Source organism: Amphibacillus cookii (genome assembly GCF_016908375.1).
Lineage (GTDB): Bacteria > Bacillota > Bacilli > Bacillales > Amphibacillaceae > Amphibacillus_C > Amphibacillus_C cookii.
Genome location: NZ_JAFBDS010000009.1, coordinates 1 through 57,671 on the forward strand (window position 1 = coordinate 1; position 57,671 = coordinate 57,671).

The following is a 57,671-nucleotide window of genomic DNA, read 5'->3' on the forward strand; positions in this document are numbered from 1 at the left end:
TCTTTCCCCATTTACTGTTTTTTCTCTAATTATACACAAAAGTACCCTATAGGTAGACTTTTTTTAAAGTGTCTACTCTATAGGGTACATTTTAAGTTGCCTTTAGCTTTCTTCTGTATGAGCTGCTAAATATTCAGCTGCAATCTTATCCACTTCTTTTTTCAATTCTTCTACCATCGTTTCTTCCGGGACTTTACGAATAATTTCACCATGTCTAAACAATAAACCTTCGCCTCTAGCACCTGCAATCCCAATATCGGCTTCGCGTGCTTCTCCTGGTCCATTAACTGCACATCCTAATACAGCAACTTTGATTGGCGCTTTAATCGTTGAGATATAGTCTTCAACTTCATTTGCAATTGAAATCAAGTCAATTTCAATTCGCCCACAAGTCGGGCATGATATTAAAGTGGCAGCATTTGAAGCTAACCCGAAAGTTTTTAATAGCTCTCGAGCCACTTTAACTTCCTCAACAGGATCGGCACTTAAGGAAATACGCATCGTGTTACCAATCCCTTTACTTAAAATAGCACCCATACCTGCAGCACTTTTAATGCTTCCAGCAAACAAAGTACCTGATTCAGTTATGCCGAGATGTAATGGGTAATCGATCGCTTCAGCAGCTTTCTCATAAGCCTCAATAGCTAATCCAACATCTGAGGCTTTTAAAGATACGATAATATCGTGAAAGTCAAGGTCTTCCAATATTTTAATATGATGTAATGCACTCTCAACCATACCATCTGCAGTTGGATAACCATACTTCTCAAGAATATGTCTTTCTAATGAACCGGCATTTACGCCGATTCGAATCGGGATCCCTTTCGCCTTCGCTGCATTGACTACAGCTTCAACTTTATCGCGCTTACCAATGTTGCCTGGATTTATTCGAATTTTGTCAGCACCACCCTCAATCGCTTTGAGAGCAAGTTTATAATTAAAATGAATATCTACAACTAATGGAATATTAATTTGTGCTTTAATCTTAGGAATAGCATCAGCTGCCCGTTCATCTGGACAAGCAACTCGGACAACCTGACACCCGGCATCTTCTAAACGTTTAATCTCAGATACTGTTGCGTCTACGTCGTGTGTTTTTGAGGTTGTCATCGATTGGATAATGACTTGGTCTTTGCCCCCAATAATCACATTTCCTACTTTGACCGGACGTGTATTTTTTCTGTGTGTTAAAACCATGAAAGTTAACGCTCCTTTTTATCGTTACGTTTATAAAATCTATTAAACTCTTACGCTATTCATTATAAAGGTTTAAAGATTAAATGAGAAGCCATAAGTCCAATTATTTTCATCGTTTGAATAACGTGGAAATAAATAGACATGACCAACTTCTAATTGATAAATATCAGCTGTAGGATTTAAAGACTTAAAGTCAATTATCGCCTGATCAATATTCTGAATTTGAGCATCATTTATCGCTTCAAGGATGGATAAAAGCTGCTCTCCACGTTGAACTTGATAAGAAATAACTTGAAAGCTTTCAATGCTTTCATCATAATATAATGGAGAAGTAGTAGGGGAAGTTAGATTTTGCTGATGAGATGGTTTAGTCAAATCTTGATAACAAGCAAAAAAAACTAATGCTAAAATAATTAATGTACCGATTTTATATTGGTTTGACATGATCTTTTCCCCCTTATGACACTTAAAATTTGTATACTTGATATATATATAACGAAGGAGTTGTTTATGATGAATATCTTTGCTTTTGATTGGATTAGTTTTTTTATTGTAGGCTTTGCTACCTTGTTTTTGGTAGGCGAATTACTAGTTAATACAAAAGGGATCTTCGCATTATTAGGTGTGGCACTTATTTCAATTTATTTTATAGCCTATCTTGATCCATCAATGATGATGATTATGGGCATTATTTACTTTACTGGGATTTCTCTTATATTTGTTGATGGACAATTTGTTAATGATGGGACCCTTGCTGGTATTGGAGCGGTACTCATGCTTATTTCAGTCGGTTTAAGTTCACCTAATTGGATTGTTGGACTGTATGCCATAATTGGAGTAGTTGTAGGTGCTATTTTTTCAATCATATGGTTGAAATTTCTACCAAAGCGGAATATGTGGAGTAAAATAACGTTACTGGATCAACTTACTGACGACAAAGGATATAGCTCAATGAATCAAAGCTATCGTCACTTGATTGGGGAAAAGGGGATTACATTAACCGATATGCGTCCGGTTGGGACGATAAAGATCAATGATCATGACTATAGTGCGGTAACTAATGGCCATTGGATCGAACGACAATCTGAAATTATCGTCAAACAAGTTGATGGTACTCGAATACTTGTTGATTTAGTTGATCCGCCACAACAACGTGTGCAATAAGCGTTCAAATAATGATATGGAAAAGCGCGCTTACTAATATTTTGAATCTTTTCTGCTCCTGCAAATTCAACACAGCTAACCGTCTGCAAAACTCCACCTCAAAATTGAGCTTAGAACAAATTTATTGAGGTGGGAGATAACGGACGCTAATGTCCTGGTTCACTCAACACTCAACGAACCTGCAATCAGTGGGTGAGTAAGATCGCAGACTAAAACCGCCATGTCTTTAAGAAGGATGACAGACTAAGGCCGCCACGTCCAACGTCTGCATAACCTACATCCTGTAGCCCTCCGCCCGCTGATTGAAGGCTCGTTTTATATTGACTTTCCACGCTAATAATTTTTAGATAAATTACCATAATAAAGGTATCATCCCTTTTTTATTTTGATGAGACACACCAAAGTGTAAATTTAGTGTAAATTTTAGTCGAATTCTCTTTACATTTTGTTTATATATCATTAATAATAGTGAAGGATTGTTTACTAAATAAACATGCAAATATTGAAGTGAAGGGATGAGAATCCGTGGAAATTGATATTCAAAATCTATTATTTGAGTTTTTTGGTGGTTTAGGTATTTTTTTATTAGGGATTAAATACATGGGTGAGGGCTTGCAAAAAACTGCAGGTGATCGCTTAAAGGATATTCTTGATAAATTTACTAGTAATCCATTTATGGGTGTGCTAGCTGGTATTGTTGTTACCATCTTATTACAAACAAGTACAGGCACTACTGTTCTTGCTGTAGGTTTAGTTAACGCTGGTTTTATGACACTACGACAATCGATTGGTGTTATAATGGGTGCCAATGTTGGGACAACCGTTACTGCCTTTATTATAGGTATTAAAATTGAAGAATACGCACTACCTATTGTAGCGGTAGGTGCTTTACTGCTTTTCTTTTTTAAAAATCAAAAATTACAAAACTATGGCCAAACCATTTTTGGTTTTGGTGCTTTGTTCTTAGGTTTAGATTTAATGGGTAGTGGCTTGTATCCATTACGTTATTTAGAGGCGTTTCATGAATTAACGATTGAAATGTCCGGAAATCCAATTTTAGGTATGGTAATTGGTACGGTCTTCACCTTTGTCGTGCAAAGTTCTAGTGGAACAATTGGTATTCTTCAAAATCTTTTGGGACAAGGATTGGTCGATCTAGATGCAGCCATGCCGGTATTATTCGGAAATAATATTGGGACAACGATTACAGCAGTTATTGCTTCAATTGGAGCAAGTATTGCAGCAAGACGTGCGGCATTAACACATGTTATTTTTAATTTAATAGGTGCTACCGTTATTTTGTTATTAATTCATCCGTATACAGCTTTAATTGCTTCAATAAGAGAGGCGCTAGGTTTAAATGCTGAAATGACAATTGCTTTTGCACACGGTATTTTTAATGTGGCTAATCTCATTATCTTCTTCCCTTTTATTGGTTTGTTGGCTCATTTAGTGACTAAATTAATTCCAGGCGAAGATTCTGTGATTGATTTTAAACCAACACATCTTGATCCTATTTTTATTCAGCAGTCACCGGCAGTGGCTTTAGACCAAGCGAGAGAAGAGATTATTCGCATGGGTGAATATGCATACAAAGGACTGGAAGAAACGGCTTTATTCTTAAATAATCACCAAACGAAACATGCAGAAAATGCTTTTCAAATCGAAAATGCACTGAATAAATTAGATCGTGAAATAACAGATTACTTAGTTCAGTTGTCAGTTGCACAATTATCGGACGCAGATAGTGAGCGACATTCAGCTTTAATTGATTCAGTAAGAGATATTGAACGTATTGGTGATCATTTTGAGAATGTTGTTGAATTAATTCAATTTAAGATTTCAAATAAAATTATTATTACAGAAGACGCTAAAAAAGATTTGAATAAGATGATAGACTTGACTAATTTAACGGTTAAAGAGGCGATTATGTCCCTTTCAGAAATGGATCGTGTTAAAGCACTTGAAGTGGTCAAGCATGAAACACAAATCGACCGAATGGAGAAGAGTTTTCGTAAAAAGCACATTATACGCTTGAATGAAGGTAAATGTTCTGGATCTTCAGGTATTGTCTTCGTCGATATTCTTAGTAATTTGGAACGAATTGGTGATCATGCCTTAAATATAGCAGAAGAAGTTTTAGGAGAGAAAATTCCAGAAACCGTTCATTAAAATAGCTACCACACATCCTAATGCACATTGTATTAGGATGTTTTTTATTAAAACTATTGAATCGGTTAGATCACCATGCTATATTTAATTTGTTGCAAGATTACTTTCTAAAAAAACTATTGACGGGGTATTTTATTCGTGATATATTATATACCGTCGCTGACATTACTACATATCAGCATTTTATACTATTACATTATTCCACAGTAGCTCAGTGGTAGAGCAATCGGCTGTTAACCGATCGGTCGTAGGTTCGAATCCTACCTGTGGAGCCATTTTTGGCGGCGTAGCTCAGCTGGCGAGAGCGTACGGTTCATACCCGTGAGGTCGTGGGTTCGACTCCCTCCGCCGCTACCATATTTTATTTTTGCAATCGTATTGATGGCGGTTGTGGTGAAGTGGTTAACACATCGGATTGTGGTTCCGACATTCGTGGGTTCGATCCCCATCAGCCGCCCCATCAAGGACCCTTAGCTCAGTTGGTTAGAGCTATCGGCTCATAACCGATCGGTCGCAGGTTCGAATCCTGCAGGGTCCACCATCATTTTTATACGGAGGAATACCCAAGTCCGGCTGAAGGGATCGGTCTTGAAAACCGACAGGGGCTTCACGGCCCGCGGGGGTTCGAATCCCTCTTCCTCCGCCATTATACATAAATAAGGCTCGGTAGCTCAGTCGGTAGAGCAACGGACTGAAAATCCGTGTGTCGGCGGTTCGATTCCGTCCCGAGCCACTTTTAAAAACAAGTCATTTTTAATGGCTTGTTTTTAATTTTGGGTAAAAAGTGTTTAAGCTGTTGATTATAAGGAAAGATATAAGTAATAAAGCAGAAGAGGGGACTTAAACAATGCTAGATCAAACGGTTTTAGTCGATATAAAGCGAGAATTAATAAATCGAAAACATGAATTATTGGATAAGAATGTTCAAAATCATCAGAGGATAGGGGAGGAGGAGTACTCCACTGAATTATCTAATTATGATAATCATCCCGGAGATTCAGGCTCTGAGTTGTATGAGAAAGAAAAGGATATCGCATTAAATCAGTACGAACAGAAAGAATTAAAAGCGATTAACGAAGCGCTTGTAAAAATGAAGTTAGGAACATATGGGAAATGTGAGAAATGCGGAGAGACGATTGATCAAGAACGATTACAAGCTATTCCGACCACACAGTTTTGTGTAGAGCATGCCAATCACGAAACGGCATCATATCCAGAAGGAGAGCACTCCATGGGTAGACTAGAAATGGATGATGCAGATGCATGGCATACAGTGGAGCGTTATGGTACATCAGAAAGCCCATCTGACTTTTCTAGTGACCAAAATAGCTATGATCAGTTAACGGATGATCATGATTCAAATGATATTGACCAAATCGAAAGCTATTCAAATGAAGATAAAATTTGATAAAGCGAAACTCCAATCAGTAGGAACGTTCTTCTTCCGCTGATTGGTTGTAACGTTTATTACCGGTCATATGTGATAAAATTAACTGTTTAACAAGTTGCTTTTTGGTGAATATAATAACTAGGCCCTACTGAGCAAAAAATTTGCTAGTTAAGGTTTATTTTGCTAAAGTAAAAATTGCAAAGAAAGTGAACATTTTGTGAACTTTCGAATGGAAAAATTCTAAAGGAGGCATTATTCATGGGGAAATTTGAATTACCAGAGTTACCTTACGCTTATGATGCATTGGAGCCGCACATCGACAAGGAGACAATGAATATTCACCATACGAAACACCATAACACCTATGTAACAAAGTTAAATGCGGCATTAGAAGGATATAGTGAACTTCAAACATTAACTGTGGAAGAGCTACTAAACGACTTAAGTAAACTTCCAGCAGATATTAGAACAGCTGTCAGAAATAATGGTGGTGGTCATGCCAACCATAGTCTATTCTGGACACTGTTATCACCAAATGGCGGCGGTAACCCATCAGGTGAACTTGCTGATGCCATTACAGCTAAATTTGGCGACTTCGAGTCATTTAAAGAAGAATTCGCAGCAGCAGCAACTGGCCGCTTTGGTTCTGGTTGGGCTTGGTTAGTCATTAACAATGGTGAACTCGAAATTACCAGTACACCAAATCAAGACACGCCAATTAGTGAAGGTAAAACACCAATTCTAGGATTAGATGTGTGGGAGCATGCCTATTATCTAAAATATCAAAACAAGCGTCCAGATTATATTTCAGCATTTTGGAACGTGGTAGATTGGAACAAAGTTGCTGAACTGTATACTAAAGCTAAATAAATAAAAACATAAGAAGTACCCTGTAGAGTAGACAAATTTCTATTCTATAGGGTATTTTTATGGTTTACTTTTCTTTTATGAATCAACTTTTAAAATGAAAAAAGCATTAAAACATGCTATAATTACTTATTGTGATACTTTTTATGAAAAGAGGGGGGGGAGCCGATGGCTAAACAAAGTAAAAAACGTGCGCAATTACCATTACGTTTAAACGTGTTGTTTCTATTTGTCTTTTTATTGTTTTCTCTACTTATTTTACAATTAGGAATTGTTCAAATCATAAATGGTGAGGAAGCGAGAGAGCGCGTTAATCAAACTGAAAATACACGAGCCTCTATTTCTGTGCCTCGTGGTTTAATGTACGATCGTTATGGTCAATTAATTTTAGATAATGAGCCAGAACGTTCAATCACATATACACCACCTAAAAATGGCGATTCGGCAAAAGCACGCTTAAAAATAGCTGAAGATTTAGCTGAATTGATGGTGATGTCAGATGACTTTAAAGAACTTGAAGCGATGGTTCGCGATCGTGATAAACAAGAGTATTGGTATTTATTAAATACAGAAGATGCTAATGATCTTTTAACAGAGGAAGATTTGGAATTAGATACAAGTGAACAGTATCAACAACTATTAGATTATATTGAAGAAGATAAAACATATGATGAATATGATTGGTCAGATCCTGATTTGTTGAATGTTGTAGCAATAAAAAAAGAGCTGGATCAAGCATATGAATTATCACCACATACGATAAAAAACGAAGATGTGACTGAAGAAGAGTATGCCTTAATATCAGAAAATTTAACACGATTGCCTGGTATAGATGCTAAAATTGACTGGAATCGTATCAGTATGTATGATGGCACATTCTCCAGCTTTATTGGTGGAATCACTTCATCAAATGAAGGCATTCCTAGAGAAAATCAGGATTATTATTTAACATTAGGTTATAGTCGTAATGATCGTGTTGGAACAAGTGGATTAGAACAACAATACGAGAGTATTTTGCGAGGTCAGAAAGAGATTATTGAATATACCACAAATAATAGTGGTAATATTGTTGGCACAGAAACTGTTGTAGAAGGGCAGAGCGGTAATGACTTAATGCTTACGGTTGATATTGAGTTACAACAAGCCTTAGATCAAATTGTCCAACAAGAACTTAAAGATTATATTAATCAAAATCCTAGTGAGAACAAATATATGGAAGACGCATTAGTCGCTGTGCTCGACCCACAAACGGGTGATGTACTTGCGATGTCTGGCGCTCACTATGATCGTGAAGAAAACGAGTATGTCGATCAAGCTTATCGTGTTATTTATGATGCTCATATACCAGGCTCTTCAATAAAAGGGGCAACCGTATTAACAGGCTATCAAACTGGAGCTATATCTCCAGGAACAGTCATTTATGATCGACCGATTCGGATTGCTGGAACCCCAGTGAAACAATCTTGGAAACAACTTTATGATGTTAATGACATCACAGCTATTGAACAATCGTCAAACGTTTATATGTTTGAAATAGCGATGCGTATTTCAGGTGCGACATATCGTGAAAATGAGCCTTTACGTGGTTTTAACCCAGAAGGATTTCAAACGATGCGAAATTACTTTAATCAGTTTGGCTTAGGGGTCGAAACAGGAATTGACTTGCCATTTGAATCGACAGGTGTAACCGGTCCAACGACTGGAAATGGTGGTTTATTACTTGACTTTGCGATTGGTCAATATGACACTTATACCACTTTGCAGTTAGCGCAATACGTGTCAACAATTGCTAACGATGGTTATCGGATAAGTCCACGCCTTGTCAAAGAAATAAGACAGTCAAATGGTAGCAAAGAAACGCTAGGCTCTATCGTTGAAAGCAATAGCCCGACGGTATTAAATCGAATTGATATGGATGAAGATTATATCGAACGTGTTCAGCAAGGATTTCGACGTGTAGCAACTAGTGGTACTGGAAGTCGTCATTGGGCAAATAGTGAATACGATGTCGCGGTAAAAACAGGAACAGCTCAAAATCACTTTTATGATAATGGGATACAGCAAAAAACAAACAACTTGACATTAGTTGGTTATGCGCCATACGATGAGCCAGAAGTTGCTTTTGCGATCATCGTTCCACGTGCTGGAACTGGTAATGACCACAATGGTATTCACCATAATATCGGTAATCAATTAATTAACACTTATTTTGAATTGAAAGAAGAACGTGATAAAGAAGGTATTGATGAAAGTATTATTGATGATATGGCCAGTCAAGATCAGGAATAATAAAGAAGCAGCCATGCACGATTCTAGTGCATGGCTGTTTTTTAAAATTATTTTTTTTACAGATGAGCCAAAGTATTTAAAGTGGTTTAATTCCTTTGTGACGCAATTGTCTCAACGACTTCTTCAAGTGTCATATCTCTACTAAGTTCAAATTGCCCAACTTGAATATTGTTCCCATAACCATGCTCGGATAGATAATCGGTAAATTCACTACGACTATCAATAAGATTAGCTACAATAAGGTAATCAGCAACCTGTGATATGGTCATACCTGATTCGATCGTTAATATAAAGTGATTGCTCTCATCGTTTGCATTTGTATCTTCATCTGTTTCATTATCTTCTTCGACCTGATCATCTTCTGGTGCAATGTCTTCTTGAACAATAGGCTCTGAGTCAGCAATATAATATCCTGCTGTTTCTAAAGCATCAATCATCTCTTGCTCTGACATATCCACTTCAATAACCTCGGGCTCATCATCTTCTAGATAATATTGATAACCAATAACAAGTGTAGCCGTTAGTAAGCCAAGCGCAAATGTTCGTAACGTATGTTTCATAATAACCCCTCTTATTCCATGTTTGAATATTGACTGATGACAGATTCAATATCATATTCACTAAGGTTTGTTTTTTCGCTGATTTCTGCAGCACTATAACCTTGTCTATACAATGTTTCAACTTGTTTTACGAGGCTGGATTTATTAGAAGCCTGTTTATTAAAATCAGTGATATTAATTTCACTTGGTAATAATTCTTCTTCTAAAATTTTAATTTTTTTCTTTATTTGATAATTGTCTTGCAAATTAGACAATGAAAGTTGTTCAATTTGATGTTCAAGCTTTTTAAATTTATCTTGTGTAAAGAAAGAAATAATAAATAAGCTAACAGCTACAATAAGTAGTCCTATAATCGTATAAATCATCATATGCCCCCATTCTTTTCTATTATATAGTTATAACACATTTTTCGCTTTTGGAAAATGATAAGTTAAATTGCGTAAACTGACACTTGAAAATTAAATTAATCTTTGATAATATAAACAAGTCTGAAAATGATTAATAATGATAACTGATAGTTGATAAGTTTGGAGGGATAATCATGCGTGTAAATATCACACTTGCGTGTACTGAAACAGGCGATCGTAATTACATTACGACAAAAAATAAACGTACTAATCCAGAGCGTATTGAAATGAAGAAATATAGTCCGCGTTTGAAAAAGCATACGCTTCACCGTGAAACAAAATAATTTTTAAAAAACTCTTATCTTTTATAGATAGGAGTTTTTTTCAAGCTTTTCCATAGGACAAACTTCAACTAGAGATGTGACGCGATGATGGAGTGCTAGGAGGTAAATGATGAAGCAATCAAAACAGTTTTTAAGAGCTAAATACTTAGATAAGCTAAAAAAAATGTCTGACCATGATAGACAAAAAATAAATAAGCAGCTACAAAAATCGTTGTTTCAATGTGAGGAATGGCTTCATGCTAATATAATTGGGATTACGATTTCTCAAACGCATGAATGGGAGACGTGGCCAATTATTGAACAAGCATGGTTAGAAAATAAGCAAGTCGCAGCTCCTAAATGTGATCCCGCGACAAAACAGTTGTCATTTTATCTGATTAACAGTAAACAAGATTTAGCTGTGCAGCACTATCGATTAATGGAACCTATTTCTGAACAAACCATTTATGTTCGCCCCAATGATTTAGATTTATTACTCGTGCCTGGTCTTGTATATGATCGAGACTATTATCGCATTGGCTACGGAGGCGGTTATTATGATCGTTTCTTGGCTAATTATCATCATTCCTCTATTAGTTTGGTTTGGCGTGAACAAATAGTGGACGAACTTCTTCACGAACCGTTTGATCAACCAGTGACGCATCTGATTATAGTAAATTAACGAATACGCTGAATTAATTGTTGTTTCTCTCCATTTACGTCTTGGAATAAAACAAGTAGGTGATCGCCTTTTTTCTCAAGTAAGATTAATGGCACAAAACTCTCCTCAATTTTTTGAGCCACTTTAAATGGCAGAATGTAATGCTTATATAAACCTTCCCACAATTGTGCAGTAACGCGTTTGGTCGTTTCTAAAGTTAATCCTGGTAGTGGATCGTGTTGATATGCTGTCCAATCCAGTAAAGGTATTTCATAATAGGCATTGCGATCGATATTAAAGTGATTTATCAAATGGGTCCAATGAAAATCAAGCTGTTGTGCAGTCGTGTGATTCAACGTACTTACCCAATGGTTGTCTTGCTCGGAATCTGGGACTTTAAATGCATAGGCTTTGTCAAATGGATCGTTAATTACATAGATATGATCATTTGATAGTTGATGTATACTATTGATTTGGTCTGAATTTGTGTGAATTTCACTGTAATGGTAACTTATCGATTGAAAATATTGATTATCATGTGTTTCAATACTGGCAGTTTGTTTAATATCGGTTGCGTCTTGAATCCATTTAGATTGAATGCCTTTAAGTTGTCCATTTTGAAATAGTAAGCTAGCATCATGTCTTAAAAAAACAGGCTCAGCGGTCTGAGAAGTTGTTTCCCAGATCAATAGTGGTTGGTCAGCGCCATTTTGAGATAGTGTTAGCGCTGTTTTTGTTTCTTCAAAAGTAGCTTGTTGATCAATCGGAAAATATTTCATTGTTTTATTTGTCGGTGATAAAAGCTGGTGAAAAAAAAACATGCTCACGACAATAATAATTAATAGGGTTAACATTTTTTTATTCATTGCGGTTCCACCTCGTTATCATTAAACATAATACTGCTGCTGTTTATATACCTATGTATGAAGTCTTAACTTTAGTATAGGCTAATGAATAAGAGGTAGGTGAGATGATTGAGAAGGGATAAATCGACTACATATACGAACCAAATAAAGTATTTAACAGATGAGTTAGCTGTTGACAAGAGTTTTGACTTGGTTAAGCTAGAATTAAATTATGCTAATCGTGACATGTGTTTGTTCTTAGTAGATGGTTTTGTTAAAGATGAAGTGTTAATGTTTTTAATGCATTTTCTGTCTGAATTAACAGAAGGTGAATTAGAAGTGAATGGGCTAACCAAACTCATGAAACGCTATATTCCATATGCAGAAATTGAAAAAGAAAGCGATCTTGATGTAGTCATTGATCAGATTTTATCTGGACCAGTAGCTTTAATAGTAGAGGGATTTCAATCTGCTATTTTAATTGATACCCGTACTTATCCGGCTAGAGGACCAGAAGAACCCGATCTTGAAAGAGTAGTCAGAGGTTCAAGAGATGGCTATGTTGAAACGATTGTTTTTAATACAGCGCTAACAAGAAGGCGTATTCGAGATCGCTCCCTTCGAATGGTCTATCTTCAAATAGGAAAACGATCAAAATCTGATGTGTGTATCTGTTATTTGAGTGATATTGCAGATATAGGAAAAGTAAATCTTATTGAACAACATCTTAAAGAAATTGACGTAGATGGATTACCAATGGCAGAAAAAACGATTGAAGAGTTCTTGGCAGGCCAATTTTGGAATCCATATCCGACGATTCGTTACACAGAAAGACCTGATACAGCGGCCGCGCATTTATATGAAGGACATATTATTCTTATTGTAGATGGCTCACCAAGTGTAATGATCTTACCAGCAACTTTTTGGCATCATTTAGAACACGCTGAGGAATATAGACAAAAACCTTCTATTGGCGCTTATTTAAGAGGGGTGCGATTTATAGCAGTATTAGCCGCATTGTTCTTATTACCTCTATATTATTTATTATCTATTAACCCCTCATTAGTTCCTCAGCAACTTGATTTTATTGGTCCAGATGACCATGGGGCGGTTCCGCTCATTGGTCAGTTTATCATTGCGGAGGTAGGCATTGATGTTTTAAGAATGGCTGCGATTCACACACCATCAGCTTTAGCTACCGCATTAGGTTTAGTTGCAGCGATTATGATCGGAGAAGTAGCGGTGGAAGTGGGCTTGTTTTCAAGTGAAGTGGTGCTCTATATTGCGATTGCTGCAATGGGTACATTTTGTACGCCAAGTTACGAGATGTCATTAGCCAACCGAATCACGAGATTATTTTTACTGATTACAACAGCAATATTTGGAGTCTCTGGTTATGTTATTGGTGTGACGTCATGGTTATTACTTCTTACACAGATGAAAACATTTAAAACCGGATACTTATGGCCGTTTATACCATTTTCGTTAAAAGCTTTATTAAATGTATGGGTTCGATTACCTATACCATTTAAAAAATATCGCCCCTCTTTTCTCGACCCACAAGATATAGATCGGTCTTAACATATAAACCCCCAGTATAAGTGGAGATAAGCAAGGAGTGAGACTTCTGCGGGAATAGGATGAGCTGAAGATCCACTTGAGGCGTGAGCTTTGCTTCACACAGTGGAATATTAGACTAAACCCGTCACCTCGTGTGACAACGTCTAATTGACCTACATCCTGTAGGCCCGAGGCCATCCCAACGAAAAGCGAATCCATTGTTTTTCGGAACGAAACAACGTTCTAAACATATTAAACGTATGAGAAGGTCGCAGGCGGACACATCCATGCAGAGATAAAATCAATAAGCCTATTGAATACCGCGTCTAGTGAACACGATCAAGGTTGAATGACTATTTTCAGTGTGCGGAAGTTGAGATGTTAAGAAAAAATAAACAAAAGCAATAAGATACGAAATCAAAATCTTTGCTAATTTCATTTATTTAGTTAAGCATTGTTTCGATGGTTAAAATTTAAGTTATGAAAACGTTGAAAATAATTTACAATTCGTTTATAGTTAAAGCAATTGCTTTATTTAGATTAGGGATTAGCATGGAATCGTATCAAGATGTGAAACGCTTTTTACTTAAATTCGGTATCATTATCTACATCGGAAATAAACACACAGAAATTGAACTTAGTTTAATAGAGATTGAAGCTTTATGAGATGAAAGTGTTATTAGTGAATCTTATTATGTAAAGATTAGTAAAATTTTAATGCATGAATTAGAAAATTAAGGGTTAATAGGAGTGATTCTAATGAGCAAATATTTAATTGGTGTAGATATTGGTGGGACAACAGTAAAAATTGGAATTATTAGTACCACAGGAGAGATCATAGATAAATGGGAAATTGCTACGAACAAAGGGGCAATGGCAGATAGAATTCCAAACGATATTTGGGATGCGATTACGGACAAGCTTGCGATACACCAAATAGAAAAACAGCAAATACTTGGGATTGGCGCGGGCGCTCCTGGTTTTGTTGTGGCAGATAGTGGTGATATTGCAGAGGCTGTTAATTTAGGTTGGCGCGACTTTCCTTTAGGACGAATTTTAACTGATTTATCAGGGTTACCCGTGTATGTCGATAATGATGCCAATATAGCTGCTCTTGGGGAGAACTGGCTAGGTTCAGGACAGTTAGCTGATCATCTAATTGCTATTACATTAGGGACGGGCGTTGGTGGAGGTATTATCGTAGATGGTAAAATTGTCAGTGGTGTTAATGGGACTGCTGGCGAAATCGGCCATATGACAATAGAAAGAGATGGCGCCCCATGTAATTGTGGTCGTCGAGGTTGTTTAGAAACAATTGCTTCTGCAACGGGGATTGCAAGAATTGCTACTGAAAAAGTTAAAAAAACAAAGCACTCAACTTTGACAAATATTTTAAAAGAGAATAAAATATTAACTGCTAAAAATGTTTTTGAAGCAGCGGCACAAGGTGACCCATGTGCAAACGAAGTAATTACTGAAGTGGTTGATGTGCTCGCATTTGCTATCTCTAATGTTGCTACTGTTATAAATCCCTCGAAGATTGTTATTGGCGGTGGTGTATCTAAAGCTGGTGATCAACTGTTAATTCCGTTGAAAAATGCATATCAACGCTATGCATTACCACGCATTAGTGAAGGCAGTACATTTGCAATAGCGACATTAGGTAATGATGCTGGTATAATTGGTGCGGCTTTTTTAGTGAAGCAACATCAATCTTGAGGCATACAATACAAATAAACTAGTTAAAGATGTAACTATTATATAAATTTTTACGTCTAATGGTTTAGTAGGTTTTAAAAAAAGCAAGTTGAGTTATTAATATATTTAGATCAAATCTTTAACTGAGTTTAATATAAAGTTTAGTTTAAGGTTTAAGGGAGGACGAAATGATGTTCTTAAAGAACAAACACATAAATTTATATGTGGTGGCAAGTTTATTATTCGGAGCCAAAACATATATGATTTACCGCTTTTTCTTCAATATTGATTTGGAAAATGTCATGCAAGAATTTATTCTCTTCATTAACCCATTTGTAACTGCATTCTTGTTTTTCTCATTAAGTGTGTGGATGAAGGAAAAGAATCAATTGCGTTATATACGTTATATGGCTTTAATAGGAACCTTAATTTTATATTTTAATATATTATTTTATCGAAGTTTTGGAGACTTTGTAACGATTCCTATCCTTTTTCAAGGAAGTAATGCCGCTGATTTAGGATCCAGTGTGCTAGCCTTAGCGGAAATGATTGATTTTCTAGTATTTATCGATCTTGCATTAATTTGGTATTTAACAACACGTAGAGACCTTAATTTAACTGTAGAATTTCCTAAAAAGAAGAAGCTGTTAGTACTTAGTATGTCAATCGCTTTTTTACTTGGAAACTACATTTTGGCTGAAATTGAAAGACCACAATTATTGCAACGTGGCTTTGATCGCGAGTATTTAGTGAAGAATATAGGTCTGTTCAATTTTCATATTTACGATGTTGTGCAACAATCTCGCTCACAGGCGCAACGTGTGTTTGCCGATGGCAATGAACTCTCTGATATTTTAACCCATGTTGATAATTACACAACTGATAATGAAATAACTGATATGTTCGGCATTGCTGAAGATAAAAATGTCATTTTTATTACGCTAGAGTCTCTGCAAACATTTGTAATTAACAACACACTTCATGGGGAAGAGGTTACCCCGTTCTTAAATAGTTTAATTGATGAGAGTTACTATTTTGAAAATTTCTATCATCAAACTGAACAAGGAAAAACAGCAGATTCAGAATTTATTATGGAGAATTCATTATATGCTTTGCCTAGTGGTGCAGCCTATTTCACACACAGTAGTAATGCCTATAATTCCACACCACAAATACTAGCTGAAAATGGTTATAAATCAGCTGTCTTTCATGCTAACAATGGGAGTTTCTGGAATAGAAATAGTATGTACGATAATTTAGGAATTGATCAATTTTATGATATCGATGCCTATGAAGTTAATGATGAAAATAGTGTAGGTTGGGGATTAAAAGATAAGTCATTTTTCGAACAATCAATGAAGTATTTAACTTCATTGCCGGAACCTTATTATGCTCGATTTATCACCTTAACTAATCATCATCCATTTGATTTGGATGAAGAAGATGCAACGATTGATCAATTTGATTCAAACTCTCGTACATTGAATCAGTATTTCCAAACGGTAAGGTACATGGATGAAGCAATTGAAGAATTTTTTGATCATCTGAAGGAATCTGGTGTATATGATGATTCTATTATTGTGATGATGGGGGATCATTATGGAATTAGTGATTTTCACAATCGTGCGATGGCAACCTATCTAGATAAAGATGAAATAAATGGATATGATCACGTTCAATTACAACGTGTTCCACTCTACATTCATATCCCTGATCAAGAAGGAGAAGTTATTTCTGACATTGCCGGCCAAGTCGATGTTAAACCTACATTAATGCATTTATTAGGTGTTGATGATTCAAGCGATATTAGTTTTGGTACAAATTTATTTGGACCAAATCGAAAAGAATTTGTTGCACTCCGAGATGGTAGCTTCATAACAGACGATTATGTTTATACAAGTGGTGTTTGTTATGATCGCGAAACAGGTGAGGAATTGGGTGTTGAAATGACCGGGCGTGTTAGTAATGAAGATACGGAAGAGACCGCTTGTACGCCATTGATTGAAGAAGTCGAACAAGAGATGTCTTATTCTGATAAAATTATTTATGGGGATCTATTCCGATTCCATGATTTTTCTAATGAATGATAAAGAGCTCCTTGTTGATCAAGGAGCTCTTTAACGTGAGTTGATCAGCCAATAGGGTCAGAAACAGTATAGTTTATCTATCACAGATAAACGTCCGTAAAACGCCCACCTCAAAATAGTAGCGCTCATCCATTAAGTTGGGAGATAACGGACGATAATCCTGATTCACTCAACGACCAATTAGTGGGAGAAGAACGAAAACCCTTACTGATTTAGGGCGTTTTATATTAATGGATTTTAGATAAGGAGTGACTTTCAATGCATGTAGAGACGATGTCATTAGGGCAATTAGGAACAAATGGCTATATCATCTATCAAGATGATCAAGCTATTATTATAGATCCGGGTGCCGAAGCAGAACGGATTCGAGCTTTTATTACTAAAGAAGCGTTGAATCCAATTGCCATTTTATTAACACACGCCCATTTTGATCACATTGGTGCGGTAGATGAAATACGAGATACATACAGTATTCCTGTTTACTTGCATGAATCAGAGGCAGAATGGTTAACGGATCCGTCTTTGAATAGCTCGAAATATTTCCCATTAGGAGAGATCACTGCTAGGCCAGCAGATGGTTATTTTAAAATAGGGAAGATGGTTATAGGTTCATTTAAATTTGAAGTAGTACACACACCGGGGCATTCACCGGGTGGGGTGTCATTTATATTCGAAACAGACCAATTAGCATTTGTTGGTGATTGTTTGTTTAGGATGGGTATTGGACGAACAGATTTACCTGGCGGTGACCATGTCACATTAATCGATTCTGTTCGAAATAAAATATATCGACTAGATGCTAATTACAAGGTACTATCAGGTCATGGTCCTGAAACAACGATTGGCTATGAAAAGGTGCACAATCCTTTCGTAACATTATAATTTAGTTGAAAGTCATATTCTTCGCTCAAGAATTTAATAATAATAAATCCTTGAGCGCTGATATGGTGGTGCTGTTGAAGCATTAATGATGATTTTTACAAGTTCTTCGGCATGATTAGATATGGATATCTTTGCTTCTCCAATTGGATATTGAAATTCAACCTTCTCTTGATCACCCCATTCTTCCCATTCGTTAATTAAGGATTGATAGGCCAACTGTTGTAACATCTCTAGTTTTAAATGCTCTATTTCCATTTTTACAAGGTTCGTTTCATTTTGATAATGTTGGATAACTGAAACGGCTAGCAATAAAAGCAGGGTGACTAAATAAAATAAATAAACAGTGACTGTACCTGCCTCATTGTGAAAATAATTGAATAACTTTTTCATAGACACCTCCAGATTCCATTTTTAATGTAAGTAATAGATAATCATCTTCTGTAGTCACCCGTAATGTAGCTACATTTTGTAAAAAAACTTCGTGTCCAGAGCGATTAACTTGTCTGCGAATTAAATTATTATGCATCGAAAATCTTATAAAGTCTCCATCGATTGTTGTCAATAAAATTTGGTCATCACTTGTATCTGTAAGTCTATTCTCGTGAACTTGATCTGATATAAAGTGGAAAAATTGGTAAACGGAGAACCTTTCAGTTGATCTATTAAGATTTGTGGTTTTCCAGATAGAGGGGATGATGGTTAAGATAATCAATACAATAGAAAAAGCAAGTAACATCTCGATTAAGGTAAAGCCCACTTCACTCTGATAATTGGAAATAGACGAATATTTCTTCAGGGTGTTTTTTTGCATTTGTCCATGTTCCTTTACCTATTATTTGATTATTTAAAATATAAAAATCAATTTCTACAATCTTTTCGTTTAACTTACGAGTCATTGATAGTGGAAGGTCAGTTACTTTAATCGTTTGAATGGTGTTGTAAAGAAAATGATAATGATCGACACGCTCTACTAAAACAGATTGTTCAATTTTATATTGAATAATCACAGGAAGTAAAGTACTCATTACTAATATTAAAAGTACTAAGCCGACGTAAGCATCGAATAAAATAAATCCCTCTTGTTTAGATTTCAATATAATAACACCGTGCCTTTCCAAATGGGAAATAGATATGGTAGATAGCCGTATTTGTTTTTACTTGCATGGTTCCAGGGCTTCTAATTGTCCCTGTTCGTGTAAATCTAATTGGATTTTGTAGAGTTAGCATCATGATTTTCCATTCTTCTGGCCATTCTCTTCTGACGAGACCTTCACCAAAGGGGCCTTCCCGAAGTTCATACCGATTTGCACTCGGATAAAATTGAATGTGGTAAGTTATGTTAGTGACCATTGTATGTTTCTGTAATTCAATAATGTCCAATTCAAATTGCTGATACCATTGTTCAAATGCTATGTGATCAAGTTTTTTATGATAATGGCTAGCACTTATGAGCCACAGTACGTTAATAAGGGTCAGAACAATTAATAATTCTATTAAGGAAAAACCGTGTTGCTTTCTAAGGAACATTTCGAACAATCACTTTATATGAATTTGAATTTTCAAATACAATTTCTTTCGTGCCGTTTGCCAGTAAATTTGTGGTTAAATAATTTTGATCGACCAGTTGTTTTACGGAGTCCGGATATTTGCCATGGTCTATATAGTAAGCTTGTACTTGAGCTTCCGCCATTTGAACTAATGCGTCCTCACCTTTCGTATGAATATCTTGATTTCGTTCTGATAGATTAGGTACAAGCAAAATTAATAAAATCGCAATAACTGCAAGGACAATCAACATTTCAATTAAAGTAAAGCCTTGTTCTTTCTTAATCATCTAATCAACTCCTATATCGTTTGAATAAGTTGTAACATGGGAAGCATAATTGACAAATAAATTAAAATAATACTAATACCGATCACAGTAAAAACGGTTGGCTGAATAAAACGAATTATTTTTTTAATATTTGTTTGCAAATCTTCTAGCAGAAAAGTAGAATATGATAATAAATCTCTTTTCAATAAATGTTGACTTTGATTGTGCTCAAATATTATGGTTAGTTCATGTTCGAAGTTAGCATGTTGATGCATAGCTTGTCCCATTGTTAAACCGGCTTCTAACCCATTTACTATAAAGCCACAATAATAGCTTAATAGCGCATGTTGCTTATAGTCATTTATGATTTTAAGACTATCCTTAAGAGAAAGACCAGCTGCTAAAAGTGAACTAAGGTGAATCGCTAATGAAAAGCTAATTTGTTTTTTTACATAGTTTTTAATCATAGGGAAATAACGAATCAGTCGAGCTTTTTGTTTGATCGATAGTTTATTACGATAACTAAACCAAATAAAAATAACCAATAGCAACATTAAACCGGCGAGTAAAAAAATTGAAAATATAAAATCTACTACTTTTATTGAAATAAGTAAAAAAGAAGAAGTGTGTGTGGCGGTAGAATAAAGCTGTAGAAATGAAGGGTAGACGAGAGAGTGTACAAAAAATAAGATGATTAAAAAGCTTGTTATAAGAAAAATTGGATACCGAATTGCTCTCTTAAAACGATCACGTAAATCCATTTGTTGAGTGATAAATTGAATCGCTTGTTGTAATGTTTGAATCAAATTGCCATGTCGCGAAGCAAAATAAATAAACGTTACAATTCTTTGGTCAAAAACTAAATCATTTAACACACAATCAAAATCTTTTCCTTTCGTTAATTCATTCTGAAAATACACGATCACTTCATCCCAATGTTTTTGACGTTTTAAGACATCTAGTGCATCTAAAAGGGAATAACCATGTCCTAAAAGCCGATATAATCTATTTAATAACTTGATCTGCTCTTGCACAGATAATCTCAATGGTCGACTAGGATTAAACAGTCGCTGATTCAGTATAACCATAAGCAAAAGCCTTTCTTTTTAGTTCATTAAAAGTTTGATGAATTAACTGTGATTCATTTAAGCTGTTAATGTATGCAGTTAGGTTATTTTCGCTCAATATCTCTAGAATAGCTGCCCGCCGCTTCTTTTGTTGACAATAGAAAACGGGGATAAGTTGAAGGGCAGCAACGGCAATTAAATTTTGGCAAAGGTCTATGTGTTTAATGCCCATTTCTATTAAACGATGTATAGTACCTGCGGCATTCTTTGCGTGTAATGTTGAAAAAACTAAATGACCGGTATATGCCGCATGAAAGACAAATTCCGCCGTTTCTTGATCACGAATTTCTCCTACCATCAACAGATCAGGATCATGCCTTAATGCTGCTTTTAAGCCAGTGTGGTACGTCATGCCACCTTTCTCATTGATTTGAACTTGAAGAAAATTAAGCATCTCTTTTTCAATTGGATCTTCTAATGTAATGGTTTGATAGGCTTGTTCTATTAGTAAATGTTCAAGTAAAGCATATAATAAAGTTGTTTTTCCTGACCCGGTAGGACCTGTTAATAAAATGACACCAGCCTTTCTCGTAATAATACGTTTCAATTGTTGTACTTGATAGCGGAATAATATCAAATCTTCAAGTGCTTTTGCGTGTAGTTGAGGTAGTATCCGAATCGCGAGACTTTCCATCTGTTTTACCGGAAGAGTAGATAAACGTAAATTAAAGTTTGTCGTTTTAAATGTTATCTGTAAAGCAGCATCTTGCGGCTTTTGAGTTTCTCCGATATCCATACCAGAGGAAAATTTGAAATGATTAAGAACAATTCGATATTGGTTATGATGGATTTTAAAGTGGTATTTTCGCTCACCGTTAATGCGGAAAAAAATTAACACTGCAGTATGATCGGGGAAAAAATGTATATCTGTTGCGTTACTACTTGTAGCTATCTTAAGCAATTCTTGAATAAATCGAGTAGCTGAATAGATGTTTATCACTCCTTTCTATAGGTAATATAACGCTAACAACGCTAATAATCAAATTGCTTTATATATTGAGAATATTAGATAATTAACCGCTGACAGTGAGAAAATTAATGATTAACGTTTTCTGATACAAAATCCGATTTGATTTTAGGTTAAAAAAATTAATATTATTATTTTCCGACTTCATTCCAAATAAGTAGTTAAAAGGAACAGAGATATAATAGGAAATATATAGGAAGGATTGATATAATGAGGAGCATTTATCTTGTTGGATTTATGGGAAGTGGGAAATCGACGGTTGGTAGACAATTAGCCAAAAGGTTATCACTCTCTTTTATCGATACAGATGTAGTAGTAGAACATAGGCAAAATAAAACGATAAAAGAGCTATTTGCTGATGAAGGGGAATCGGCGTTTCGGGCTTATGAATACCAAGTTTTAAAAGATTTACCGCTTGAAGATCATGTCATATCCACCGGAGGAGGTATTATTGAGCGGTCACTCAATCGAGAATGGTTAAAAGGGGAAATGGTTATTTATTTAAAAGCAAGTTGGGCTACCATATATAATCGTTTGAAACATGATGAGAACAGACCGATTTGGCAAGATAACGCTCGTGATAAAGAGAAATTACTGCAAGAGCGAGAAGGTAAATATATTGAAGTGGCTACACATGTTGTAGAAACAGACAGGCTTCAAGCTGAAAAGATAGTAGAGCACATTCTTTCACTCGTGAATGTATGACGTTAGCTATTCTAGTGTATGAAAAGCATTTCTCAGGTTAAGCTACCTATAAAACGAACCTTCAATCAGCGGGCGGAGGCCTACAGGATGTAGGTCATGCAGACGTGGGCCTACAGGATGTAGGTTATGCAGACGTTGCCACAGGACGTGGCGGTCTTAGTCTGTCATCCTTCTTAAAGATGTGGCGTTGTAGTCTACGATCTTAGCCACCCACTGATTGGTGGTTGAGTGAATCAAGACATTATCGTCCGTTATCTCCGCCTCAATCGATTTGCTCTACGCTCTATTTTGAGGAGGTGTTTTACGGAGGTTATCTGTGATAAAAAAGGAGTAGACTTATGGCTGACCAAACAACGATTGAATTTATCATTGAATTAGTAATCGATTACCACCAGAGATCTAAAACACCCGAAAACAGTCAAGAAAAGTTACATCCCAATCAGCAAACAAATTTTTCGGAAAAGTGGTTTGGCATGCTTCCAAACGTTATCAAACATACATTTGACTCTAAAGGTAACCAGGATTAAGGTTGTGCTAAGTAAAAAATCCCGCCATTTATGACTTGAAGTGATATTTTAGGTTGGTAAATGGCTTTTAAATTTTCTTTTTCTGTCAAATAGTGTGCCTCATTAAGGCTTTGCTCACGCTCTTTAAAATAATTTAATAATTGAATTTCTTCTTGCAAGTGTTGATAAGAAGCTTCTGCCCATTGATGTTGATTAGCTTGTAATTGCTCTAAAATAAAGTGTTCAATTCTCAAATATCCATTTCTCATTTGAATAAGCGGTGTTATAGGATAACAAAAGTCTGGTATAGTAGTTGTCCATTCTTTTTGCTCTAACCATTCAAAGGCGTGATCAATAATTGTACCGTTGATAAGATGAATACCATAGGATCTAAGCTCTTCTTCCTGTTGTTTTCCTATATAACTCATTTTCACATTTATAATTAACCACGGATAGAGGGCGGTTTGCTGTCTTGGTGCTATGCTTTGATACAATTTTGTGAATCTTCCTTTTAACAATGTGTCATGGCAAATTTTATTAAATCGTTCTGTCCCGAAAGAAAGGTAAGATCTATCTTTAGTCGCTTTATTATACTGAGTGGTAATCTTTAATTCCAAGGGTGTCCCGACTTGATTTAATTTTCTAACATATTGCCAATAAAAGGGGCGATTCATTAATCGTTCATCCATTTCTTCCGTAAGTCGAACATCTAGGGTTCCATCTTTTTGATTGGAGTCAACTTGACAATGATTAATAGTGAAATAAGTGACAAGAAACTCATGAAGATTCTCTATTGCCATTATGGTTTTCCTCCTCTTGTGCATAATCTATGACTTCAGCTAAATTGTTCATCTTTACCTTCATTTCTCCAATTGTTTTAGATTCACATACCATCTGTGTTATTTCTTTTTCTAAGGAACCAAGATTAAGTTCAGCCAAAATCTGATCAAGGTGACCAATAATACGCTCAAATAAGTGGATTTTATTATAGAGCAGTTGTAAGACATGGTCTTCTATTGTTTTCTCTATACTGAAGTTGTAAATATGAACATCATTTTTTTGGCCAAAGCGGTGAATGCGTCCAATTCGTTGTTCGATACGCATCGGGTTCCAAGGTAGATCGTAATTGATTAAGTGATTGCAAAATTGAAGGTTGATACCCTCGCCACCAGCTTCGGTTGCAATTAAGACTTGAGCCTGTTCTTGAAAGAGTTGTTTCATCCAATCTTTTTTTCCGCGTTTAAATCCCCCTCTAAATGGTACTGAAGAGATTTGATTTTCCTTCAAAAGCCACTGCAAATAAACTTGTGTAGCGCGATATTCCGTGAAAACAATGCATTTATCATTAATATCCTTTATTAATTCGACTAATTGAATTGCTTTACTGTGATGGGGAAGCTGTTCTAAATCAGCTACTAATTCTTTTGTTAATTGGCTGTCTTCTTTCATAAGGGTCGTATATAGGGCCTCTCGAGAAGAACAGAACTCTCTTAAATAGAGGGTTTTATTAATGGATTGATCACCAATGGTTGCTTGCTCAAGCTTTTGATAAAAGGCGTATTCTTCTTCGGTGAATGTTACGGAAATGGTTTTTATATGGCGCTTGGTCCAATCTAAAACAGTTTCGTGGCGCAAATTTCGAACCATCACTTTCTGAATTAATCGTTGTAAATGTTGATCAAGATCACGTGTTGGTTTGTCAAATCGTTTTAGAAATGTTTGCTGATCGCCTAATAGCCCAGGTTTCAATAATGTAACTAGATTAAAGACATCATTCAACTTATTCTGTATAGGGGTAGCTGTTAATAGTAAACAGTACTTTTTTGATAAAGCTTGCACAAATTGATAATTTTTTGTTTTATTATTTTTCAGCTTATGAGCTTCATCAATCAACAATAAATCATATGTTTGTTCTAAGATGGCTTGACGATGAGGCTCTCTTTTAGCTAAATCTATTGATGTAATCATAATATCATCATTTGTCCACACGGGTTTTTTCTTTGCAATCGTTGTTTGTATGAAAAATTTCTCGTGTAATTCACTGGCCCATTGGTTGACGAGAGATGCAGGAACAATGATCAGTGCCTTTTTTATTAATCCGCGTAAAATATATTCTTTTAAAATCAATCCGGCTTCAATCGTTTTACCCAGACCCACTTCATCAGCTAAAATGGCTCTACCGTTCATTTCGTGAATTACTTTATTTGCCGTGTCTGTTTGGTGTGGTAGAAAGTCAATGTGTTGTAATTGATCTAAAGCTTTTAAATTATTTGAACGGGGAATAAGTAACGTATCTGCAACATGATAAGCTAACTTGAAATGTTTCCAGTTAGCTAATGTCTGATTTTGGTCTATACCTTCTAAAAGGTGATCGATAAATTCTAGATCACGTGATAGTTCGATATGCATCGTATAACCCCACCTTTAATAGTTAGTATAACCAATAATAAAATTTTAATCAGTCTGGTATATTTAATGTAAAACTCTAGTGGAAGTTAAAGCGCACAGAGATTCCATTGATCAGTATGAAGAAACAGACCTGCTACGCACTTTTTTTAGGATGCAACACATAAAAAGATGAATGATAATTTCACTAAAACATTATCATTCACCTTTCGCTTTAACCTTAATCTATTTAATTTGGTCATCATTATAAGGAGCGGCCATTGATTAATACTTGGGTTTGTCGGTTTTTTTAATTTTACCTGTCCACTGTTTAAAACCACCTTTTAAATCATAAAGTTCTTGGTAACCATTTTTGTTTAGCAGCCATCCTGCGCGACTAGATCGAGAGCCAGATTGGCAGTATAAATATACAGGCATGTCCTTACGTAGCTCTTTTTGGCGTTGTTTTAACTGTGTAACAGGAATATTTCTAGCCCCCCATATATGGCCAGCATCATATTCCTTTTGCTCACGTACATCAATAAGCTGTGCCTTTCTATAACCTTCTCTAAACTCGGATTCAGTTAAAGTTGTAATAATCTTTCTTGTTTTAAAGTAACGGTATAAAGTGTAACCAATATATCCTATTACAATGATAAGTAAGGCAATCCAGTCCCATGCTAATCCAATAATTAAATTCATCTCTTTTTCCCCTTTATTTCAGTCTTCTTTTATTATACGATGTTTAAATCTATTTTTCAAAATGAAAATATTAAGATTAAAGTGAAAAAATGAATTCACTTGTCTAGATTTAAAAACTATTGTATCCTTTAGAGGAGAATTATTGGATTTAGGCAGTTTTTTGCATGGAGAATTGGAGGACGATTATGCCAACACCAAGTATGGAAGACCATATAGAACAAATTTACTTATTGATTGAATCAAAAGGATACGCGCGAGTATCAGATATAGCAGATGCTCTTGAAGTTCATCCTTCTTCCGTTACCAAAATGGTTCAAAAATTAGATAAAGACGGCTATCTAAATTATGAAAAATATCGCGGCTTGATTCTAACCGCACAAGGGAAAAAGGTTGGAAAAAGACTCGTTTATCGCCATGAACTACTAGAGCAGTTTTTAGCACTAATTGGAGTAGACCAAGCGAATATCTATCAAGATGTGGAGGGCATTGAACATCATTTAAGTTGGAATTCAATCGATCGTATTGGTGATTTGGTTCAATATTTTGAAATAAATCCCCAAAGAGCTGAAGAATTGGCAGAGCTAAGACAAAAAGCGGATCAGGAATAAAAAACAACCGATTTACAATATTGTAAATCGGTTGTTTTTTTTGGTCACTCAGCATAGTTTTTAACAAAAGTGACCAAAGGAGAATGAGAATGAAGATAGACGGTGTGTTTTCTGGTGGAGGCGTTAAGGCGTTTGCATATATTGGCGCATTGGAAGCAATTGAAAAGAGAAAATTTGAGTTTGTTCGGTTGGCAGGTAGTTCCGCAGGTGCAATGGTAGCAGGACTAGTAGCAGCAGGTTATCGTTCATCAGAGTTAAAAGCAATAATGCTTGATCTTGATTTAAAACAATTTCTTGATGGTTCAAAAATGGAAAAGTATTTCCCTTTTTTGAAATGGTTATCATTATACAAAACGTTTGGGCTATACAATGGAAAAGTTCTAGAAGAATGGCTGGGTAAACTTTTAGCACAGAAGGGTATTTATACCTTTGGTCAACTTAAAAGCCATCAATTAAAATTAACAGTTGCTGATTTAACATTAGGTCGCTTAATTATAATTCCGGATGATTTGAAACAAATTTATGGCCTATCACCTGAACAGTTCTCCGTTGCAAGAGCTATCCGCATGAGTGCAAGCTTACCTTATTTTTTTAAACCAAAAAAGCTCTATGATCAGGAAGTGCGAAAACATTTGATCGTCGATGGTGCTTTGCTAAGTAGCTTGCCGATTTGGTTATTTAAAAAACCTAATCAAAAGTTAGAACGACCCGTACTTGGTTTTCAATTACAGTCTAAAGAGCAATACTTGACGAACCCTCAAATTAACAACGGATTAGCTTACACGAAAACATTAATTATAACGATGCAACATGCACTAGACTTAAAATATATCTCCAAATTAAATCAACCGAATATCGTCTTTTTAAATGCTGATCATATTAATATCGCGGATTTTTCCTTAACAAAAGCGACTAGAGAGGAGCTAATAAAAATCGGAGAAGAAAAAACCAGTGATTTTTTACAAAAACAGTTTAGATAACTTGATGGAAAAGAGCTTCTACACATGTTTGCTATTTTCTACCAAGTTATAACAGGGTCATGTGAATAAGGAAATGGGTAAAAAAGGATTGCTAGGCAATTGTTTATCACAGATAACCGCCCGTAAAAAGCCCGCCTCAAAATAGAGGGTATGCTCATCTATTAAGGCGGGAGATAACGGGCGCCAGTGCCCTGATTCACTCAACTAACTAAACCATCAGTGGGTGGGTAAGATCGTAGACTAAAACCGCCACGTCCTGTGGCAACGTCTGCATAACCTACATCCTGTAGGCCCACGTCTGCATGACCTACATCCTGTAGACCTCAGCCTGCGGGTTGCTGGTTCGTTTTATAATGATGCACGTCCCTTTCTATTTGATTTTTTTCCATCAATCACCCTGAGATGTGGCGGATTACCGGAACGCTTCCTACTAATAGGTGAAACTGATTTTGGTCTTGCGTGCTTTGCTTTTGTTATAGTTGATTTTTTATTACGTCTTTTTGATTGTTTAACGGCTTGTCGATATTTCTTTAGCTCATTCGTTGTTGGTTTCCTTAGAAAAAAGAAATAGACTAAAAGATAAACAATCGCAACACCACCAATAATTGTCATGCTATTTCTAAGAAAGCTTGACGAGTTAAAGAATAATTGATTAAACAATCCTAATCCAGCTAAGCAAAGTAATAGATAAATCATGAGAGGGGTACGGTAATTTCTTTTCATTGGATGACCTCATTTCTTTGATCAAAGTTATTTTATCACAGATAACCGTCCGTAAAACACCCACTGATTGAAGATTCGTTTTATTAATCTTTTCCCTCATTATTAATTTTGTAATCAATCATTTACATATATTATCGTCAATAGACAATATTTTATTCAGAAAACCATATATTGAATAAATCTTTTTAGCTTTGGTTAACTTATCATTTGAGGTGAAGCGAAATGTTAGATAACAATAGAAAAGCAGAAACGATTCAAGTTTTAAGATGGCGAGTTTGTGTAACAGGTTTGTTTGCTGGGCTTTTCTGGGGCTCTATAGCTGCCATCGCATCCTTTTTTAAATTTACAAAAGTTACCCCTTATACACTGATTTTCGATCCATGGACAAATGAACAATGGATCAGTCGTTGGTTTAGTGAAATGATTTCCATAATTGTTATTAGCATTATATCTATTTTTATTGCATTTGTTTATTATTTATTCTTAAGACGGTTAATAGGTATAACGCCAGGGGTTTTATTTGGTTTAGCGATATGGTTAGTCATCTTTCTTATTTTTTCGAATTGGTTTCCTGCCATACCAAGACTTGCAGAGCTTGATCAGCATACTTTGGTAACCACACTTTGTATTATGATTATGTATGGTGTTTTTATTGGCTACACCATTTCCTATGATTTTATGGATCAACAACCAACTGACAAGGGTAAATGAACAGATGATATTGTCGTCAAAACATATTAATATGTGATACACTTAATTTAGAGTGAATATTTAATTGATCTTTTAGAAGGGTGGAACATATTGATGGACAAAATAAAGCAAGTCCGTGAAGTGTTAATTGAACAAGACTTAGATGCTCTAATTATCACTAATGCATACAATCGTCGCTACATTAGTCAATTTACAGGTACTGCTGGTGTTGTATTAATAACAAGAGATAAACAATTTTTTATAACAGATTTTCGTTACATCGAGCAGGCGAATCAACAAGCCCTTGATTTCGAAATTATAGAACATAAAAAATCTGCTATTGATGAATTGCATCTATTGAGTGAACAATATCAACTTAAGCGGATTGGATTTGAGCAGAATGATTTTTCATTTGCTATGTTTCAACAATATGATCAACGTATTGAGGCTAAGCTCATTCCTACTGATCAGATAATAGAGAATATTAGAATGATTAAAACAGATGAAGAGTTAGCGATTATGCAGGAAGCTGCATACATATCAGATGCTGCTTATGATCACATACTTAAAACGGTGCAACCGGGTATGGGTGAAATTGAAGTGGCAAATGAATTAGAGTTTTTTATGAGAAAAAAAGGGGCCACATCATCGAGTTTTGATATTATTGTTGCATCTGGCTATCGCTCTGCTCTCCCGCATGGTGTAGCTTCTGAGAAAAAAATTGAAAATGGAGAATTAGTTACATTAGATTTCGGTGCACTGTATCAGGGCTACTGCTCTGATATGACAAGAACGTTTGCTGTAGGTGAAATATCTGAAGAACTTCATGATATTTACTCCACTGTACTGGATGCACATTTGAAAGGGCTAGAAGGTACGAAAGCTGGTTTAACTGGTAAAGAAGCAGATGCACTAGCGCGTGATTATATTAAAGAGAAAGGCTATGGACAATATTTTGGACACGGAACTGGCCATGGACTAGGTTTGGAAGTCCATGAAAGCCCACGGCTTGCACCAACATCAACAACAGTCTTGAAAGAGAATATGGTGGTGACCGTGGAACCGGGAATCTATATCCCTAAAGTTGGGGGCTGTCGAATTGAAGATGACATTATCATTACGGCAGATGGCAATAGAAGCTTGAATAAAGCACCAAAAGAACTTATTATATTATAGGTGTAGCTTATAAAAAGTTTAACAAGCTTTACTACACAAACTTACTTACAATAATTTTTACAAGAGGGTATGAGGGAGGAACCACTATGATTTCAGTAAATGATTTTAAAACGGGCTTGACCATAGAAGTAGGTGGTGATATATGGCAAGTGATGGAGTTTCAACACGTTAAACCAGGTAAAGGAGCTGCCTTTGTTCGCTCAAAGCTACGGAATTTAAGAAATGGCAATATCCAAGATAAGACATTTAGAGCTGGCGAAAAGGTTGAAAAAGCACATATTGATAATCGAAAAATGCAATATTTATATGCTTCAGGTGAAATGCACACGTTTATGGATATGGAAACTTATGAGCAAACTGAAATTGCTGCAAGTCAAATCAGCTATGAATTAAAGTTTTTAAAAGAAAATATGGAAGTGAATATTATCTCTTATCAAGGTGAGACTTTGGGTGTCTCTTTACCAAACAACGTGGAATTAGAAGTGGTGGAAACAGAACCTGGGATTAAAGGGGACACGGCTAGTGGTGGCTCTAAACCAGCGGTAATGGAAACAGGCTTAACGGTGCAAGTTCCGTTCTTCGTCAACGTTGGTGAACGATTAATCGTAAGTACATCAGATGGTAAATATGTATCACGAGCACAATAACGACATAAATAGATAAGTTATGATGAAGGCAAGAGGGCATTTATTCCTCTTGCCTTTTTTGATTTAGACGAACACCTATATTGAATAAATTTGAGAGATAAGCTAGCGAGGGCTGAAGTGTATATTTTAAATCATTCAATCAATTCTCTCAGTCATATTCATATATGGTAATCATATATTAGAAATAATGATAGCTTGGTTTATAAGGAGGGTATATATGGTTGCTGATCAACTCATAGCTTTATTCCCTGAACATTATCATCAAAAACTAAGGATGTTAAATAATGATTGGAAGGATATTGAAGAAATTAGAGTGCGAATAAATCGTCCATTAGAAATTATTAAACAAGCAACCTATAAAAGTTTTGAAGATATGGTAGTTAATGAATTAGATGGTCAGTTTATTTTGAACCAATTAAGTGAATATTCGCGTTATCGGTTAGAAGAAGAATTACGAAATGGTTATATCACAATAGCTGGTGGACATCGTGTTGGGATAACAGGTAAAACGGTATTACAGCATGGTGCCGTTAAACAAATTCAAAGTATTTCGTCATTTAATATTAGAGTTGCTAAGCAAAAAATTGGGTGTGCCAATCAAATGATTAAGTATATAAAAGCAAACTGTAGCTACTTTAATACACTTATAATTGGTCCACCACAATCCGGAAAAACAACCTTGCTACGTGATTTATCACGATTAATAGGGGACGGTTGGGGCAATATTGTTGCAATGAAAGTAGGGATTATTGATGAGAGATCTGAGATAGCAGGATGTAAAAATGGTATTCCTAATTATCAAATAGGTCTTCGAACAGACATATTGGATGGTTGTCCAAAAAAAGAAGGCATGATGATGATGATACGCTCTATGTCTCCAGACGTTTTAATTGTTGACGAAATCGGCTCAAAAGACGATTGTTGTGCCATTCAAGAAGCCATCCGATCCGGTGTTAGTGTGATATGTACAGCACACAGTGATAGCTATGCCAACCTTAAAAAAAGAGAACCATTACGTTCTTTAATAGAACAACAATATTTTGAGCGATTTATTCTTTTAGGTCGACACGAACGAAATCAAGCTCAAGTGCTAAATAGTAAGGGACAAGTTATCGAGATGAACCGGGGGGATAACTATGAACTGGATTGGAGCAATACTCTTGATAAGCGCTTGCTCCTTGATCGGATTTGATCATGCTAATCGATTAAAAAAGAGACCTGAACAACTTCTGCTATTAAAAAATGCCTTGCAGATAATGGAAGCAGAAATAATCTATAGCCAATTTCCAATTTCAGATATTTGTTTGCATATTGCAAATCAAATAAGCAAGCCAGTTGATGTCTTTTTTAATAATATTGGCGTACAAATGAAAAATAACAATCAATTAGATAGTTTATGGAAAGAAGAAATCGAGCAGTTAGATATAAGTTCTTCTTTAGATCGAAAAGACCTTGACATCTTACGGCAATTTGGTGCTACATTGGGACACTATGATTTAGATCAACAACAAAAGCAACTACAGTTAACACTGCTTCATTTAGACCGACTGCTAACAGAAGCGCAAAATAATTATTTGCTATTTAGTAAAGTGTATCGTGGAATTGGAATACTCACCGGTATTTTGCTTGCACTTATCTTGATATAGAAAGGGGTAGATAATATGCACCAAGATGCTTCAATAATATTCCAAATTGCGGGAATTGGAATTGTCGTGGCGATGATCCACACCATCCTTAAACAACTAGGGAAAGAAGAGTATGCTCAATTTATTACATTAGTTGGTTTTATTATTGTATTAATGATGGTAATGGATAGCATTGCAGATCTTTTTCAACAAATAAAATCTGTTTTTTTATTCCAAGGCTAAAGTTATGTTTATTGTTCAGATCATAATGATCGGAATAGTAGCTAGTCTACTCATTACGCTAATAAAGCCCTACCAACCAACTATTGCAATGGTCATGCTTATTATCACAACATGCTTACTTTTCTATTTTATACTATCACCTTTAGGTGAAATTATTGATTTACTGCGATCTTTAGCTGGTCAATTTCAGCTTGACTTTATTTATTTAGATACGATCTTTCAAATTATCGGTATTGCATATTTAACGGAATTAGGATCTCAATTAACGAAAGACGCCGGACTTAACTCTATTGCAACTAAAATTGAATTAGTAGGTAAAGTGTTTATTTTAATTGTATCAGTTCCCGTACTCACTGCAGTAATTGAAGCCATTATTCACTTTATTCCAAATTAAGTGAATTTTCCGGGGAGGCAAACATGCAAGTTACGAACAAAGCATTATATATGGTAATCGTCTTGTTTTTCTCTGTTCAATCATTAAGTTATGCACAAACGACAGAAATACCCCAGGAAGAAAATGAAAATATTGACCTCTTTGATGAACTGAATCTATCCGACTTTGAAGCATATTGGGATGAAATTAGATATGAATACCAAGACTATTTGCCAGAAGTTGAAAGAATGACAGTAAAGGACTTAATAAATAGTAATCATTCATTATCGATTAAAGACTGGATAGTAGCTTTTATTAACATGATTGGCTATGAGGTTATCGCGAATGGCAAGTTACTTGGACAGCTTATTGTCATTACGATTATCTCTGCATTAATTAAAAATATCCAAACAGCATTTCACTCAGAATCGATTAGTACCGTCGCTAACTTCGTTCTAATGTTACTATTAACTACTCTAGCCTTACAAAGCTTTAGTGTAGTCAGTCAATTAATTACGACCACCATAGATCAAATGCATGGTTTTATAATAGCACTTTTACCCTTATTACTAGGTTTGATGGCAACTTTAGGGGGTGTTATTTCGATATCTTTTTTTCATCCCGTCATCGTTACGTTTCTCCATTTAATCGTTGTCTTAACAGATAAGGTGATATTGAAACTCATTTTCTTTTCATTCCTTTTACATTTAGTGAGCTTACTAAACAAAACGTTCCAATTAACTAAATTAGCTGATTTATTCAGACAAATCGCACTCGGTATGCTAATGATTAGCTTGACCGTTTTTTTAACCGTTTTATCTGTCCAGGGAGCAACAACAGCGATTCAAGATGGTTTAGCTATCAAAACAACCAAATTTGTTACTAATAATTTCATTCCAGTGGTTGGCCGAATGTTTTCTGAGGCAACAGATACTATATTTGCAGTTACACAAGTATTGAAAAATGGTCTGGGAATCTTCGGCTTAGTAACAATATTATTAATTGTTGGTATACCAATTATTAAAGTTGCTATGATAGGTTTCAGTTATAAAATGGCGGCTGCAATTCTCCAACCTATAGGTGAGAGTCAAATTGTTAAGTGTGTATCGATAATTGCTGAACACATTTTTTATTTATTGGCTGTTTTATTAGTTGTTTCATTCATGTTTTTAATGACGATTGTTATGCTGCTTATTGCAAGTAATTTAACATTAATGATTCGATAAAACGAACATAATCTGTGGGCGGAGGACTACAGGATGTAGGTTATGCAGACGTTGCCACAGGACGTGGCGGTCTTAGTCTGTAATCCTCTTTTAAGGACGTGGCGACCTTAGTCTGTAATCCTTCTTAAAGATGTGGCAGTTTTAGTCTACGATCTTACCCACCCACTGATTGATTATTGATTTGAGTTGGCTTGTTATGGACGGTTATCTGTGATAAAGGAGGCTGAAATGACCTATTTAGTGAATTGGATTAGTCAAATCATTATATTAATGATGTTTATGGTGATTATTAGCATGATTTTACCTGATCATAAAATGAAAAAGTATGTTCAATTCTCTCTATCTCTCATTTTTATATTGTTTTTTATTCAGCCGATTACTGAATTATTTAATCTTAATATCGGTAGTGAATCAGACAAAGTTATTGACTTTCTTTTTGACGATGATGCAAGTAAATCGGTGGAGGATGGGATTGAACTGCAAAAAAAAGAAATACAAGCCTACAATGATGCATATGTTATAGAAGAGCTAGCCAATCAGTTGAAAAATAATATAGAAGAATCACTCATAAATGAATTCGGATATACACTAACCGATGTTGTAATAGACCCAGCATTATCAGGATCACTTGATTTTCAAGACTTAATATTTCATTTCTACTTTGACCAAGCTCAACAGCATACAGGAGAAATTGCTCCAATTACAATTGATCAAACGGATCAAAGTCATCAAGAACATGATGACTTCGATTATGACAGACCCACGCTATTAAATTGGTTAAGTCAGGAACTAGAAGTAGATCAAGAACAAGTTATTTTGTACTGGGAGGGGGGGTAGCATTGGACAATCCATTTAAGAAAATGCTCGATTGGTTAAGTCAACAGCAAGGAAGTAAATCTAAGTTTAGTAAGTCTAGTTATCTAATAATTTTAGCGTGTATAGGTGTTTTTTTACTTTTGCTTAACCAATGGTTCACTCATGATGATCAGGCAACAGAGAATGGCATTAATGAACCCGAGAGCGCAGAGAGAAGTGAGACGGATGTGTTTCTGAATAAAAGTAGTGATGATCCGCTCTTTGAACTCGAACAGGTTTATCAGGATGACTTAGCAAATATGCTTGAAATGATTAATGGTGTGGCTGAAGTAGAAGTTATGGTGAATTTGGATGCAACAGGTGAACAAGTATTTGAAAAAAATTTAATTGTTGGAACACAAACGACAGTCGAAACAGATCAAGGAGGTGGGACAAGAAATATTGAAGATTTAACTGAAGAACAGCAAATAGTCATTATTAGACAAGGGGAACAAGAAATCCCTTTAGTTGTTCAAAGTAAAAAACCGACCGTTCGAGGAGTTTTAGTTGTAGCAGAAGGTGTAGAGCAAATGCATCTTAAGCAGTCGGTAACAGAAGCAGTCTCACGTGTATTAGATGTTCCGCCACATCGAATATCAATTATGCCAAGGAGTAAAGGAGAGGGTTAACGTGTTGAAAAAACAAACGGTTTGGTTATTAACCTTGTTAAGCTTAATGATTGTTCTTAGTGTATATTATATGAATTCACCTAACGAAGAAGATTTTGCCTTCATTTTTCAAGAAGATGATGAAGAGTCAACAGAGATGACAAATAATGAAGATTTTGAAATAGAATTATCAAATGAGACGATCGATGAGGAAGCAGGAGAAGTAGATGAGGAAGTGGAATCTAATATATCATCAATTACTTCTGATGAAGAATTGTTCACATTAATCCGAATGGAACTTGCTCAAACAAGGAGCAGTCGAATTGAACAGTTAGAGACCGTAGTTGCCTCAAGTACAGCTTCAACTGAAGAGAAAAACAAAGCCTACGATGAAATGAAGAAAATTGATCAATTATCTACAAAAGAACTTATTGTAGAAGAAACGTTGAAGTCTGAATATGATTACGCCGATGTGCTCGTTCGTTCAATGGATGAGAACGTGGTGGTGACTGTTAAAACCGATCAGTTATCTGAAACAGAGGCCAATCAAATTATGCGAATGGTTTATGATGAATTTGGCCCTATGCAAGTCGAAGTAAAGTTTCAACCTTCACAAACGTAAATAAACAAAGCGCAATTATCGCAATTGCGCTTTGTTTATTTATTAGCATTTATAAAACTATTTTTGGATAATATAAATAAAACACGTATTTGGGCAAAGTGAAGGTTAAACAGTGTAAAGTGACTCATAAAACGAACCTTCAATCAGTGAGGATTTTTGATCTTGTTCCACTGATTGGTCTTTGAGTGAATCATGACATTAGCGTCCGTTATCACCCCGCCTCAATCGATTGAGCTCTGCTCTCTATATTGAAGTGGGCGTTTTACGGACAGTTATCCGTGATAAATAAATGAGATAAGCGCTAATCAGGCTTTTATCCATTAAAGTTTGTTATCTCGAACGAAAAAGAATAGTTGAAGTTTCAGTCATCTTTTAATAGAATGTTAAGAGTAATCATTAGTACCTGTTATTAATATTTCGTTTTTAATATTTATTATGTCACGAGGAGTGGTAACATTGTTGAAAATTAGTGAAATTAAAGATTTAATAAAGTGTTTAGATGAGTCGTCATTAGATGAGATGGTCTATGAATATGAAGGAGAAAAGATAAAATTAAAGAAAAATCAACCCGTTTCTTACACTGAGCCTGTTCCTTATGCTCAACCACAAAAAGTTGAGCCTTTACGTACAGAAGCAAATCTTCAAGTGGCTGACGAAGATTCAAATGAGGTGACAGAGACGTCTGCCCCCATTTATGATTATCAAATCACTTCTCCTATGGTTGGAACTTTCTATTTGTCCTCTTCACCTGAAAGTGGTCCATATGTTGAAATTGGAGACCAGATTTCTAAAAAAACGGTCGTTTGTATTATAGAAGCGATGAAATTATTCAATGAAATTGAAGCCGAAGTAGATGGGGAAATTGTTGAGATACTAGCTGAAGATGGGGAACTGGTTGAGTATGGACAGCCTTTATTTGGCGTGAAGAGAAAATAGGAGGCTATTATGATTAAAAAGATATTAATTGCGAATCGTGGGGAAATAGCTGTAAGGATTATTAGGGCATGCAAAGAATTAGGTATTCTTACAGTAGCGATATATTCTGAAGCCGATCGAGATGCGTTACATGTGCAATTAGCGGATGAGGCTTACTGTATTGGCCCAGCCAATAGTCAAGATAGTTATTTGAATTTTACCCCGATTATGAGTGTTGCTAATTTAACTGAAGTCGATGCCATACATCCTGGCTATGGTTTTTTATCAGAGAACGCTGATTTTGCTGAAATATGTGCGAAGTGCAATATTACATTTATTGGTCCGAGCGTCCATGCGATACAAAAAATGGGCACTAAAGATGTAGCGCGTGATACAATGAAACAAGCGAATGTTCCAATCGTTCCTGGATCTGATGGAGTTATTGAATCAGATGAACAAGCTATTCAATTAGCTGAAGCAATTGGCTTTCCAGTGATTTTAAAAGCTACAGCGGGTGGTGGTGGCAAGGGTATCCGTGTGGTTAACGAAAAGCAAGATTTGTTAAAGTCACTTAAAGTGACGCAACAAGAAGCTGAGAAAGCCTTCGGAAATTCAGGTGTGTATATTGAGAAGTTTATTGAAGATTTCTCACATGTAGAAATACAAGTACTAGCAGATAACTTTGGAAATGTGATACACTTAGGTGAGAGAGATTGTTCTGTCCAACGTCGCTTGCAAAAATTGATAGAAGAGACACCTTCTCCTGCCATTAATGAAACCATTCGCGAGCAAATGGGTGCTTCAGCAGTAAAAGCTGCTAAAGCGGTTAATTATTCTGGAGCTGGTACAGTTGAATTTATCTTCGATAAGAAAGAGCAAAAATTTTATTTTATGGAAATGAACACACGTATTCAGGTAGAACATCCTGTCACTGAGATGATAACAGGCATTGATTTAATTAAAGAGCAAATTAAAGTTGCTAGTCACCAACCGCTAACTATTGAGCAAAGTGATGTTGAATTTAATGGTTGGGCTATGGAATGCCGTATTAATGCAGAAGATCCGAATCGAAACTTTATGCCTACTCCTGGATTAATTGAACTTTATTTACCGCCTGGAGGATTAGGTGTTAGGGTTGATTCTGCGGCTTATCCAGGTTATAAAATACCACCATACTATGATTCGATGATAGCTAAATTAATTACATATGGTCAATCACGAGAAGAAGCCATTGATCGTATGAAAAGAGCGTTAAGTGAATTTTTTATTGAGGGTATTTCTACAACCATTCCATTCCATAAAAAAGTATTAGAACATGAAGTATTTTTATCAGGTGATTTTAATACAAAATTTCTTGAGTTACATCCAATTATGGAGAATCATTCAAAAGACTAGGGCAGCAATTCGTTCGATTATCGTTAAAGGGGTGGATTTAAAGTGAGTGAACAAACCATTTTAAATGTAGGTGAAGATTCAAGCTTAGGAAATGTAGAGATAGCGCCTGTTGTTATTGAAGTCATAGCAGGCATTGCAACTACTGAAATTAAAGGTGTTTCCTCAATGAGGGGCAACTTTGCTACTGGGGTTGCAGAACGTTTTGGTATGAAATCACACGGTAAAGGCATTAAGGTTGAACTGACTGAAACCGGGGTTGCGATTGATGTGTTCCTTGTTTTAGATTATGGTGTAACCATTCCAGTCGTTGCACAAAAGATACAACATAATATTAGACAGACATTAAAAACAATGACTGCACTGGATATTGAAGAAATAAACGTACATGTTGTAGGAATACAAATGGAGAAGGATGTCCAACAAGAGAGCTCTAATTAAACAGCTAAGTAATTTAAGTTGGAAAACGTTAATTTGACATGGGAGTAAGTATGTTCTAGTTGTACATTCAAATGAGCTGGCTTTTTTAAAAGTCAGCTTCTTTTTTTATGAATGGGAATGTTATTAACGATGGTTAATTAAGGCTAAAATGTTTTGATTAAAATACGAAACACAAGTTGCTCCCGCCTAACCAAATAAATTCGCTTCTTTTACCAGTATGTAATAAATAAAGTTGGGGCGGAGCGATGTAGCTTTTTTTAAGTAAATTCGATATGATAGTATTGAGTTTAATGATGTGATTGTTGAACGGATAATGGTAGTATGTATAGATGAATAAGGAGAATGGATATGAAGCGAAGAACTGCAAGAGAGAAGGCATTTCAAATACTTTTTTCAATCGATAATGAAAATTTTGATTTGCATGAAGCAACGATGTTGATAATGGAAGATCAAAGTATGGACCCGTTTCTTGACACACTAATTAATGGTGTAGTGAATGCAAAGGAAATGCTTGACCAAAAGATAGAAAACCATTTGGAAAACTGGAGTTTTAACCGACTAGCTACGGTGGAAAAAACCCTTTTACGAATGGCAGCATACGAAATGTTTTATGAGCTAAAGACACCAAAAGGTGTAGCTATTAATGAAGCTGTGGAGTTAGCTCATGTTTATGGAGATGAGAAATCCGGTCAGTTTATTAACGGCGTTTTGTCTAAAATGAGTAATGACTAAATAAGGGGGATGTTAAAATGTCAGCACAAATCATTTACGGTGATCAGCTTGCTCAATCGTTACGTGAAGATATGAAAAATGAGGTTAAGGTGTTGAAAGATAAAGGTGTTACGCCTAAACTAGTTGTTATTTTAATCGGGGATGATCCTGCATCTAAATCTTACGTCTCAGGAAAGCAAAAAGCGGCTGACTTTATTGGTATTGATTCAGAATTGATTACTTTACCTAGTACAACAAGTGAAAAGGAATTGCTGAAGTTAATTAACGATTTCAATCATTCAAAAGATGTTAATGGTATCTTAGTTCAATTACCTTTACCTAAACATATCAATGAACAACATATTATTGAGGCGATTAACCCAGATAAAGATGTTGATGGCTTTCATCCAATAAGTATTGGAAGATTATTAACAAATCAAGACACTTTCTTGCCGTGTACACCATTGGGAATCCTAACCATGCTAAAGTCAAAGAACATTGAAATCGCTGGGAAGCATGTTGTCGTTGTAGGGCGAAGTAATATCGTCGGTAAACCTGTGGGTCAATTATTACTGAATGAACATGCGACGGTTACTTATTGTCACTCTAAAACAAAAGATATGTCGTTGTATACAAAGTCAGCAGACATTTTAATTGTAGCAGTTGGACGAGCCCAATTTATCACAAGTGAACATATCAAGGAAGGTGCAACGGTTATTGATGTCGGTGTTAATCGAATAGAAGATGGCTCGCTAACAGGTGATGTCGATTTTGAACAAGTCAAAGAGAAGGCTGCTTATCTAACACCAGTCCCAAAAGGCGTTGGTCCTATGACGATTACCATGTTGATGCAAAATACCATTAAAGCAGCAATTGCTCAAACTAAACAAGTGTAGGAATGATAGAATATGAATCCAAAATATCTTACGGTAACGGCGCTAACACGTTATATAAAACGCAAGTTTGAGTTAGACGATCATTTATCAACCGTATGGTTAAAAGCAGAAATTTCCAACTTTAAACATCACAGCCGTGGTCATATGTATTTTACATTGAAGGATGACAATGCGCGTATACTTGCGGTCATGTTTGCTGGATATAATCGTTTTTTAAAGTTCAAGCCAGAAGATGGCATGGATGTTATCGTAAAAGGGCAGGTAAATGTATACGAACCACAGGGTCAATATCAACTTTATGTCCATGAGATGATCCCAGATGGAGTAGGGGCTTTACATTTAGCATTTGAACAACTTAAAAATAAGTTAGAAAAGGAAGGATTGTTTGATCAACAAAATAAAAAAAACATTCCTACCATTCCGCGACATTTAGGTATTATTACGTCCGAAACAGGGGCAGCTATTCGGGATATTTTAACGACTATAAGGAGACGATTTCCGCTAGTCAAGGTGACGTTATTCCCTGCGCTTGTTCAAGGTGACGGAGCAAAATATGATCTTGTCAAAAAATTAGAACAAGCCAATGATGATCAAACGATAGATACTTTGATTTTAGCTAGAGGTGGGGGATCTATCGAAGAGCTTTGGCCGTTTAATGAAGAAATGGTCGCAAGAGCTGTCGCAGCCTCTCATATTCCGATAATCTCTGGTATCGGTCATGAGACTGATTTTACGATTGTTGATTTTATTGCAGACCTCCGCGCCGCTACGCCAACAGGAGCAGCTGAGTTAGCTGTGCCATCTAAGAAAGATATCGCTAACCAAATAGAAAGTAATCGCCGAACTCTACATAGAGGAATAAAAGCAGTGATCAATCGAAATGAGGCAAAGCTAAATAAAATTCAATCGAGTTACGCATTTAAGTACCCTAAGCAACTCCTTTCTCAAAAAGAGCAGGAGCTTGACCGATTAATTGAATCCATTCATAGAAATATGAAATCAAATTTAACGAAACAGCAATTTCATTATCATCAACTCATGTCTCGGTTACATTCAAAACATCCAACACAACAAATAAAATTAAATCAACAAAAAGCAGGCTATTTGACCAATGCTCTAGAAAATAATTTTAAATCCCACTTTAGAAATAAAGTTGTTCAATTCGAAAAACAATTGGATAAGTTGAAAGTCCTTAGTCCGCTTGAGACCATGAAAAGAGGCTATGGAATTGGCTATTCATCATCTGGAAGTTTGATTAAATCTGTTAAGCAAGTTGCTCCAGGTGAACAAGTCACCTTTAAATTACAAGATGGCTATTTAGACTGTCAAATATGGGGGATAGAGGAGGATCAAAATGAGTGATGAAAAAAGAAGCTTTGAAGATGTAATGGGCGAATTGGATAATATTGTAAAGAAACTAGAAGAAGCTGATATCCCACTAGAAGAAGCAATTGATTATTATCAAAAGGGTGTTAAATTATCGAAGTGGTGTGATGATAAATTAGCTGAAGTTGAGAAACAAGTTGCCCATATTGTTGACGAAAATGGCGAAACAAAGACAATGGCATTTGAGGAGTCAAAAGATGAATGAATTATTAAATCAATTTGTTGATTTAAATCGACAGATTGTCAATGAGACTTTACAAGAGTTAATTATGAAACAATCGATTCCAGAACGATTAAAACAAGCCATTCTTTATTCGATAAATGCTGGTGGGAAAAGAGTACGGCCAATATTAATGATAGCAAGTTGTGAAGCTTTTCAGGGGGATAAGCATAAGGTTCTTCCCATCGCAGCTGCGTTAGAAATGGTCCATACCTATTCTCTTATCCATGATGATTTACCAGCAATGGATAACGATGATTTAAGGCGTGGATTACCTACTAATCATATTAAATTCGATGAATCAACTGCTATTTTAGCTGGTGATGCCTTGCTAACATTAAGCTTTCAAGTTATAAATGAGGCGGAAACCTTAACGCCAGAGGAGAAAGTCTTTGCTAGTAAAAAATTGAGCTTAGCTGCTGGTGGTAGCGGTATGGTTGCTGGTCAAGTATTAGATATTGCTGCTGAGAACAAAAGAATTGAACTACAAGCATTAGAAAATATTCATCGCTTAAAGACCGGGCAATTACTCATTTATGCAATGGAGATGGGGGCATATATGGCTGGTACTTCATATAAAGAGCTAGAAGCGATCAAAGCTTGTGCCGATCAGATGGGATTAATTTTTCAGATTCAAGATGATATTCTTGATGTGAATGGTGATCAACAAAAGATGGGCAAGAATATAGGTAGTGATCTAGAAAAGGAAAAAAGTACCTATCCAAAAATATATGGCTTAGATGGTGCTTTAAAAGAGAAGCAAGAAAAAGTAGATAGTGCAAAGCAAATATTAGTTGATTTAGGTATAGAAAATTCAATGCTAGCAGAGCTGATTGATTATTTAAGTGATCGAGATCAGTAATGCGGCTGTTTTTAGCCAGCATTGATTAAATGGTCATAAACAATAAAATATGTTATACTATATACATAAGGAATGGTGCAGTATTCTAGTCGATTCTCCACTTCTGAAGGCAGGCCTAAAAATCTGCCAAAGGGCACATCGATGAAGTTCCTTGTGTCGGCTTGAGGCGCCCAGCCTTGGGTCGGTGCTGGGAGTTAAGGTTGTAGGGCGATCCACAAAGGCATGTGGGCGTTGACCCTACTTCCGCGGAGGCCCATCTCTGTTGTAGACTTTAGCCAAAGCGCTATGATGGAATGGGGTATGAACCTGTACAGTAGGTGAAAAGGGGATCCTACTGACAGCGTAGCCTGCCTTGAGTGATTACTGAGGGGATTATAGTTATGCAAGTATTTGGTAGGCCACCAAATACAATGTCTTGTCTATATGAAATCAGAATTGCAAAAGAGGCTAGGAAGTGGTTAAGAATTGTTGAGGAAATCTCCTAGACTGTTCAATGGGACACTTAAAAGGGATTATAGTACGGTCTAAGTGGCAATCCAGTCTAGCTTTCGGTGACGAAGCTAAGATGCATTTAAAGGGGAACCGCCAGAATGGCAACATTCGGTATGCATTTGGGAAAACCTACTGGACCTAAGCCGTAGTTTTTACTTTTTAAGTGACCATTCCAATTACATATTAAATGTGAGGGAACGTTAAATGGCGAAAGGTCGATCGCAATTAAATAAATCGCTAAAGTTTAGTCTAAGTATTGCCGTTATCACATTTGTGTTAGCGGCAATTTTTTCAGTTATTTCATCTGCTATATTAAGTGGAGTGGCTTGGGGACTAGGTATATTAATTGTATTGATTATTGTGTTTTTAGGGGTGTTTTTTGATACACTGGGTGTAGCGGCAACTGCTGCAATTGAGAAACCTTTTCATGCAATGGCTTCAGAGCGTGTTTTTGGTGCAAGAGAAGCTGTTCTCATTGTACGGAATGCTGACCGTTTTGCTAGCTTTTGTAACGATGTGGTTGGTGATATTTCAGGTGTCATTAGCGGGACTGCATCAGCACTCGTGGTCTTACAATTAGCAAATGTGTTAGGGCATGGGGATGGCTCTGCCGTTCAATTAACGATTAATGTTATAATGACAAGTGTTGTTGCTGCCTTAACCGTTGGAGGTAAAGCGATTGGAAAATTTTTAGGTATCCATTACACGACAACGATAATTATTCTAGTGGGTAAAACGCTTGCATTTTTAGACAGTAAATTTAAAATAAAGTTATTAAAGAAAAAATGATAATTGAAAGATAAACTCGGGGAGGATTCCTAGATGGATCTTACTAAAATTAAAAGTCCTTCTTTCCTTAAAGGATTAACAGAAGATGAGTTAGAAGTATTAGCTTTTGAAATTCGACGTTTCTTAATTGAAGAATTAGCGGTCACCGGTGGCCATTTAGGGCCGAATTTGGGTGTGGTTGAGTTGACATTGGCTTTACATAGTGAATTTAGAAGCCCAGAAGATAAGATTTTATTTGATGTTGGACATCAATCTTATGTCCACAAAATCTTAACAGGTCGTGCTGATGCCTTTAAAACATTAAGACAATATAAAGGCTTATCTGGTTTTCCAAAGGTAAATGAAAGTAAACATGATGTATGGGAAACGGGACATAGTTCTACATCGTTGTCTGGAGCAATGGGAATGGCGGTAGCAAGAGATTTAAAAAAACAATCCTATCATATTGTTCCAGTTATAGGAGATGGGGCTTTAACCGGAGGTATGGCGTTTGAAGCACTTAACCATATTGGACATGAAAAAAAAGATATGATCGTTATTTTAAATGATAACGAAATGTCTATTGCTAATAATGTTGGTGCACTTCACCAAGCCTTAGGTCGGATGCGTAGTGCAGCTAAATATAATAAAGCTAAACAAGAATTAGAATGGTTAATAAAACGAATTCCAGCAGTAGGTGGTGTATTAGCCAATGCGACGGAACGCTTAAAAGACAGTATGAAATATTTTATGGTGCCAGGGATGTTGTTTGAGGAATTTGGTTTTACTTACTTTGGTCCTGTGGATGGACATGATATTAAAGCGCTTAAGGATCATATCGGTTTTGCTAAGAAGACAAACGGGCCGGTTCTTTTGCATGTGATCACGAAAAAGGGTAAAGGCTATTTGCCAGCAGAAACGGATGAAAAAGACAAGTGGCATGGAGTAGGACCTTACAAAATTGAATCTGGCGAAAAAATCACACCTGAAATTAGTGGGTTATCTTGGAGTAAGGTTGTAAGTGATGAATTAATTAGTCAAGCATCTTTTCATCAAAATTTAGTTGTTATTACACCTGCTATGATACTGGGATCGAAATTGGAAGGATTTCAAAATAAATATCCAGAAAGACTTTTTGATGTGGGTATTGCTGAACAACATGCCACCACAATGGCTGCGGGATTAGCTAGTCAAAACATGAAACCCTTTTTAGCGATATATTCGACTTTTTTACAACGTGCATATGATCAAGTGCTACACGATATATGCCGTGTAAAGTTAAACGTTATTATAGGGATTGATCGTTCTGGATTAGTTGGTGCAGACGGTGAAACACATCATGGTGTATTTGATATTGCCTTTTTACGTTCACTACCAAATATCATTATTATGATGTCTAAAGATGAAAACGAATGTCGTGATATGATTGAAACAAGTATGCAGTATCATCAAGGTCCTATAGCTATACGTTATCCTCGCGGTAATGCTTTAGGTGTTGAACCAAAACAACATCGGCAACAGTTGCCAATTGGAGAATGGGAAGTTTTATCTAAAGGGGAAGATGTTGTGATTTTAACATTTGGTCCAACTATTGCTTTAGCTGAAGAGGCTAAAGTATATTTGGCGCAATATGGTATAAAGGTTGAGTTGGTTAATGCACGATTTATTAAACCTTTGGATGAAACGTATTTAAAAAATGCATTTAATTCAGGAAAACCAATATTAACTATTGAAGAAGCTATGTTAGTAGGCGGCTTTGGTAGTTCTGTTCTTGAGTTTGCTGAAGCATCAGGCTATTCGAATATAAATATTAAAAGAATGGGTATTCCCGATCAATTTATCGAACATGGTGATGTTGAATATCTACTTGAAGAAGTAGGTTTAACGGTTGCTAATATTGTTCAAGAAGTACAATCGCTTTTACCTACTCATATAAAAAGGGTAAGATAAAATGACACCAAAAAAAGTAAGGTTAGATGTGCTATTAGTAGAAAGAGGTTTAATTGAAACAAGAGAAAAAGCTAAACGTTCAGTAATGGCGGGGCTCGTTTTTTCAGAAACAGAAAGATTAGATAAGCCGGGAGTAAAAGTAGCCGTTGATATCCCTTTAACGGTTAAAGGCAAACCAACGCCGTACGTTGGACGTGGTGGATTAAAGCTAGAAAAAGCGCTGCAATTTTTTAATTTAAGTGTTAAAGGTCGTTTGATGGTTGATATTGGCGCATCAACTGGGGGTTTTACAGATTGCGCACTACAAAATGGTGCAAAACTATGTTATGCCTTAGATGTAGGCTATAATCAACTGGCTTGGAAGTTGCGATGCGATTCAAGGGTTATCGTGATGGAACGAACCAATTTCCGCTATGCTACTCAAGATATGTTTGACCACGGACTTCCAGACTTTGCTACAATAGATGTATCGTTTATTTCCTTAAAGTTAATTCTTCCTGCTCTAGCTAATATTATAGCTGACAATGGAGATGTTGTTGCTTTGATAAAACCTCAATTTGAAGCGGGACGAGAGCAAGTTGGTAAAAAAGGTATTGTTCGTGATCCGGATGTGCATCGTGATGTGTTAGCATCGATTATCACTTTTGCTCATGAATTACAATTTGAATTACAAGGATTAACATTTTCACCCATTACTGGGGGAGATGGGAATATAGAATTTTTAGCGCATTTTAAAGCAAAGCAAAACGATCAAATAAAACAAAGCAATTGGCAAGATAAGATCGTTAATGTCGTTCAACAAGCACATGACATGCTGGATTAATCTTACACTAAGAAGGGACTGAGCATATGAATAAGGGTCAACGCCATATAAAAATACGTGAATATATTACCAATCATGATGTAGAAACACAAGATGAACTAGTTGACGCGCTTCGTAGCCAAGGATATCATGTGACGCAAGCCACGGTTTCACGAGACATCAAAGAACTTCATTTAGTTAAAGTACCTATGTCAAATGGCGGATACAAATATAGCTTACCAGCAGATCAGAGGTTTAATCCACTAGAAAAATTAAAGCGATTAATGAGAGATGCGTTTATTAAAATTGATCAAGCTACACATTTTTTAGTTTTAAAGACATTACCAGGTAATGCTAATGCATTAGGTGCCTTAATTGATAATTTAGATTGGGAAGAAGTATTAGGCACTATTTGTGGGGACGATACGATTCTAATTATTTGTAGAAATGTAGAAGAAACCGAAAAGGTCGAAAAGCAATTTCTTGATATGCTTTAGACAATGTTGAAACGATTTGGGGGAAACAGTTATGCTAACTGAGCTTTCAATAAAAAACTTTGCCATTATTGAACAATTAACGATCCCATTTAATGATGGGTTAACTGTCTTAACCGGAGAGACTGGTGCAGGGAAATCAATTATTATTGATGCCATACAATTATTAACAGGCAGTCGAGGGTCAGTTGAATTTATACGTCATGGAGCAAAGAAAGCGACTTTGGAGGGTTTATTCATATCAGAAGACAAGAAGCACCTTGTTTATCAATTAGCTGATCAATATGGTGTAGAATTAGATGCTGAAGGTATGATTGTGTTACATCGAACAATAAGTTCCAATGGAAAAAGTATTTGTAGAATTAATGGTTCATTAGTAACTTTGGCGATTTTACGTGAATTTGGTCAGGCTTTGATTGATATTCATACCCAACATGAGACACAATCATTGATGGATCACGAGCGACACCTTGAATTATTAGATCTCTACAAAAAAGACGATCTAAACGAGGTGATCTTAGATTATAAAAAAATTTATCAAAAACTAAATACAATCAAACAAAAATATCAACACTTAAAACATAATGAGCAGGAAATTGTTCAACGGTTAGATCTTCTTCATTTTCAATTAGATGAATTAAAAAATGCTGAATTGAAACCAAATGAAGATCATGAATTAAGAGAAGAGCGTAACAAGTTAGCGAATTATGAGAAAATATATCATAGTGTTCAAGAAGCTTATACAGCTCTAAAGGGAGAGCAGCACGGTTTAGATTGGCTTTCATTAGGTTTATCAGCGATTGAATCTGCAGCTACTTTTGAGCCAGAACTACAAGATTCAATGGAGCAGTACTCAAATCATTATTACCTACTAGAAGATATTGCTGGCCAGTTACGTGAATATTTAGATAATTTTGCATTTGATCCAGACCGTTTAAATACTGTCGAATCTAGACTGAATGAGATTGAACGGTTGTTGAGGAAATATGGAAGCTCTGTAGACGAAATCATTGAATATGCTGCTCAAATAGAGGATGAGATTGATGATTTAGAAAATCGAGAACAATCTCTACAATACTTAGTTGAACAACTTAAAGAACTTTCTGCAGATGCCTTAGCTGAAGCAAGTCATCTACATGACCTCCGTAAACAAGTTGCTAACGAATTAATGGAAGCTCTTCAAGGAGAATTGGCTGACCTCTATTTAGAAAAAGCAACGTTTAAAGCTGAAATTAGCGTAAAAGAAGGCCAAGCTAGCGACCCGGTATTAAATGGAACCCATGTTGCATTAGGACCGAGAGGTATTGACCAAGTCAAGTTTTTATTATCGACTAATCCGGGTGAACCATTAAAACCATTACATAAAGTTGCTTCAGGCGGTGAGTTGTCAAGAATAATGTTAGCAATGAAAACCATTTTTGCTAAGCATCAAGGTGTAACCAGTGTTATTTTTGACGAGGTTGATACGGGTGTAAGTGGACGTGTTGCACAAGCTATTGCTGAGAAAATTCATGCAATATCAAACGGTTCACAAGTTTTGTGTATTACGCATTTACCGCAAGTAGCTGCAATGGCTGATACTCATGTTTTAATTGAAAAGCAAGTTATTAATAATGCCACTACTACTAACATTAAAACATTAACTGCTAATCAAAGGGTGGAAGAAATCGGAAGGATGATGACTGGAACGACACTAACAGAAACATCAACTGACCACGCTCGAGAATTGATCAACCATGCTAACGCATTTAAACAGACATAGATATAGTAGCACATTAGTGAATGTCACTGATGTGCTTTTATATTGGAAATAATCTTAAATGACAGGAAATCTTCTCATGTTTATGAGAACTTTACTGGGTTTAAAAACGCCCATTCAAGGTCAAATTAGAGGTACAGATAAAACATAAATTGACTAAGAAGAGGAGCGTGAATTGTGAAGAAACAACGTCCAAAATATATTATGGGCATAGCGATAATTGTTTTTGTGCTTATGTTTCCGTTTATTCCGACTATAAACAATTTTTTAGCTATTCCAACCCATTTAACTTTATATACCAGTGAAGAGCCTGTTGTTATAAACCCTTTAAGTGAACGCGTAAAGATTGTGGCAGAAGAAGAACAAGACATTATTGCGCTAAAAGATAATGAAATCTTTCCAGTTAACTTTGGTGAAACCGAAGTGACTTATAAATACAATAATATACCTTTAAAAAAGGTAAACGTCAATGTGGATGAGTCCTATCAAGTTATTCCGGGGGGACAGTCAATCGGCGTAAATTTGCAAACATTAGGTGTTTTGGTAGTGGGCTACCACAAAGTTGGTGACGAAGATAATTTAAAGTCTCCAGGTCAAGATATTGGCATTGAAATCGGAGACAGTATTTTAGCTATGAATGACCATGAAATTAAATCAATTGAGGACATAGCTCCTATTGTTGAGGAAGCAGGGAATAATAACGAAGCGATAAATGTAAAATTTAAAAGGGATAACAAACTATTTGAAGAAAAACTTCATCCAAAATTTGATCAGAAAACAGATGGTTACAGACTAGGTCTTTATATACGTGATTCTGCAGCGGGAATTGGGACGATGACTTTTTATGATCCGTTAACTCACAAATATGGAGCACTTGGCCATGTTATTTCTGACATGGATACACGTGAACCGATTGAGATTGATTCAGGCACAATTGTTCGGTCTACCATTACTTCAATTCAAAAAGGTGATAATGGAATACCCGGAGAAAAAAGAGCTTCATTTAATAAAAAAGAAGGATTATTAGGTAACATTACAAAAAACAGTTCATTTGGCGTGTTTGGTGAATTAGAAGAGGCGCTTCAAGATGGTCCATTATCCAATCCATTGCCTGTAGCGAAACCAAATGAAGTGAAAGAAGGGCCCGCTAAAATATTAACAGTGATTGACGGTGAAAAAATTGAAGCCTTTGATGTTGAAATTATCAATGCAGTCGAACAAAGAAATCCAGCAACTAAAGGAATGGTTTTGAGCATCACAGATGAACGACTTCTAAAAGAAACGGGTGGCATCGTACAGGGGATGAGTGGAAGTCCGATCATACAAAATGACAAACTAATTGGTGCTGTGACACATGTTTTTGTTAACGATCCAACTTCTGGATACGGTATTCATATTGAATGGATGTTGGATGAAGCAGGAATAGATCATGTTAATACATTAAATAAAGCTAGTTAACCGGTAGACCAGTCAGAAAATAAAAAAATTAAGTTCAAATGCGAATGATTCGTTTAATTAAATGGATCATTCGCATTTATTATACAAAAATTACCAGACGATCCAGTAACCGCAGTCCCAGTACGAACTGAAGATCCTTTTTGTCAAGACCTCTTTTTCATTATAAAGGGAGTATACTTTAGTCAAATAACACGTGTTTTAGAAAAATATGTTATAATAGGATTGAGAATTATTCGACAAAAGATACATAAAGTGGATAGAAATTAAGAAAAAAAACAAAATTAATCGAATGATTAGAAGTTTGATCGAATATTATTTTTTTTATCAATATAAAAAGGGAAATCCTTAGAATTGTCGAATAAACTTAGGTGTATAAAGGTAAAATAAGGAGGAAAAAGCAGTGGAAAAAATAAAAGTTTGTTTAGTTGATGACAATCAAGAATTAATCAGAATGATGGAGGAGTATTTTGGTGAACAAAGTGATTTAGATGTTGTTGGAACTGCATATAATGGTAAAGATAGTTTGCAGTTAATAGAAAACACAAATCCAGACGTAATCATACTAGACATTATTATGCCACATATGGACGGATTAGCTGTACTAACAAAAATGAAGCAACTGCATTTATCCAAACGGCCTCATGTCATTATGCTAACGGCATTTGGACAAGAAGACGTTATGAAGAAGGCGGCTGATTTAGGGGCCTCATATTTTATTCTTAAACCATTTGACTTAGACTATTTAGCGGATCAAGTAAGACAAGTTTATGGTAAACCTGTTAAAGAGCGAAAAACAGCTAAACATGCTGATCATAAACAAAATAAATTTGATTTAGAAGCCAGCATTACTAACATTATTCATGAAGTGGGTGTTCCAGCTCATATAAAAGGTTATATGTATTTACGCGAAGCCATCACCATGATTTTCAATGACATTGAGCTATTAGGTTCAATAACAAAGGTTCTTTACCCTGATATCGCTAAAAAATATAACACAACACCATCAAGGGTTGAACGGGCTATTCGCCATGCAATCGAAGTTGCTTGGAGTCGAGGGAATATTGATTCGATTTCTGATTTATTTGGTTATACCGTCAGCAGCTCAAAGGCTAAACCAACCAATTCGGAATTTATTGCGATGGTAGCAGATCACCTAAGACTGGAATATCGCGCAAGTTAAAATAGTGAATAAAAACCTCTTTTTTGAAGAAAACTAACAAAAAGGAGGTTTTTTCATGAAAAAAATATTATTTTTTACGCTTATGTTTATGCTTATGGGCTCTGTGAGTGTGTTGGCTGAAAGTACTTATTATGTTCAACCAGGTGATACATTGTGGAAAATAGCGGTACGCTACCAAATCGGTGTTACCGAAATTATTGAAGCAAATCCCCAACTCGATGATCCTGATTTAATTTATCCTAACGATGAGATTAAAATTCCGAACATTGATGCGATAAAGCATACTGAGCACATTGTTATTCAATTGACTAATCAAGAAAGAGCAGCTAATGGTCTACCAGAATTAAGACCAGATTGGCAACTGTCAAGAGTTGCAAGGCATAAATCTGCTGACATGCTAGAAAACAACTATTTCGCTCATACAAGTCCATCCTATGGATCACCGTTCGACATGCTAGAAGATTTTGGTGTAAGTTATCAAAGAGCAGCTGAAAATATAGCAAGGGGACAACAAACGCCACATCAGGTGGTACGTGAATGGATGAATAGTTCTGGCCATCGTGCTAATATACTTGGAGATTTTACCCATATTGGTGTTGGTTATGTGGAAGACGGAAGATATTGGACGCAAATGTTTATTAAACGATAAATAAGCCAATTAAGTTGTAAATTTCACTACTGTAAGCAAATAAAGTGTTTATCCCATGATTATCTTCAATATCTTCATAAATAATCTGAATTTTAATATAACAAATTCAGATTATTTATGATAATATTTTAATAATAGAAAAAAATATTGGAGATGTGTATCATGAAAGTAGCGAAATTCGGGGGGAGTTCAGTAGCGAGCGCTGAACAATTAAAAAAAGTCGCTCGTATTATTAAAGATGATTCAGAGCGACGTGTTATTGTTGTGTCTGCACCTGGTAAACGGTCGGCAGAAGATATTAAGGTGACCGATTTATTAATTAACCTAGGTGAGGCCTATCGGTTGGGAAATCCGCATCAGAAAGAACTTAATGCTGTATTAACGCGATTCGAATCAATTATTAAAGACCTCAACTTATCAAATCAAGTTTTAACAGAGATACAAGACGATGTAACAAAGATATTCGCGGACGGTGGTGCTATCGAGTTTAAGCTAGAAGCTATTAAAGCGATAGGAGAAGACTCATTAGCCAAATTATTAAGCGAGTATTTATTAACTTTAGGATTAAACGCACGTTATCTTAATCCTAAAGATGCTGGTCTCATCTTAAGTGATCAACCAGGTAGTGCTCAGATTTTAGATGAGAGTTTCGAACAATTGTACAAATTAAGAGAAAGCAAAGAAATTGCTGTTATTCCGGGTTTTTTTGGTTATACAAAAAAAGGAAAGTTAGTTACTTTTTCTCGTGGGGGTTCTGATATTACAGGATCAATTGTCGCTGCTGGGGTTGAAGCTGAACTATATGAGAATTTTACTGATGTTGATTCGGTCTATTGTGTAAATCCTAATATTGTCGACCAACCTAAAGAGATCACTTCACTAACATATAAAGAAATGCGTGAATTATCATATGCTGGTTTTTCTGTTTTTCATGCTGAAGCATTAATTCCAGCTTTTAAAGCGAAGATACCTGTCTGTATTAAAAACACCAATAATCCAAATGCGCTTGGGACCATTATTGTGTCAGAAAAAGAAGTCCGAGGTAATCCAGTCGTGGGTATCGCAAGTGATAAAGGGTTTATGAGCTTATATGTTAGTAAGTATTTAATGAATCGTGAAATTGGATTTGGAAGACGTTTACTAAATATTCTTGAAGATGAAGGTATTTCTTATGAACATACGCCTTCAGGTATTGATGATTTATCAGTGATTTTACGAGCGGATCAAATGACAGAAGAAAAGGAACAAATCGTCATCAATCGAATCGAACATGAATTATCACCTGATTTAGTTTATACAGAACGTGGACTTGCACTTGTGATGATTGTTGGCGAAGAAATGCATTGTCATATTGGCACAGCAGCTAGAGCGACTAGAGCCTTTGAAGAAGCAAATGTTAATATTGAGATGATCAACCAAGGTTCTTCAGAGGTATCACTAATGTTCGGTATTAAAGAAGATGGTGTGGAGCGTGCTGTTCAAGCACTATATCATGCTTTTTTTGAAATAAATACCATTTAATAGTTATTTTTCTTTAACCCGAAAGATTTGTTTCTGACGAATCTTTCGGGTGTTTGATTTTAATTTGCTTCAATTCAGACAATAAAAGCATAAAATTATTACCTATTACTAATATCTTGTATAAATGTTTCTTGCTAAAAAGAGAAATTAGCGATAAGATGGTAGGGAAGGCTATATTAATAATAAGATTAACGTAGATAAAGGAGCATTTCTATGGCGAAAAATTATGACCTAGTCATATTGGGTGGTGGTATGGGAGGCTATGTGTCTGCTATTAGAGCCTCGCAACTCGGCCTTACTGTTGCACTTGTCGAAGCAGATTTATTAGGAGGTACATGCCTGCACCGTGGTTGTATCCCAACAAAATCATTATTAAAAAGTGCTGCTATTTATCAGACTGTAAAGAACAGTTCTTTATTTGGAATTGAAGTAAATCAAGCGCTGATAAATTTTAGTGAAGTACAAGGACGAAAATTAACAGTTGTTGATCAGCTTCATAAAGGTGTTAAACAGTTAATTAAAAAAAATAAAATTGATGTTTTTGATGGATTTGGACGGTTACTTGGTCCTTCTATTTTTTCTCCCATGTCTGGGACTGTTTCTGTCGAATATAAAGATGATCGAGAAAACGAGATGTTGATTGGGAAAAATGTCATAGTTGCTACAGGTACAAAAGCGCGTCAAATAGAAAGTATGCCATTTGACGGAAAGTTTGTTCTTTCTTCTGACCAAGCACTTACTCTTGAAGAATTACCTGAGTCAATGCTGATTGTTGGTGGTGGTGTGATTGGTATTGAGTGGGCTTCAATGTTAAGTGATTTTGGTGTAAAAGTAACTGTCATTGAGGCAGATCAGCACATATTGCCTAGTTTTGACAAAGATATATCGAGAGTAATGAAAAAGGAACTTGCTAAAAAGGGTGTGGATATATTAACTGAAGCAAATATTGAAGGGTATGAAGTGATTGATCAAACACATGTTAAATTAAACTTGACGTTACAAGACAATGAAGCTAAACAAGTTACAGCTGATTCTGTGCTTGTATCAATAGGCCGTCAAGCGTTTACTAACGATTTAGGACTAGAGAATACCTCAATTGAATTAGACGACCATGGTTTTATTAAGGTTAACCAATATTACCAGACCAAAGAGTCACATATTTATGCAGTTGGCGATTGCATCGGAGGTGCTCAACTTGCACATGTTGCTGCGCATGAAGGTAAGCTAGCTGTTGAACATATTGCGAATACACATGAAAAATTGCCACAAGAAAATTTTGTGATAAGTTGTGTATATAGTCAGCCTGAAATAGCGACAGTTGGTTTAACAGAGCAAGAGGCTAAAAGGGAAGGCAAAGATGTACAAGTAGCTAAAATGCCTTTTTCTGCGATTGGAAAAGCCGTTATTGAAGGGCATACGACTGGTTTTGTAAAAATCATATCAGATCGAGAAACAGAAGATATTATTGGGATTCATATGATGGGAAGCCATGTAACAGATTTAATATCTGAAGCCGGATTAGCTATGGTGTTAAATGCTACAGCTGAGGAAATAGGACAAACGATTCATCCTCATCCCTCTCTTAGCGAGGCTATTCAAGAAACAGCGTTAGCTATCCATGCAAAACAAATCCACGGATAAATTGAAAGGAGAATGATGATGTCTAAACATACTGAACTGGGTCTTTCGGAAGAAGAAGTACTTGAGATGTATCGTATTATGTTAACAGCAAGACGTGTAGATGAACGGATGTGGTTGTTAAACCGAGCCGGGAAAATTCCTTTTGTCGTTTCTTGCCAAGGTCAAGAAGTTCAACAAGTTGCAGCTTCTTTTGCATTAAACCGCGAGAAAGATTATTCTGCACCATATTATCGTGATGTTGGTGTGGTACTTGCTTTAGGTATGTCAATTAAAGAGCTAATGTTACAAGCATTTGCTAAAGCAGAAGATCCCAATTCTGGAGGACGCCAAATGCCTGGCCACTTTGGGTCAAGAAAATTAAGGATGTTAACGGGATCATCACCTGTTACTACACAAGTTCCTCATGCTGTTGGGATAGGTTTAGCTTGTCAGATGAATAATGACGATGCCATTGCTTTTGTCACTTTAGGTGAAGGCTCTTCTAATCAAGGTGATTTTCATGAAGGGGCTAACTTTGCGGCTGTTCACAAATTACCGGTTATCATTATGGTTGAAAATAATCAATATGCTATTTCAGTTGCTCTTAACGAACAGGTAGCTTGTGAAAAGATATCTGATCGTGCCATTGGTTATGGTATGCACGGTGAAACGGTCGATGGTAATGATCCATTTGCTGTTTATAAAGCAGTTAAACAAGCAGCAGATCGGGCAAGAGAAGGAACGGGCCCGTCCCTGATCGAAGCCGTAAGTTATCGTTTGACACCACACTCGAGCGATGATGATGATCGAACATATCGTTCTGAACAAGAAGTTAAGCAGGCGAAAGAAAATGATGGATTAATTTCATTTAGGGAATATTTGATAGCTCACAATATCTTAACAGAAGAAAATGAAAGAGAGATGGAGCAAACGATTAAATCATTGATTGATGAAGCGACAGATTATGCTGACGCTGCGCCCTATGCATCACCTGATACATTATTAGATGGTGTATATCAGTAAGAAAAGGAGGATTATAAATGCCAGTTGTATCTTATATAGAGGCAATCAAAACAGCCATGGAAGAAGAGATGGAACGTGACGAACGTGTGTTTATCTTAGGAGAAGATGTGGGTAAACGAGGTGGAGTTTTTCGAGCTACAGAAGGCTTATATGAACGATTTGGAGCGAAACGTGTGATTGATACACCGTTGGCGGAGTCGGCTATTGCTGGAGTAGGGATAGGTGCTGCTATGTATGGTATGATTCCTATTGCTGAAATGCAATTTGCAGATTTTATTTTGCCAGCTGTCAACCAAATTATTTCAGAAGCAGCAAAAATAAGATATCGCTCAAATAATGATTGGACATGTCCGATTACGATTAGAGCTCCTTATGGTGGTGGCGTGCATGGGGCACTCTATCATTCCCAGTCCATAGAAGCTATCTTTGCAAATCAACCAGGTTTAAAAATTGTGATGCCTTCAAGTCCTCGCGACGCCAAAGGCTTACTAAAAGCTGCAATACGAGAT

Annotated in this window: 63 protein-coding genes and 6 tRNA genes (1 of these 69 running past the window's edge); 53 read left to right on the top strand and 16 right to left on the bottom strand. The window is 35.9% G+C overall.

All coding sequences use genetic code 11. The features are described from left to right. Nucleotides 1-102: 102 nt before the first annotated feature. Entirely contained in the window at nt 103-1,197 is a 1,095-nt protein-coding gene (gene ispG, locus JOE23_RS13085; protein ID WP_204439017.1) for a flavodoxin-dependent (E)-4-hydroxy-3-methylbut-2-enyl-diphosphate synthase, read from the bottom strand. Between the two features lie 72 nt (nt 1,198-1,269). Then, entirely contained in the window at nt 1,270-1,641 is a 372-nt protein-coding gene (locus tag JOE23_RS13090; RefSeq protein ID WP_204439019.1) for a hypothetical protein, read from the bottom strand. 69 nt (nt 1,642-1,710) lie between these two features. On the opposite strand from JOE23_RS13090, the gene JOE23_RS13095 reads away from it, so the two are divergent. The 11 genes from JOE23_RS13095 (at nt 1,711) to JOE23_RS13145 (ending at nt 9,079) form a co-directional block, all read left to right on the top strand. Then, complete coding sequence (locus JOE23_RS13095) at nt 1,711-2,361, top strand: NfeD family protein (protein ID WP_204439021.1); 651 nt, start codon at nt 1,711-1,713, stop codon at nt 2,359-2,361. A 525-nt stretch (nt 2,362-2,886) separates the two neighbouring features. Then, complete coding sequence (locus JOE23_RS13100; protein ID WP_204439023.1) at nt 2,887-4,533, top strand: Na/Pi symporter; 1,647 nt, start codon at nt 2,887-2,889, stop codon at nt 4,531-4,533. Nucleotides 4,534-4,733: 200 nt separating this feature from the next. Beyond that, nucleotides 4,734-4,808, top strand: a tRNA-Asn gene (locus tag JOE23_RS13105). Between the two features lie 5 nt (nt 4,809-4,813). Beyond that, nucleotides 4,814-4,890, top strand: a tRNA-Met gene (locus JOE23_RS13110). A 27-nt stretch (nt 4,891-4,917) separates the two neighbouring features. Then, nucleotides 4,918-4,993: transfer RNA gene (locus tag JOE23_RS13115), tRNA-His, on the top strand. 4 nt (nt 4,994-4,997) lie between these two features. Beyond that, nucleotides 4,998-5,074, top strand: a tRNA-Ile gene (locus tag JOE23_RS13120). 12 nt (nt 5,075-5,086) lie between these two features. Then, nucleotides 5,087-5,179 (top strand) — tRNA-Ser (locus JOE23_RS13125). Nucleotides 5,180-5,193: 14 nt separating this feature from the next. Then, nucleotides 5,194-5,266: transfer RNA gene (locus JOE23_RS13130), tRNA-Phe, on the top strand. 114 nt (nt 5,267-5,380) lie between these two features. Beyond that, complete coding sequence (locus JOE23_RS13135) at nt 5,381-5,941, top strand: TraR/DksA C4-type zinc finger protein (protein ID WP_204439025.1); 561 nt, start codon at nt 5,381-5,383, stop codon at nt 5,939-5,941. A 240-nt stretch (nt 5,942-6,181) separates the two neighbouring features. Further along, the gene (locus JOE23_RS13140) at nt 6,182-6,793 is read left to right on the top strand and encodes a superoxide dismutase (protein WP_204439027.1); all 612 of its coding nucleotides are present in this window, start codon (nt 6,182-6,184) and stop codon (nt 6,791-6,793) included. Nucleotides 6,794-6,958: 165 nt separating this feature from the next. Continuing rightward, a complete protein-coding gene (locus tag JOE23_RS13145) occupies nt 6,959-9,079 on the top strand; it encodes a peptidoglycan D,D-transpeptidase FtsI family protein (RefSeq protein ID WP_204439029.1) in 2,121 nt (706 codons plus the stop codon). An 86-nt stretch (nt 9,080-9,165) separates the two neighbouring features. Here the strand turns inward: JOE23_RS13145 and JOE23_RS13150 are convergent, their stop codons facing one another. Both JOE23_RS13150 and JOE23_RS13155 read right to left on the bottom strand, forming a co-directional pair. Next, nucleotides 9,166-9,639, bottom strand: a complete 474-nt coding sequence (locus JOE23_RS13150; RefSeq protein ID WP_204439031.1) for a hypothetical protein — start codon at nt 9,637-9,639, stop codon at nt 9,166-9,168. Nucleotides 9,640-9,650: 11 nt separating this feature from the next. Further along, nucleotides 9,651-10,004 (bottom strand): hypothetical protein, encoded by a 354-nt coding sequence (locus tag JOE23_RS13155; protein WP_204439033.1) that lies wholly within the window; start codon nt 10,002-10,004, stop codon nt 9,651-9,653. 176 nt (nt 10,005-10,180) lie between these two features. Between JOE23_RS13155 and rpmG the strand changes: the two genes are divergently transcribed. Both rpmG and JOE23_RS13165 read left to right on the top strand, forming a co-directional pair. Then, the gene (gene rpmG, locus JOE23_RS13160) at nt 10,181-10,330 is read left to right on the top strand and encodes a 50S ribosomal protein L33 (RefSeq protein ID WP_017472580.1); all 150 of its coding nucleotides are present in this window, start codon (nt 10,181-10,183) and stop codon (nt 10,328-10,330) included. Between the two features lie 109 nt (nt 10,331-10,439). After that, nucleotides 10,440-10,991, top strand: a complete 552-nt coding sequence (locus JOE23_RS13165) for a 5-formyltetrahydrofolate cyclo-ligase (RefSeq protein ID WP_204439035.1) — start codon at nt 10,440-10,442, stop codon at nt 10,989-10,991. On the opposite strand, the gene JOE23_RS13170 is transcribed toward JOE23_RS13165, so the two are convergent. Continuing rightward, nucleotides 10,988-11,836, bottom strand: a complete 849-nt coding sequence (locus tag JOE23_RS13170) for a hypothetical protein (RefSeq protein ID WP_204439036.1) — start codon at nt 11,834-11,836, stop codon at nt 10,988-10,990. The two genes, JOE23_RS13165 and JOE23_RS13170, sit on opposite strands and share 4 nt — an antisense overlap. A 108-nt stretch (nt 11,837-11,944) precedes the next feature. On the opposite strand from JOE23_RS13170, the gene JOE23_RS13175 reads away from it, so the two are divergent. From JOE23_RS13175 to JOE23_RS13195, 5 genes are all read left to right on the top strand, one after another. Next, nucleotides 11,945-13,396: a spore germination protein gene (locus JOE23_RS13175; protein ID WP_204439037.1), complete on the top strand. Its 1,452-nt coding sequence runs from the start codon at nt 11,945-11,947 to the stop codon at nt 13,394-13,396. A gap of 531 nt (nt 13,397-13,927) precedes the next feature. Further along, nucleotides 13,928-14,041: a YqgQ family protein gene (locus tag JOE23_RS13180; protein WP_204439038.1), complete on the top strand. Its 114-nt coding sequence runs from the start codon at nt 13,928-13,930 to the stop codon at nt 14,039-14,041. A 93-nt stretch (nt 14,042-14,134) separates the two neighbouring features. Next, nucleotides 14,135-15,094, top strand: a complete 960-nt coding sequence (locus JOE23_RS13185; RefSeq protein WP_204439042.1) for an ROK family glucokinase — start codon at nt 14,135-14,137, stop codon at nt 15,092-15,094. Between the two features lie 170 nt (nt 15,095-15,264). Further along, nucleotides 15,265-17,160 carry an LTA synthase family protein gene (locus JOE23_RS13190; RefSeq protein WP_204439329.1) on the top strand — a complete coding sequence of 632 codons (1,896 nt, stop codon included), beginning with the start codon at nt 15,265-15,267 and terminating at the stop codon, nt 17,158-17,160. Nucleotides 17,161-17,418: 258 nt separating this feature from the next. Next, the gene (locus JOE23_RS13195; protein WP_204439044.1) at nt 17,419-18,042 is read left to right on the top strand and encodes an MBL fold metallo-hydrolase; all 624 of its coding nucleotides are present in this window, start codon (nt 17,419-17,421) and stop codon (nt 18,040-18,042) included. Nucleotides 18,043-18,075: 33 nt separating this feature from the next. Here JOE23_RS13195 and JOE23_RS13200 read toward each other — a convergent pair whose 3' ends face one another. The 7 genes from JOE23_RS13200 to comGA are packed head-to-tail and all read right to left on the bottom strand — an operon-like array spanning nt 18,076 to nt 21,922. Beyond that, complete coding sequence (locus JOE23_RS13200; RefSeq protein ID WP_204439046.1) at nt 18,076-18,432, bottom strand: hypothetical protein; 357 nt, start codon at nt 18,430-18,432, stop codon at nt 18,076-18,078. Continuing rightward, nucleotides 18,401-18,853: a competence type IV pilus minor pilin ComGF gene (comGF, locus tag JOE23_RS13205; protein ID WP_204439048.1), complete on the bottom strand. Its 453-nt coding sequence runs from the start codon at nt 18,851-18,853 to the stop codon at nt 18,401-18,403. The genes JOE23_RS13200 and comGF overlap by 32 nt, the downstream gene beginning before the upstream one ends. Next, nucleotides 18,801-19,136 (bottom strand): hypothetical protein, encoded by a 336-nt coding sequence (locus JOE23_RS13210; RefSeq protein WP_204439049.1) that lies wholly within the window; start codon nt 19,134-19,136, stop codon nt 18,801-18,803. The genes comGF and JOE23_RS13210 overlap by 53 nt, the downstream gene beginning before the upstream one ends. After that, nucleotides 19,126-19,569, bottom strand: a complete 444-nt coding sequence (locus JOE23_RS13215) for a prepilin-type N-terminal cleavage/methylation domain-containing protein (protein WP_204439050.1) — start codon at nt 19,567-19,569, stop codon at nt 19,126-19,128. The genes JOE23_RS13210 and JOE23_RS13215 overlap by 11 nt, the downstream gene beginning before the upstream one ends. Then, the gene (gene comGC, locus JOE23_RS13220) at nt 19,559-19,876 is read right to left on the bottom strand and encodes a competence type IV pilus major pilin ComGC (RefSeq protein ID WP_204439051.1); all 318 of its coding nucleotides are present in this window, start codon (nt 19,874-19,876) and stop codon (nt 19,559-19,561) included. The genes JOE23_RS13215 and comGC overlap by 11 nt, the downstream gene beginning before the upstream one ends. 11 nt (nt 19,877-19,887) lie before the next feature. Beyond that, nucleotides 19,888-20,943 (bottom strand): competence type IV pilus assembly protein ComGB, encoded by a 1,056-nt coding sequence (gene comGB / locus JOE23_RS13225; protein WP_204439052.1) that lies wholly within the window; start codon nt 20,941-20,943, stop codon nt 19,888-19,890. After that, nucleotides 20,915-21,922, bottom strand: a complete 1,008-nt coding sequence (gene comGA, locus JOE23_RS13230; RefSeq protein WP_204439054.1) for a competence type IV pilus ATPase ComGA — start codon at nt 21,920-21,922, stop codon at nt 20,915-20,917. Before comGA ends, comGB begins: the two co-directional genes overlap by 29 nt. A gap of 237 nt (nt 21,923-22,159) precedes the next feature. Between comGA and JOE23_RS13235 the strand changes: the two genes are divergently transcribed. Together JOE23_RS13235 and JOE23_RS13240 are read left to right on the top strand one after the other, a co-directional pair. Beyond that, complete coding sequence (locus JOE23_RS13235) at nt 22,160-22,654, top strand: shikimate kinase (protein ID WP_204439057.1); 495 nt, start codon at nt 22,160-22,162, stop codon at nt 22,652-22,654. A gap of 338 nt (nt 22,655-22,992) precedes the next feature. Next, nucleotides 22,993-23,181, top strand: coding sequence for a hypothetical protein (locus JOE23_RS13240; RefSeq protein ID WP_204439059.1), 189 nt, complete (start codon nt 22,993-22,995; stop codon nt 23,179-23,181). Here JOE23_RS13240 and JOE23_RS13245 read toward each other — a convergent pair. From JOE23_RS13245 to JOE23_RS13255, 3 genes are all read right to left on the bottom strand, one after another. After that, on the bottom strand, nt 23,178-23,960 hold the full coding sequence (locus JOE23_RS13245) for a YqhG family protein (RefSeq protein ID WP_204439061.1): 783 nt from the start codon (nt 23,958-23,960) through the stop codon (nt 23,178-23,180). The genes JOE23_RS13240 and JOE23_RS13245 overlap by 4 nt on opposite strands. Further along, nucleotides 23,938-25,569: a DEAD/DEAH box helicase gene (locus JOE23_RS13250; protein ID WP_204439063.1), complete on the bottom strand. Its 1,632-nt coding sequence runs from the start codon at nt 25,567-25,569 to the stop codon at nt 23,938-23,940. Before JOE23_RS13250 ends, JOE23_RS13245 begins: the two co-directional genes overlap by 23 nt. Nucleotides 25,570-25,830: 261 nt before the next feature. Then, nucleotides 25,831-26,247, bottom strand: a complete 417-nt coding sequence (locus JOE23_RS13255) for a rhodanese-like domain-containing protein (RefSeq protein WP_204439066.1) — start codon at nt 26,245-26,247, stop codon at nt 25,831-25,833. A 185-nt stretch (nt 26,248-26,432) separates the two neighbouring features. Here JOE23_RS13255 and mntR point away from each other — a divergent pair, with 185 nt between their 5' ends. Together mntR and JOE23_RS13265 are read left to right on the top strand one after the other, a co-directional pair. After that, nucleotides 26,433-26,855, top strand: coding sequence for a transcriptional regulator MntR (gene mntR / locus JOE23_RS13260; protein ID WP_204439068.1), 423 nt, complete (start codon nt 26,433-26,435; stop codon nt 26,853-26,855). An 89-nt stretch (nt 26,856-26,944) separates the two neighbouring features. Further along, a complete protein-coding gene (locus tag JOE23_RS13265) occupies nt 26,945-27,835 on the top strand; it encodes a patatin-like phospholipase family protein (RefSeq protein WP_204439070.1) in 891 nt (296 codons plus the stop codon). Nucleotides 27,836-28,183: 348 nt separating this feature from the next. On the opposite strand, the gene JOE23_RS13270 is transcribed toward JOE23_RS13265, so the two are convergent. Then, nucleotides 28,184-28,558, bottom strand: a complete 375-nt coding sequence (locus tag JOE23_RS13270) for an SA1362 family protein (RefSeq protein ID WP_204439072.1) — start codon at nt 28,556-28,558, stop codon at nt 28,184-28,186. 222 nt (nt 28,559-28,780) lie between these two features. Here JOE23_RS13270 and JOE23_RS13275 point away from each other — a divergent pair, with 222 nt between their 5' ends. The 31 genes from JOE23_RS13275 to JOE23_RS13425 form a co-directional block, all read left to right on the top strand. After that, complete coding sequence (locus JOE23_RS13275) at nt 28,781-29,269, top strand: YqhR family membrane protein (protein ID WP_204439075.1); 489 nt, start codon at nt 28,781-28,783, stop codon at nt 29,267-29,269. Nucleotides 29,270-29,362: 93 nt separating this feature from the next. Further along, on the top strand, nt 29,363-30,424 hold the full coding sequence (locus JOE23_RS13280) for a M24 family metallopeptidase (RefSeq protein WP_204439078.1): 1,062 nt from the start codon (nt 29,363-29,365) through the stop codon (nt 30,422-30,424). 86 nt (nt 30,425-30,510) lie between these two features. Continuing rightward, nucleotides 30,511-31,071 (top strand): elongation factor P, encoded by a 561-nt coding sequence (efp, locus tag JOE23_RS13285; RefSeq protein ID WP_204439080.1) that lies wholly within the window; start codon nt 30,511-30,513, stop codon nt 31,069-31,071. Between the two features lie 217 nt (nt 31,072-31,288). Beyond that, nucleotides 31,289-32,263 (top strand): stage III sporulation protein AA, encoded by a 975-nt coding sequence (spoIIIAA, locus tag JOE23_RS13290; RefSeq protein WP_204439082.1) that lies wholly within the window; start codon nt 31,289-31,291, stop codon nt 32,261-32,263. Next, a complete protein-coding gene (spoIIIAB, locus tag JOE23_RS13295) occupies nt 32,208-32,717 on the top strand; it encodes a stage III sporulation protein SpoIIIAB (protein WP_204439084.1) in 510 nt (169 codons plus the stop codon). The genes spoIIIAA and spoIIIAB overlap by 56 nt, the downstream gene beginning before the upstream one ends. 15 nt (nt 32,718-32,732) lie before the next feature. Next, on the top strand, nt 32,733-32,939 hold the full coding sequence (spoIIIAC, locus tag JOE23_RS13300) for a stage III sporulation protein AC (protein WP_017472288.1): 207 nt from the start codon (nt 32,733-32,735) through the stop codon (nt 32,937-32,939). A 4-nt stretch (nt 32,940-32,943) separates the two neighbouring features. Next, entirely contained in the window at nt 32,944-33,333 is a 390-nt protein-coding gene (spoIIIAD, locus tag JOE23_RS13305) for a stage III sporulation protein AD (protein WP_204439086.1), read from the top strand. 23 nt (nt 33,334-33,356) lie between these two features. After that, nucleotides 33,357-34,538 (top strand): stage III sporulation protein AE, encoded by a 1,182-nt coding sequence (gene spoIIIAE / locus JOE23_RS13310; RefSeq protein WP_204439088.1) that lies wholly within the window; start codon nt 33,357-33,359, stop codon nt 34,536-34,538. 228 nt (nt 34,539-34,766) lie between these two features. Continuing rightward, nucleotides 34,767-35,375 carry a stage III sporulation protein AF gene (gene spoIIIAF, locus JOE23_RS13315; protein ID WP_204439090.1) on the top strand — a complete coding sequence of 203 codons (609 nt, stop codon included), beginning with the start codon at nt 34,767-34,769 and terminating at the stop codon, nt 35,373-35,375. 2 nt (nt 35,376-35,377) lie between these two features. Beyond that, a complete protein-coding gene (spoIIIAG, locus tag JOE23_RS13320; protein ID WP_204439091.1) occupies nt 35,378-36,022 on the top strand; it encodes a stage III sporulation protein AG in 645 nt (214 codons plus the stop codon). A gap of 1 nt (nt 36,023) precedes the next feature. Next, on the top strand, nt 36,024-36,623 hold the full coding sequence (locus tag JOE23_RS13325) for a SpoIIIAH-like family protein (protein WP_204439092.1): 600 nt from the start codon (nt 36,024-36,026) through the stop codon (nt 36,621-36,623). 456 nt (nt 36,624-37,079) lie between these two features. Beyond that, nucleotides 37,080-37,559 carry an acetyl-CoA carboxylase biotin carboxyl carrier protein gene (gene accB, locus JOE23_RS13330; RefSeq protein WP_204439093.1) on the top strand — a complete coding sequence of 160 codons (480 nt, stop codon included), beginning with the start codon at nt 37,080-37,082 and terminating at the stop codon, nt 37,557-37,559. A gap of 9 nt (nt 37,560-37,568) precedes the next feature. Then, a complete protein-coding gene (gene accC / locus JOE23_RS13335) occupies nt 37,569-38,933 on the top strand; it encodes an acetyl-CoA carboxylase biotin carboxylase subunit (RefSeq protein ID WP_204439094.1) in 1,365 nt (454 codons plus the stop codon). Between the two features lie 42 nt (nt 38,934-38,975). Then, entirely contained in the window at nt 38,976-39,371 is a 396-nt protein-coding gene (locus JOE23_RS13340; protein ID WP_204439095.1) for an Asp23/Gls24 family envelope stress response protein, read from the top strand. A gap of 348 nt (nt 39,372-39,719) precedes the next feature. Then, nucleotides 39,720-40,103 (top strand): transcription antitermination factor NusB, encoded by a 384-nt coding sequence (gene nusB, locus JOE23_RS13345; RefSeq protein WP_204439097.1) that lies wholly within the window; start codon nt 39,720-39,722, stop codon nt 40,101-40,103. 17 nt (nt 40,104-40,120) lie between these two features. Further along, nucleotides 40,121-40,978 (top strand): bifunctional methylenetetrahydrofolate dehydrogenase/methenyltetrahydrofolate cyclohydrolase FolD, encoded by an 858-nt coding sequence (gene folD, locus JOE23_RS13350; protein WP_204439099.1) that lies wholly within the window; start codon nt 40,121-40,123, stop codon nt 40,976-40,978. A 12-nt stretch (nt 40,979-40,990) separates the two neighbouring features. Then, nucleotides 40,991-42,340 carry an exodeoxyribonuclease VII large subunit gene (xseA, locus tag JOE23_RS13355; protein WP_204439102.1) on the top strand — a complete coding sequence of 450 codons (1,350 nt, stop codon included), beginning with the start codon at nt 40,991-40,993 and terminating at the stop codon, nt 42,338-42,340. Next, nucleotides 42,333-42,569 (top strand): exodeoxyribonuclease VII small subunit, encoded by a 237-nt coding sequence (gene xseB, locus JOE23_RS13360; RefSeq protein WP_204439104.1) that lies wholly within the window; start codon nt 42,333-42,335, stop codon nt 42,567-42,569. Before xseA ends, xseB begins: the two co-directional genes overlap by 8 nt. Beyond that, nucleotides 42,562-43,446, top strand: coding sequence for a polyprenyl synthetase family protein (locus JOE23_RS13365; protein ID WP_204439106.1), 885 nt, complete (start codon nt 42,562-42,564; stop codon nt 43,444-43,446). The genes xseB and JOE23_RS13365 overlap by 8 nt, the downstream gene beginning before the upstream one ends. A 696-nt stretch (nt 43,447-44,142) precedes the next feature. Beyond that, nucleotides 44,143-44,727 (top strand): hypothetical protein, encoded by a 585-nt coding sequence (locus JOE23_RS13370; RefSeq protein WP_204439108.1) that lies wholly within the window; start codon nt 44,143-44,145, stop codon nt 44,725-44,727. A 33-nt stretch (nt 44,728-44,760) separates the two neighbouring features. Next, nucleotides 44,761-46,656 (top strand): 1-deoxy-D-xylulose-5-phosphate synthase, encoded by a 1,896-nt coding sequence (gene dxs / locus JOE23_RS13375; RefSeq protein WP_204439110.1) that lies wholly within the window; start codon nt 44,761-44,763, stop codon nt 46,654-46,656. A gap of 1 nt (nt 46,657) precedes the next feature. Continuing rightward, nucleotides 46,658-47,479 (top strand): TlyA family RNA methyltransferase, encoded by an 822-nt coding sequence (locus JOE23_RS13380; RefSeq protein ID WP_204439113.1) that lies wholly within the window; start codon nt 46,658-46,660, stop codon nt 47,477-47,479. 26 nt (nt 47,480-47,505) lie between these two features. Next, on the top strand, nt 47,506-47,955 hold the full coding sequence (ahrC, locus tag JOE23_RS13385) for a transcriptional regulator AhrC/ArgR (protein WP_204439115.1): 450 nt from the start codon (nt 47,506-47,508) through the stop codon (nt 47,953-47,955). A gap of 31 nt (nt 47,956-47,986) precedes the next feature. Next, complete coding sequence (gene recN / locus JOE23_RS13390) at nt 47,987-49,714, top strand: DNA repair protein RecN (protein ID WP_204439117.1); 1,728 nt, start codon at nt 47,987-47,989, stop codon at nt 49,712-49,714. A gap of 174 nt (nt 49,715-49,888) precedes the next feature. Then, nucleotides 49,889-51,169: a SpoIVB peptidase gene (spoIVB, locus tag JOE23_RS13395; RefSeq protein ID WP_204439119.1), complete on the top strand. Its 1,281-nt coding sequence runs from the start codon at nt 49,889-49,891 to the stop codon at nt 51,167-51,169. Between the two features lie 400 nt (nt 51,170-51,569). Continuing rightward, the gene (spo0A, locus tag JOE23_RS13400) at nt 51,570-52,349 is read left to right on the top strand and encodes a sporulation transcription factor Spo0A (RefSeq protein ID WP_204439120.1); all 780 of its coding nucleotides are present in this window, start codon (nt 51,570-51,572) and stop codon (nt 52,347-52,349) included. Between the two features lie 55 nt (nt 52,350-52,404). Then, complete coding sequence (gene safA / locus JOE23_RS13405; RefSeq protein WP_204439121.1) at nt 52,405-52,998, top strand: SafA/ExsA family spore coat assembly protein; 594 nt, start codon at nt 52,405-52,407, stop codon at nt 52,996-52,998. A 162-nt stretch (nt 52,999-53,160) separates the two neighbouring features. Beyond that, nucleotides 53,161-54,519, top strand: a complete 1,359-nt coding sequence (locus JOE23_RS13410; protein ID WP_204439122.1) for an aspartate kinase — start codon at nt 53,161-53,163, stop codon at nt 54,517-54,519. A gap of 213 nt (nt 54,520-54,732) precedes the next feature. Next, nucleotides 54,733-56,160, top strand: coding sequence for a dihydrolipoyl dehydrogenase (gene lpdA / locus JOE23_RS13415; RefSeq protein WP_204439123.1), 1,428 nt, complete (start codon nt 54,733-54,735; stop codon nt 56,158-56,160). Between the two features lie 12 nt (nt 56,161-56,172). Then, nucleotides 56,173-57,162 (top strand): thiamine pyrophosphate-dependent dehydrogenase E1 component subunit alpha, encoded by a 990-nt coding sequence (locus JOE23_RS13420; protein ID WP_204439124.1) that lies wholly within the window; start codon nt 56,173-56,175, stop codon nt 57,160-57,162. Between the two features lie 17 nt (nt 57,163-57,179). Then, on the top strand, nt 57,180-57,671 hold the 5' end (the start) of the coding sequence (locus JOE23_RS13425) for an alpha-ketoacid dehydrogenase subunit beta (protein WP_204439126.1). The gene runs 495 nt beyond the window's last position; the window shows 492 of its 987 coding nt (coding positions 1-492); the start codon lies at nt 57,180-57,182; the stop codon falls past the right edge of the window.

Excerpts from the sequence above, each read along its gene's own strand:
- ispG (WP_204439017.1), bottom strand. The coding sequence starts at position 1,197 with ATGGTTTTAACACACAGAAAAAATACACGTCCGGTCAAAGTAGGAAAT.
- JOE23_RS13090 (WP_204439019.1), bottom strand. The coding sequence starts at position 1,641 with ATGTCAAACCAATATAAAATCGGTACATTAATTATTTTAGCATTAGTT.
- JOE23_RS13095 (WP_204439021.1), top strand. The coding sequence starts at position 1,711 with ATGAATATCTTTGCTTTTGATTGGATTAGTTTTTTTATTGTAGGCTTT.
- JOE23_RS13135 (WP_204439025.1), top strand. The coding sequence starts at position 5,381 with ATGCTAGATCAAACGGTTTTAGTCGATATAAAGCGAGAATTAATAAAT.
- JOE23_RS13140 (WP_204439027.1), top strand. The coding sequence starts at position 6,182 with ATGGGGAAATTTGAATTACCAGAGTTACCTTACGCTTATGATGCATTG.
- JOE23_RS13145 (WP_204439029.1), top strand. The coding sequence starts at position 6,959 with ATGGCTAAACAAAGTAAAAAACGTGCGCAATTACCATTACGTTTAAAC.
- JOE23_RS13150 (WP_204439031.1), bottom strand. The coding sequence starts at position 9,639 with ATGAAACATACGTTACGAACATTTGCGCTTGGCTTACTAACGGCTACA.
- JOE23_RS13155 (WP_204439033.1), bottom strand. The coding sequence starts at position 10,004 with ATGATTTATACGATTATAGGACTACTTATTGTAGCTGTTAGCTTATTT.
- rpmG (WP_017472580.1), top strand. The coding sequence starts at position 10,181 with ATGCGTGTAAATATCACACTTGCGTGTACTGAAACAGGCGATCGTAAT.
- JOE23_RS13165 (WP_204439035.1), top strand. The coding sequence starts at position 10,440 with ATGAAGCAATCAAAACAGTTTTTAAGAGCTAAATACTTAGATAAGCTA.
- JOE23_RS13170 (WP_204439036.1), bottom strand. The coding sequence starts at position 11,836 with ATGAATAAAAAAATGTTAACCCTATTAATTATTATTGTCGTGAGCATG.
- JOE23_RS13180 (WP_204439038.1), top strand. The coding sequence starts at position 13,928 with ATGGAATCGTATCAAGATGTGAAACGCTTTTTACTTAAATTCGGTATC.
- JOE23_RS13185 (WP_204439042.1), top strand. The coding sequence starts at position 14,135 with ATGAGCAAATATTTAATTGGTGTAGATATTGGTGGGACAACAGTAAAA.
- JOE23_RS13190 (WP_204439329.1), top strand. The coding sequence starts at position 15,265 with ATGTTCTTAAAGAACAAACACATAAATTTATATGTGGTGGCAAGTTTA.
- JOE23_RS13195 (WP_204439044.1), top strand. The coding sequence starts at position 17,419 with ATGCATGTAGAGACGATGTCATTAGGGCAATTAGGAACAAATGGCTAT.
- JOE23_RS13200 (WP_204439046.1), bottom strand. The coding sequence starts at position 18,432 with ATGAAAAAGTTATTCAATTATTTTCACAATGAGGCAGGTACAGTCACT.
- comGF (WP_204439048.1), bottom strand. The coding sequence starts at position 18,853 with ATGCAAAAAAACACCCTGAAGAAATATTCGTCTATTTCCAATTATCAG.
- JOE23_RS13215 (WP_204439050.1), bottom strand. The coding sequence starts at position 19,569 with ATGTTCCTTAGAAAGCAACACGGTTTTTCCTTAATAGAATTATTAATT.
- comGC (WP_204439051.1), bottom strand. The coding sequence starts at position 19,876 with ATGATTAAGAAAGAACAAGGCTTTACTTTAATTGAAATGTTGATTGTC.
- comGB (WP_204439052.1), bottom strand. The coding sequence starts at position 20,943 with ATGGTTATACTGAATCAGCGACTGTTTAATCCTAGTCGACCATTGAGA.
- JOE23_RS13235 (WP_204439057.1), top strand. The coding sequence starts at position 22,160 with ATGAGGAGCATTTATCTTGTTGGATTTATGGGAAGTGGGAAATCGACG.
- JOE23_RS13240 (WP_204439059.1), top strand. The coding sequence starts at position 22,993 with ATGGCTGACCAAACAACGATTGAATTTATCATTGAATTAGTAATCGAT.
- JOE23_RS13245 (WP_204439061.1), bottom strand. The coding sequence starts at position 23,960 with ATGGCAATAGAGAATCTTCATGAGTTTCTTGTCACTTATTTCACTATT.
- JOE23_RS13250 (WP_204439063.1), bottom strand. The coding sequence starts at position 25,569 with ATGCATATCGAACTATCACGTGATCTAGAATTTATCGATCACCTTTTA.
- JOE23_RS13255 (WP_204439066.1), bottom strand. The coding sequence starts at position 26,247 with ATGAATTTAATTATTGGATTAGCATGGGACTGGATTGCCTTACTTATC.
- mntR (WP_204439068.1), top strand. The coding sequence starts at position 26,433 with ATGCCAACACCAAGTATGGAAGACCATATAGAACAAATTTACTTATTG.
- JOE23_RS13265 (WP_204439070.1), top strand. The coding sequence starts at position 26,945 with ATGAAGATAGACGGTGTGTTTTCTGGTGGAGGCGTTAAGGCGTTTGCA.
- JOE23_RS13270 (WP_204439072.1), bottom strand. The coding sequence starts at position 28,558 with ATGAAAAGAAATTACCGTACCCCTCTCATGATTTATCTATTACTTTGC.
- JOE23_RS13275 (WP_204439075.1), top strand. The coding sequence starts at position 28,781 with ATGTTAGATAACAATAGAAAAGCAGAAACGATTCAAGTTTTAAGATGG.
- JOE23_RS13280 (WP_204439078.1), top strand. The coding sequence starts at position 29,363 with ATGGACAAAATAAAGCAAGTCCGTGAAGTGTTAATTGAACAAGACTTA.
- efp (WP_204439080.1), top strand. The coding sequence starts at position 30,511 with ATGATTTCAGTAAATGATTTTAAAACGGGCTTGACCATAGAAGTAGGT.
- spoIIIAA (WP_204439082.1), top strand. The coding sequence starts at position 31,289 with ATGGTTGCTGATCAACTCATAGCTTTATTCCCTGAACATTATCATCAA.
- spoIIIAB (WP_204439084.1), top strand. The coding sequence starts at position 32,208 with ATGAACTGGATTGGAGCAATACTCTTGATAAGCGCTTGCTCCTTGATC.
- spoIIIAC (WP_017472288.1), top strand. The coding sequence starts at position 32,733 with ATGCACCAAGATGCTTCAATAATATTCCAAATTGCGGGAATTGGAATT.
- spoIIIAD (WP_204439086.1), top strand. The coding sequence starts at position 32,944 with ATGTTTATTGTTCAGATCATAATGATCGGAATAGTAGCTAGTCTACTC.
- spoIIIAE (WP_204439088.1), top strand. The coding sequence starts at position 33,357 with ATGCAAGTTACGAACAAAGCATTATATATGGTAATCGTCTTGTTTTTC.
- spoIIIAF (WP_204439090.1), top strand. The coding sequence starts at position 34,767 with ATGACCTATTTAGTGAATTGGATTAGTCAAATCATTATATTAATGATG.
- accC (WP_204439094.1), top strand. The coding sequence starts at position 37,569 with ATGATTAAAAAGATATTAATTGCGAATCGTGGGGAAATAGCTGTAAGG.
- nusB (WP_204439097.1), top strand. The coding sequence starts at position 39,720 with ATGAAGCGAAGAACTGCAAGAGAGAAGGCATTTCAAATACTTTTTTCA.
- folD (WP_204439099.1), top strand. The coding sequence starts at position 40,121 with ATGTCAGCACAAATCATTTACGGTGATCAGCTTGCTCAATCGTTACGT.
- xseA (WP_204439102.1), top strand. The coding sequence starts at position 40,991 with ATGAATCCAAAATATCTTACGGTAACGGCGCTAACACGTTATATAAAA.
- xseB (WP_204439104.1), top strand. The coding sequence starts at position 42,333 with ATGAGTGATGAAAAAAGAAGCTTTGAAGATGTAATGGGCGAATTGGAT.
- JOE23_RS13365 (WP_204439106.1), top strand. The coding sequence starts at position 42,562 with ATGAATGAATTATTAAATCAATTTGTTGATTTAAATCGACAGATTGTC.
- JOE23_RS13370 (WP_204439108.1), top strand. The coding sequence starts at position 44,143 with ATGGCGAAAGGTCGATCGCAATTAAATAAATCGCTAAAGTTTAGTCTA.
- dxs (WP_204439110.1), top strand. The coding sequence starts at position 44,761 with ATGGATCTTACTAAAATTAAAAGTCCTTCTTTCCTTAAAGGATTAACA.
- JOE23_RS13380 (WP_204439113.1), top strand. The coding sequence starts at position 46,658 with ATGACACCAAAAAAAGTAAGGTTAGATGTGCTATTAGTAGAAAGAGGT.
- ahrC (WP_204439115.1), top strand. The coding sequence starts at position 47,506 with ATGAATAAGGGTCAACGCCATATAAAAATACGTGAATATATTACCAAT.
- recN (WP_204439117.1), top strand. The coding sequence starts at position 47,987 with ATGCTAACTGAGCTTTCAATAAAAAACTTTGCCATTATTGAACAATTA.
- safA (WP_204439121.1), top strand. The coding sequence starts at position 52,405 with ATGAAAAAAATATTATTTTTTACGCTTATGTTTATGCTTATGGGCTCT.
- JOE23_RS13410 (WP_204439122.1), top strand. The coding sequence starts at position 53,161 with ATGAAAGTAGCGAAATTCGGGGGGAGTTCAGTAGCGAGCGCTGAACAA.
- lpdA (WP_204439123.1), top strand. The coding sequence starts at position 54,733 with ATGGCGAAAAATTATGACCTAGTCATATTGGGTGGTGGTATGGGAGGC.
- JOE23_RS13420 (WP_204439124.1), top strand. The coding sequence starts at position 56,173 with ATGATGATGTCTAAACATACTGAACTGGGTCTTTCGGAAGAAGAAGTA.